This window comes from Paenibacillus pinihumi DSM 23905 = JCM 16419, from assembly GCF_000422505.1.
GTDB lineage: Bacteria > Bacillota > Bacilli > Paenibacillales > Paenibacillaceae > Paenibacillus_D > Paenibacillus_D pinihumi.
This window is the reverse complement of the sequence record NZ_AULX01000023.1, coordinates 55,150-112,820: the sequence shown is the minus strand read 5'-3', so window position 1 is coordinate 112,820 and position 57,671 is coordinate 55,150. Positions and strand designations below refer to the sequence as shown.

The 57,671-nt window shown below is 50.2% G+C and carries 59 protein-coding genes (1 of these 59 running past the window's edge); 50 read left to right on the top strand and 9 right to left on the bottom strand.

The genetic code is table 11. The features are described from left to right. Positions 1-325 precede the first annotated feature (325 nt). From H583_RS0107345 to H583_RS0107235, 23 genes are all read left to right on the top strand, one after another. The gene (locus tag H583_RS0107345) at positions 326-1,480 is read left to right on the top strand and encodes an ROK family transcriptional regulator (RefSeq protein ID WP_028559908.1); all 1,155 of its coding nucleotides are present in this window, start codon (positions 326-328) and stop codon (positions 1,478-1,480) included. Positions 1,481-1,542: 62 nt separating this feature from the next. Further along, positions 1,543-2,547: an asparaginase gene (locus tag H583_RS0107340; protein ID WP_028559907.1), complete on the top strand. Its 1,005-nt coding sequence runs from the start codon at positions 1,543-1,545 to the stop codon at positions 2,545-2,547. A 103-nt stretch (positions 2,548-2,650) separates the two neighbouring features. After that, positions 2,651-4,264: a glutathione ABC transporter substrate-binding protein gene (locus H583_RS0107335; RefSeq protein WP_028559906.1), complete on the top strand. Its 1,614-nt coding sequence runs from the start codon at positions 2,651-2,653 to the stop codon at positions 4,262-4,264. Positions 4,265-4,367: 103 nt separating this feature from the next. Beyond that, on the top strand, positions 4,368-5,294 hold the full coding sequence (locus H583_RS0107330; RefSeq protein WP_028559905.1) for an ABC transporter permease subunit: 927 nt from the start codon (positions 4,368-4,370) through the stop codon (positions 5,292-5,294). Positions 5,295-5,311: 17 nt separating this feature from the next. Further along, entirely contained in the window at positions 5,312-6,226 is a 915-nt protein-coding gene (locus tag H583_RS0107325; protein WP_028559904.1) for an ABC transporter permease, read from the top strand. Positions 6,227-6,240: 14 nt separating this feature from the next. Then, positions 6,241-7,239, top strand: coding sequence for an ABC transporter ATP-binding protein (locus H583_RS0107320; protein WP_028559903.1), 999 nt, complete (start codon positions 6,241-6,243; stop codon positions 7,237-7,239). Next, a complete protein-coding gene (locus H583_RS0107315) occupies positions 7,236-8,228 on the top strand; it encodes an ABC transporter ATP-binding protein (protein WP_028559902.1) in 993 nt (330 codons plus the stop codon). Before H583_RS0107320 ends, H583_RS0107315 begins: the two co-directional genes overlap by 4 nt. 201 nt (positions 8,229-8,429) lie before the next feature. After that, positions 8,430-9,896 carry a M17 family peptidase N-terminal domain-containing protein gene (locus H583_RS0107310; protein ID WP_028559901.1) on the top strand — a complete coding sequence of 489 codons (1,467 nt, stop codon included), beginning with the start codon at positions 8,430-8,432 and terminating at the stop codon, positions 9,894-9,896. Continuing rightward, the gene (locus H583_RS0107305; protein WP_036708786.1) at positions 9,893-10,594 is read left to right on the top strand and encodes a copper homeostasis protein CutC; all 702 of its coding nucleotides are present in this window, start codon (positions 9,893-9,895) and stop codon (positions 10,592-10,594) included. The genes H583_RS0107310 and H583_RS0107305 overlap by 4 nt, the downstream gene beginning before the upstream one ends. A gap of 26 nt (positions 10,595-10,620) precedes the next feature. Further along, on the top strand, positions 10,621-11,565 hold the full coding sequence (locus tag H583_RS0107300; protein ID WP_028559899.1) for an ROK family protein: 945 nt from the start codon (positions 10,621-10,623) through the stop codon (positions 11,563-11,565). A gap of 822 nt (positions 11,566-12,387) precedes the next feature. Then, entirely contained in the window at positions 12,388-13,302 is a 915-nt protein-coding gene (ehuB, locus tag H583_RS0107295; protein WP_028559898.1) for an ectoine/hydroxyectoine ABC transporter substrate-binding protein EhuB, read from the top strand. A gap of 3 nt (positions 13,303-13,305) precedes the next feature. Further along, entirely contained in the window at positions 13,306-13,959 is a 654-nt protein-coding gene (gene ehuC, locus H583_RS0107290; protein WP_028559897.1) for an ectoine/hydroxyectoine ABC transporter permease subunit EhuC, read from the top strand. Positions 13,960-13,965: 6 nt separating this feature from the next. Beyond that, the gene (ehuD, locus tag H583_RS0107285) at positions 13,966-14,628 is read left to right on the top strand and encodes an ectoine/hydroxyectoine ABC transporter permease subunit EhuD (protein ID WP_028559896.1); all 663 of its coding nucleotides are present in this window, start codon (positions 13,966-13,968) and stop codon (positions 14,626-14,628) included. Positions 14,629-14,680: 52 nt separating this feature from the next. Further along, positions 14,681-15,523 (top strand): ectoine/hydroxyectoine ABC transporter ATP-binding protein EhuA, encoded by an 843-nt coding sequence (gene ehuA / locus H583_RS0107280; protein ID WP_028559895.1) that lies wholly within the window; start codon positions 14,681-14,683, stop codon positions 15,521-15,523. A 53-nt stretch (positions 15,524-15,576) separates the two neighbouring features. Beyond that, positions 15,577-16,176 carry a diaminobutyrate acetyltransferase gene (gene ectA, locus H583_RS0107275; RefSeq protein WP_245585869.1) on the top strand — a complete coding sequence of 200 codons (600 nt, stop codon included), beginning with the start codon at positions 15,577-15,579 and terminating at the stop codon, positions 16,174-16,176. A gap of 68 nt (positions 16,177-16,244) precedes the next feature. Then, positions 16,245-17,519 carry a diaminobutyrate--2-oxoglutarate transaminase gene (ectB, locus tag H583_RS0107270; RefSeq protein WP_028559893.1) on the top strand — a complete coding sequence of 425 codons (1,275 nt, stop codon included), beginning with the start codon at positions 16,245-16,247 and terminating at the stop codon, positions 17,517-17,519. Beyond that, a complete protein-coding gene (locus tag H583_RS0107265) occupies positions 17,519-17,914 on the top strand; it encodes an ectoine synthase (protein WP_028559892.1) in 396 nt (131 codons plus the stop codon). Before ectB ends, H583_RS0107265 begins: the two co-directional genes overlap by 1 nt. Positions 17,915-17,954: 40 nt before the next feature. Next, positions 17,955-18,860 (top strand): ectoine hydroxylase, encoded by a 906-nt coding sequence (gene thpD, locus H583_RS0107260; protein WP_028559891.1) that lies wholly within the window; start codon positions 17,955-17,957, stop codon positions 18,858-18,860. Beyond that, complete coding sequence (locus tag H583_RS0107255; protein ID WP_028559890.1) at positions 18,857-19,378, top strand: DUF2179 domain-containing protein; 522 nt, start codon at positions 18,857-18,859, stop codon at positions 19,376-19,378. The genes thpD and H583_RS0107255 overlap by 4 nt, the downstream gene beginning before the upstream one ends. A gap of 372 nt (positions 19,379-19,750) precedes the next feature. Then, the gene (locus H583_RS0107250; RefSeq protein WP_028559889.1) at positions 19,751-20,887 is read left to right on the top strand and encodes a DGQHR domain-containing protein; all 1,137 of its coding nucleotides are present in this window, start codon (positions 19,751-19,753) and stop codon (positions 20,885-20,887) included. Then, a complete protein-coding gene (locus H583_RS0107245) occupies positions 20,887-22,038 on the top strand; it encodes a DNA sulfur modification protein DndB (RefSeq protein WP_028559888.1) in 1,152 nt (383 codons plus the stop codon). Before H583_RS0107250 ends, H583_RS0107245 begins: the two co-directional genes overlap by 1 nt. An 81-nt stretch (positions 22,039-22,119) precedes the next feature. After that, positions 22,120-22,923 (top strand): CAP domain-containing protein, encoded by an 804-nt coding sequence (locus tag H583_RS0107240; protein WP_036708782.1) that lies wholly within the window; start codon positions 22,120-22,122, stop codon positions 22,921-22,923. A gap of 303 nt (positions 22,924-23,226) precedes the next feature. After that, positions 23,227-23,886 carry an SGNH/GDSL hydrolase family protein gene (locus tag H583_RS0107235; protein ID WP_028559886.1) on the top strand — a complete coding sequence of 220 codons (660 nt, stop codon included), beginning with the start codon at positions 23,227-23,229 and terminating at the stop codon, positions 23,884-23,886. 149 nt (positions 23,887-24,035) lie between these two features. On the opposite strand, the gene H583_RS0107230 is transcribed toward H583_RS0107235, so the two are convergent. Then, a complete protein-coding gene (locus H583_RS0107230) occupies positions 24,036-25,289 on the bottom strand; it encodes a methyl-accepting chemotaxis protein (protein ID WP_028559885.1) in 1,254 nt (417 codons plus the stop codon). Positions 25,290-25,505: 216 nt separating this feature from the next. On the opposite strand from H583_RS0107230, the gene H583_RS0107225 reads away from it, so the two are divergent. Continuing rightward, on the top strand, positions 25,506-25,916 hold the full coding sequence (locus H583_RS0107225) for an O-methyltransferase (RefSeq protein WP_081667033.1): 411 nt from the start codon (positions 25,506-25,508) through the stop codon (positions 25,914-25,916). A 110-nt stretch (positions 25,917-26,026) separates the two neighbouring features. On the opposite strand, the gene H583_RS0107220 is transcribed toward H583_RS0107225, so the two are convergent. Together H583_RS0107220 and H583_RS0107215 are read right to left on the bottom strand one after the other, a co-directional pair. Then, positions 26,027-26,956 carry a TIGR03943 family putative permease subunit gene (locus H583_RS0107220; RefSeq protein ID WP_028559883.1) on the bottom strand — a complete coding sequence of 310 codons (930 nt, stop codon included), beginning with the start codon at positions 26,954-26,956 and terminating at the stop codon, positions 26,027-26,029. Positions 26,957-26,998: 42 nt separating this feature from the next. Then, positions 26,999-28,144 carry a permease gene (locus tag H583_RS0107215; protein WP_028559882.1) on the bottom strand — a complete coding sequence of 382 codons (1,146 nt, stop codon included), beginning with the start codon at positions 28,142-28,144 and terminating at the stop codon, positions 26,999-27,001. Between the two features lie 237 nt (positions 28,145-28,381). On the opposite strand from H583_RS0107215, the gene H583_RS0107210 reads away from it, so the two are divergent. Both H583_RS0107210 and trpS read left to right on the top strand, forming a co-directional pair. Then, entirely contained in the window at positions 28,382-29,131 is a 750-nt protein-coding gene (locus H583_RS0107210) for a GntR family transcriptional regulator (RefSeq protein WP_028559881.1), read from the top strand. A gap of 289 nt (positions 29,132-29,420) precedes the next feature. Next, positions 29,421-30,410: a tryptophan--tRNA ligase gene (gene trpS, locus H583_RS0107205; RefSeq protein ID WP_028559880.1), complete on the top strand. Its 990-nt coding sequence runs from the start codon at positions 29,421-29,423 to the stop codon at positions 30,408-30,410. A 27-nt stretch (positions 30,411-30,437) separates the two neighbouring features. On the opposite strand, the gene H583_RS0107200 is transcribed toward trpS, so the two are convergent. After that, a complete protein-coding gene (locus H583_RS0107200; protein WP_028559879.1) occupies positions 30,438-30,620 on the bottom strand; it encodes a DUF5325 family protein in 183 nt (60 codons plus the stop codon). 131 nt (positions 30,621-30,751) lie between these two features. Between H583_RS0107200 and H583_RS0107195 the strand changes: the two genes are divergently transcribed. The 14 genes from H583_RS0107195 to H583_RS0107135 all read left to right on the top strand — a co-directional run bounded on the left by H583_RS0107195 (position 30,752) and on the right by H583_RS0107135 (position 44,975). After that, on the top strand, positions 30,752-30,967 hold the full coding sequence (locus H583_RS0107195) for an alpha/beta-type small acid-soluble spore protein (protein WP_028559878.1): 216 nt from the start codon (positions 30,752-30,754) through the stop codon (positions 30,965-30,967). 305 nt (positions 30,968-31,272) lie between these two features. Next, positions 31,273-31,875 (top strand): DUF2087 domain-containing protein, encoded by a 603-nt coding sequence (locus tag H583_RS0107190; protein ID WP_028559877.1) that lies wholly within the window; start codon positions 31,273-31,275, stop codon positions 31,873-31,875. 104 nt (positions 31,876-31,979) lie between these two features. Further along, positions 31,980-33,695 carry a sensor histidine kinase gene (locus tag H583_RS0107185; protein WP_081667032.1) on the top strand — a complete coding sequence of 572 codons (1,716 nt, stop codon included), beginning with the start codon at positions 31,980-31,982 and terminating at the stop codon, positions 33,693-33,695. Next, entirely contained in the window at positions 33,692-34,702 is a 1,011-nt protein-coding gene (locus H583_RS0107180) for a response regulator transcription factor (RefSeq protein WP_028559875.1), read from the top strand. The genes H583_RS0107185 and H583_RS0107180 overlap by 4 nt, the downstream gene beginning before the upstream one ends. Positions 34,703-34,928: 226 nt before the next feature. Next, positions 34,929-36,572, top strand: a complete 1,644-nt coding sequence (locus H583_RS0107175; RefSeq protein ID WP_051236128.1) for an extracellular solute-binding protein — start codon at positions 34,929-34,931, stop codon at positions 36,570-36,572. A gap of 79 nt (positions 36,573-36,651) precedes the next feature. Further along, positions 36,652-37,551, top strand: coding sequence for an ABC transporter permease (locus H583_RS0107170; RefSeq protein ID WP_028559873.1), 900 nt, complete (start codon positions 36,652-36,654; stop codon positions 37,549-37,551). A gap of 122 nt (positions 37,552-37,673) precedes the next feature. Then, positions 37,674-38,564, top strand: coding sequence for a carbohydrate ABC transporter permease (locus H583_RS0107165; RefSeq protein WP_028559872.1), 891 nt, complete (start codon positions 37,674-37,676; stop codon positions 38,562-38,564). Positions 38,565-38,602: 38 nt separating this feature from the next. Beyond that, the gene (gene melA, locus H583_RS0107160) at positions 38,603-39,913 is read left to right on the top strand and encodes an alpha-glucosidase/alpha-galactosidase (protein ID WP_028559871.1); all 1,311 of its coding nucleotides are present in this window, start codon (positions 38,603-38,605) and stop codon (positions 39,911-39,913) included. 134 nt (positions 39,914-40,047) lie between these two features. Further along, on the top strand, positions 40,048-40,260 hold the full coding sequence (locus H583_RS35995) for a hypothetical protein (RefSeq protein ID WP_081667031.1): 213 nt from the start codon (positions 40,048-40,050) through the stop codon (positions 40,258-40,260). A gap of 72 nt (positions 40,261-40,332) precedes the next feature. After that, entirely contained in the window at positions 40,333-41,241 is a 909-nt protein-coding gene (locus H583_RS0107155; protein WP_028559870.1) for a helix-turn-helix transcriptional regulator, read from the top strand. 21 nt (positions 41,242-41,262) lie between these two features. Next, positions 41,263-42,267, top strand: a complete 1,005-nt coding sequence (locus tag H583_RS0107150) for a hypothetical protein (RefSeq protein WP_028559869.1) — start codon at positions 41,263-41,265, stop codon at positions 42,265-42,267. 26 nt (positions 42,268-42,293) lie between these two features. Beyond that, the gene (locus H583_RS0107145) at positions 42,294-43,274 is read left to right on the top strand and encodes a hypothetical protein (RefSeq protein ID WP_028559868.1); all 981 of its coding nucleotides are present in this window, start codon (positions 42,294-42,296) and stop codon (positions 43,272-43,274) included. Positions 43,275-43,310: 36 nt separating this feature from the next. After that, a complete protein-coding gene (locus H583_RS0107140) occupies positions 43,311-43,652 on the top strand; it encodes a serine hydrolase domain-containing protein (RefSeq protein ID WP_028559867.1) in 342 nt (113 codons plus the stop codon). A 315-nt stretch (positions 43,653-43,967) separates the two neighbouring features. Beyond that, the gene (locus H583_RS0107135; RefSeq protein ID WP_028559866.1) at positions 43,968-44,975 is read left to right on the top strand and encodes a hypothetical protein; all 1,008 of its coding nucleotides are present in this window, start codon (positions 43,968-43,970) and stop codon (positions 44,973-44,975) included. Between the two features lie 94 nt (positions 44,976-45,069). On the opposite strand, the gene H583_RS0107130 is transcribed toward H583_RS0107135, so the two are convergent. Then, entirely contained in the window at positions 45,070-46,056 is a 987-nt protein-coding gene (locus H583_RS0107130; protein ID WP_028559865.1) for a metal-dependent hydrolase, read from the bottom strand. 103 nt (positions 46,057-46,159) lie between these two features. Between H583_RS0107130 and H583_RS0107125 the strand changes: the two genes are divergently transcribed. Beyond that, complete coding sequence (locus H583_RS0107125; protein ID WP_028559864.1) at positions 46,160-46,438, top strand: hypothetical protein; 279 nt, start codon at positions 46,160-46,162, stop codon at positions 46,436-46,438. Here the strand turns inward: H583_RS0107125 and gerQ are convergent. Then, positions 46,435-46,953, bottom strand: a complete 519-nt coding sequence (gene gerQ / locus H583_RS0107120) for a spore coat protein GerQ (protein WP_028559863.1) — start codon at positions 46,951-46,953, stop codon at positions 46,435-46,437. The two genes, H583_RS0107125 and gerQ, sit on opposite strands and share 4 nt — an antisense overlap. 45 nt (positions 46,954-46,998) lie before the next feature. After that, positions 46,999-47,421, bottom strand: a complete 423-nt coding sequence (locus H583_RS0107115) for a cell wall hydrolase (protein WP_028559862.1) — start codon at positions 47,419-47,421, stop codon at positions 46,999-47,001. 285 nt (positions 47,422-47,706) lie between these two features. Here H583_RS0107115 and cyoE point away from each other — a divergent pair, with 285 nt between their 5' ends. Genes cyoE through H583_RS0107100 form a run of 3 tightly spaced genes read left to right on the top strand, consistent with a single transcriptional unit; the run spans position 47,707 to position 50,152 of the window. Further along, entirely contained in the window at positions 47,707-48,564 is an 858-nt protein-coding gene (gene cyoE / locus H583_RS0107110) for a heme o synthase (RefSeq protein ID WP_028559861.1), read from the top strand. 26 nt (positions 48,565-48,590) lie between these two features. Continuing rightward, positions 48,591-49,211: an SCO family protein gene (locus H583_RS0107105; protein ID WP_028559860.1), complete on the top strand. Its 621-nt coding sequence runs from the start codon at positions 48,591-48,593 to the stop codon at positions 49,209-49,211. Beyond that, the gene (locus tag H583_RS0107100; protein WP_028559859.1) at positions 49,211-50,152 is read left to right on the top strand and encodes an AEC family transporter; all 942 of its coding nucleotides are present in this window, start codon (positions 49,211-49,213) and stop codon (positions 50,150-50,152) included. The genes H583_RS0107105 and H583_RS0107100 overlap by 1 nt, the downstream gene beginning before the upstream one ends. On the opposite strand, the gene H583_RS0107095 is transcribed toward H583_RS0107100, so the two are convergent. Both H583_RS0107095 and H583_RS0107090 read right to left on the bottom strand, forming a co-directional pair. After that, positions 50,143-50,517 carry a toprim domain-containing protein gene (locus tag H583_RS0107095; protein WP_028559858.1) on the bottom strand — a complete coding sequence of 125 codons (375 nt, stop codon included), beginning with the start codon at positions 50,515-50,517 and terminating at the stop codon, positions 50,143-50,145. The genes H583_RS0107100 and H583_RS0107095 overlap by 10 nt on opposite strands. Positions 50,518-50,960: 443 nt before the next feature. Then, entirely contained in the window at positions 50,961-52,109 is a 1,149-nt protein-coding gene (locus H583_RS0107090) for an MFS transporter (RefSeq protein WP_028559857.1), read from the bottom strand. A gap of 196 nt (positions 52,110-52,305) precedes the next feature. Here H583_RS0107090 and H583_RS0107085 point away from each other — a divergent pair, with 196 nt between their 5' ends. The 6 genes from H583_RS0107085 to H583_RS0107060 form a co-directional block, all read left to right on the top strand. Continuing rightward, complete coding sequence (locus tag H583_RS0107085; protein WP_028559856.1) at positions 52,306-52,764, top strand: hypothetical protein; 459 nt, start codon at positions 52,306-52,308, stop codon at positions 52,762-52,764. 35 nt (positions 52,765-52,799) lie between these two features. After that, complete coding sequence (locus tag H583_RS0107080) at positions 52,800-53,951, top strand: transglutaminase domain-containing protein (protein ID WP_028559855.1); 1,152 nt, start codon at positions 52,800-52,802, stop codon at positions 53,949-53,951. Positions 53,952-54,396: 445 nt separating this feature from the next. Further along, on the top strand, positions 54,397-55,350 hold the full coding sequence (locus H583_RS0107075; RefSeq protein ID WP_028559854.1) for a metal ABC transporter solute-binding protein, Zn/Mn family: 954 nt from the start codon (positions 54,397-54,399) through the stop codon (positions 55,348-55,350). 63 nt (positions 55,351-55,413) lie between these two features. Beyond that, positions 55,414-56,160 carry a metal ABC transporter ATP-binding protein gene (locus H583_RS0107070; RefSeq protein WP_036708777.1) on the top strand — a complete coding sequence of 249 codons (747 nt, stop codon included), beginning with the start codon at positions 55,414-55,416 and terminating at the stop codon, positions 56,158-56,160. Beyond that, the gene (locus H583_RS0107065) at positions 56,160-57,098 is read left to right on the top strand and encodes a metal ABC transporter permease (RefSeq protein WP_154665831.1); all 939 of its coding nucleotides are present in this window, start codon (positions 56,160-56,162) and stop codon (positions 57,096-57,098) included. Before H583_RS0107070 ends, H583_RS0107065 begins: the two co-directional genes overlap by 1 nt. Then, positions 57,095-57,671, top strand: the 5' portion of a protein-coding gene (locus tag H583_RS0107060) for a metal ABC transporter permease (RefSeq protein WP_028559851.1). 311 nt of this gene lie beyond the right edge of the window; 577 of the gene's 888 nt are visible here — the first part of the coding sequence; the start codon lies at positions 57,095-57,097; the stop codon falls past the right edge of the window. The genes H583_RS0107065 and H583_RS0107060 overlap by 4 nt, the downstream gene beginning before the upstream one ends.

The window sequence follows — 57,671 nt, the reverse complement described above, 5'->3', positions numbered from 1 at the left end:
ATATAGTCAGGCCGAAGGCCATTCAAATGACTATATTACGTCATGTATATGTCAATGAACATGACAAATATTTTCGATATTTTATGTCAAACCTCAATAACCGATAAAAAAGCGTTTACTTTCGGTATATAAAAAATATTTGGCTGGAAAAATGTTATGTATCTTGACGTATGCAAAATGTTGTTTTATATTAATAACATCACTGGAGAAATAGGGAGTCGATTTTTGTAGAATTATAGGTTTTTAATCATAAATCTATCATTTTTAATTCTATTAATACTATACTTATTCCACGGAAGAAATTAATTAAGGGAATGAACCGTTTATGAAACATGATCAGGACTTTATCAAGCGCCAGAATCGGTTGACGGTGTTCGAAATGATTAAGACCCAGAGCCCGATCTCAAGAGCAATGATCGCCAAGAAGACGGGAATGAGTCCGACGACGGTCAGCCGGATTGTCGGGGAGCTGACAGAGCAAGGCTATGTGATTGAATCTGAGCAGGTGTCTGAAGGACTAGGCAGAAAGTCCACACTGCTCGGCCTGATGGATGCTTCGGTGAGCTCCATCGGAATCGAGCTTGATCGACATGTCCTGAATATCGGAGTTGTCGACTTGCAGGGCAATCTGGTGCACAGTGAAAGCCATGAGCGGGGAATTGAAGAGGCGCCGGAGGTTACGGTACAGCGGATTTCCGATGTACTGGAACATATGCTTGAGCGGGGAATCGCCGAAAGGAAACATATTGTAGGAATCGGAGTAGGTCTCCCTGGCATCATTGACAACGGCAGAGGAGTTGTCGTGTTCTCGGTGCAGCTCGGATGGAAGAATGTCGCATTGTCAGCGCTGCTGGAGGAGGCTACAGGCCTGAAGGTAAAGGTTGATAATGAGTTGAAGGTCAAGGCGCTCGCTGAACATTTGAAGGGCTCGGCTATCGGATCGAACCGTACCGCGCTGCTTGGCTTCGGCAATGGAGTCGGCTCGGCGCTTATCTTCGAAGGGGAAATCTATCGCGGGGAAATGAACAGCGCCGGTGAGATCGGACATACAACAGTTGACCCGAACGGTCCGCTGTGCCAATGCGGCAAGGCGGGCTGTCTGCAAACTTACATTACCATTCATTCGCTGCTGCAGGAGGCGAGCCAGATCAGGCCGATTCAGTCCGTGGAGGAGCTGTTTGCAGCCCGGGCGGCTGGCGAACGCTGGGCCATTCATCTCATTGACCGGGCGCTGACTTACATGGCAATAACGGTGAACAATGTAGTCTGCATGTACAATCCGGATACGGTCATTTTCAGCGGGGAGCTGACCGACAAGTTTCCGGAGATGTATGAGGAAGTGAAGGAACGCTGCCATTCCCGCTTCGTGTGGGAGCCGCTTCGCGACTCTTTCCGGTTCGTCACTTCACAACTGCATGAAGCGGGTGTCATGATCGGTTCGGGCCTTCAGGCCCAAGCGCAATTTTTCAAGCTTGATTAGGCCGGTCTGCGGAGCCTGGCATAGGAATTATATTTAAGGTTCATCATTAAGGGGGATACATCATGAGCAACAGCTTTATACCGCTTGTCGAGGAATACCGGGGAGGCGTTCTCGAGAATGTCCATTACGGTGCTGTCACCGTTGTTGATGAGACAGGGAAGGTCATCTATCAGGCGGGCAATCCTGACCATATGACATTTTTGCGATCGGCGGCCAAGCCCTTCCAGGCGCTGCCGGGCATGAAGAGAAAGATTGACGAAATTTATGGTCTGTCCAACCAGGAGACAGCGTTGTTCGCTGCTTCCCACAGGGGCGAGGCATTTCACATCGACGCTCTGGAATCGATGCTTCATAAGATGGAGCTGGACGAGAGCATGCTGCACTGCTGCGCTACTTATCCGCTCAATGAGGGTGCCAAGGCAGAGCGCCACCGTAACCGCGAAGAGAAGCGCCGCCTGTTCCACAACTGCTCCGGCAAGCATCTGGGCCTGATCGGCCTGAGCAAGCATATGGGGTGGGATCCGGAGTCGTATTACAAAATGGAGCACCCGGCGCAGCAGGAAATTTTGGCTTCGCTTGCCGAGATGGCAGATGTGTCTGTGTCTTCAATTCCGGTTGGAATTGATGGCTGCGGCCTTCCTGTCCACGCGCTGCCGCTTCACAAGATTGCATGGACATACTTGAAGCTGGCCTGTACCGATCTGATTGCCGATGAAGAAACCCGCGCCGCCGCAGAGCGGATGGCACAGCGGATGAATGAGTATCCGGATATGATCGCAGATACGAAGTTCGTGTGCTCGGCCTTGCTCAAGGACAGCAACCTGTCTGCCAAGGGCGGAGCCAAAGGGGTATACGGCATCGGACTGCGCAAGCAGCGGCTTGGCATTTCCCTCAAAGTATCCGACGGCTCCGAGCAGGTGTGGCCTTGCATTATCGCCAGCATCTTGGAGAAGCTCGGCTATGATGACCAGTCGACCATCGACCGCCTGTATGAGCTTGTTCCGAACATCATCTTGAACGATGGCGGCACCGTGGTAGGCGAGCGCAAGGCTGTATTTTCGCTTTAATGGAGCAGTGAGCTAAGGGAATCAGACAATTTAAGAATAGCCTTCATCCGCTATTTCGGCATGAAGAGATTCTATATACATTACTCACAAGGGGTGGAGCAGAATGAGATTCAAAGGAAAAGCATGGGGCATGCTGATGCTGCTGATGATTGTAACGGTTGTAGCGGCTGCTTGTTCTAGCAACAGCGGCAATAGTGGTTCAACAACACCAGGGAAAACAGAAAACACCGGGACAAAGGCGCCTGCCGGTTCCAAGAATGGCAATAATGCGATTATCGCTGTAAATGCCAACTTCATTACATTGGACCCGCACAATGCAGGGGATACCAACTCGATTTCCGCTGTAAGATCCATGTACGAAGGTTTGATGGGCTTTGATGAAAATATGAATCTGAAGCCTGTACTCGCTGACAGCTATACAATTAGCGATGACGGTCTGGTTTATACATTGAAACTGAAAGAAGGCGTCAAGTTCCATGACGGAACGGACTTCAATGCCGAAGCGGTTAAAGTCAACATCGAACGTATCATTGACGAAAAGAACAACCTGAGAATGCGCAGAAGCTTCTCCCGTGTGACCAAAGTGGAAACACCGGATGCAAACACAGTTGTCATTACGCTGAGCGAGCCGTACAACGCATTCCTGAACAAGCTGGCTATGGGTCTGATGATCAGCCCGGCTGCACTTGAGAAGTATGGCGACAAAATCGGCCAAAATCCGGTAGGTACAGGTCCGTTCAAGTACAAAGAGTGGATTGAAGGCGACCGTCTGGTTGTGGAGAAAAATGCGGATTACTGGCAGCAAGGCCTGCCTAAAGTAGACAGCCTGACATTCAAGCCGGTACCGGAGAATGGTTCCCGTATTGCGATGCTGAAAACAGGCGAGGCGGATTTCATCTACCCGATGCCTACGGAGCAAGTGAACGAGGTTCAAAATGACAGCAATATCGTTATCGACAAAACAGACTCTACTATTGTACGTTACGTTACACTGAACACGATGAAGAAGCCTTTCGACGATCTGAAAGTCCGTCAAGCGATCAACTATGCGATTAATAAAGATGCGTTCATAAAAGTTGTAAAATCCGGACTTGGAACGGCGCTTGATTCCACAATGTCGTCCAAAACGCAGTTCTACTCCAAGCAGGAAGGCTACGGCTATGACCTGGAGAAAGCAAAACAATTGCTGGCTGAAGCTGGATACCCGGACGGCTTTGAAGCTGAAATCTGGGGCGAGAACGACTCCGAGACGATGAAAGGCATGCAGTTTATTGCCCAGCAACTGTCTCTGGCAGGCATCAAGCTGGAGGTGAAGGCAATGGAAGGCGCAACACTGTCTGACCAAATCAACTCACCTAAATCACCTGAAGAAGCTAAAATTCAAATGTGGTTTGTAAGCTGGTCCCCATCCTCCGGTGATGCTGACGGTGCTACAAGAGGTTTGTTCAGCAGCGAAATGTTCCCACCGGCAGGTTCGAATACGGCCTATTACAAAAACGAGAATGTGGACAAATGGATTGCGGAAGCAAACCGTTCCACAGATGCAGAAAAAGCCAAAGCGATCTACAGCGACATCCAAAAACAAATCTGGGGCGATGCTCCATGGGCGTTCCTCGCTGTTGATCAGGCTATCTCCGGTAAGCGTGCGTACCTTGATGGCGTAAAAGTTTATCCGGACGGCTCCATCAATGTTCTGAATGCTGAAGTAAAGCAATAACAGAACAAGTTCATTCAAGGAAGCAATAATTAAGAAGGGGAGACTGCTTCAGTGTTGGAATCATTGGAGCAGCCTCTCTCTTTGTCTAGAGGAGGTATCCGGCTTGGGTAGATATGCTCTGCAACGGCTGCTGGGGGTTATCCCGCTGCTCTTTGTCGTATCGGTGGTTGTATTTATGTTTATTCACCTTATTCCGGGTGACCCTGCCCGGCTTATCGCCGGAAAGGAAGCAACACTGGAAGAAATTAATGGAATCCGGGAGCAGCTTGGCTTGAACAACCCGCTGTGGCAGCAATACATTGATTATATGGGCCGGCTGTTCCACGGCGATCTGGGCAATTCCATCCGCTCCGGACTGCCGGTGAGCGATATGCTGGCCACCCGTGTAATGCCGACAATCTGGCTGACTCTCTTCAGTATGGGATGGGCGGTCATTATGGGAGTATTCATCGGAATCATCTCGGCGATCAACCGTAACAAATGGCCGGATCATGTCGGCATGATTACAGCCATCTCAGGAATCTCGATTCCGGGTTTTTGGCTTGGACTTGTATTGATTCAAATTTTCTCTGTAGAGCTTGGCTGGTTCCCGACAGGGGGCGTAGATTCCTGGTCCAGTTATGTACTGCCGTCTTTGACGCTCGGTGCCGGAATTATGTCCATGCTTGCCCGTTTCTCCCGGACATCGATGCTTGAATCGATGCGTGAGGATTACATCCGCACAGGACGGGCGAAGGGATTGCATGAATTTATCGTCGTTGGCCGCCATGCGCTGCGCAACTCGCTGATTCAAGTCGTTACCGTAGCGGGCTTGCAATTTGGATTTTTGCTGGGTGGATCGGTTATGGTCGAGACCGTCTTCAGTATTCCGGGAATGGGCCGGATGCTCGTCGACTCGATTGCTTTCCGGGACTATACGGTTATTCAGGCGCTGCTGCTGCTTTTTGCCACTGAATTTATCCTGATTAATCTGCTCGTCGATTTACTGTACGGCGTACTGAATCCGAAGATCAGATTCGATTCGAAATAGAGGAAGGAGAGTTACCAATGAGTCAACAATCGACAGCTGCGGCCAACTCCTCCCAAGGGTCTGGACAACAGCCCGCCGCACCAGCGAAACGAAAAAGCGCAACTGCTGAATTTCTCCGCAAATTCAGCAAGCAAAAGGTTTCCCTCGTTGCCGGCATCTTTATTATTTTGCTTGTACTGGTTGCCATTTTTGGACCCTATATTACGCCTTACGATCCGAGCGCACCGGATTATGATGCGCTTCTCGCCGGACCTTCGGCCAAGCACTGGGCCGGTACGGATGAATACGGGCGCGACATTCTCAGCCGTCTGATCGAAGGCACACGCCTGTCGCTGGCGGTAAGCTTGAGCGCTGTATTGATTGCCGCGTTTTTTGGCACCATTCTCGGTCTGCTCTCCGGTTACTACGGCAAGTGGCTGGACCGGCTGATCATGCGGGGAAGCGACGTTATGTTTTCCTTTCCTGATATTTTGCTCGCAATCGGTATCGTCGCCATTCTCGGTCCGGGTCTGACGAACGTTGTTATTGCCGTCGCTGTATTCGGTATTCCTTCGTTTGCCCGGATGATCCGGAGTGTGACGCTGTCCGCGAAGGAGACATTGTTTGTTGAAGCTGCACGTTCTATGGGAGCCAAGGACAGACGGATTATTTGGCGTCATATTTTTCCGGAGACGCTGCCTAGCGTCATTGTTAACGTTACGATGAAAATTGGGGGCGCCATTCTGGCCGCTTCATCATTGAGCTTTCTCGGCATGGGCGCGAAGCCCACGGAGCCGGATTGGGGCGCGATGCTCAGCATGGGCCGCGACTATTTAAGTATTGCACCGCATGTTGTATATTTCCCAGGTTTAATTATTTTTCTTACGGTACTTGCGTTTAATCTGGTCGGAGACGGACTGCAGGACGCTCTTGATCCCAAAATGAAAAACTAAAGGGGCAGGCCGCGATGAATAAATTGCTCGAAGTTGAAGGGTTGAAAACGGAGTTCAAACGGGCAGGCGGCAATGTAATGGCCGTCGCCGGCTTGGATTTTCATATAAACAGCGGGGAAGTGCTCGGTCTGGTCGGCGAATCCGGTTGCGGTAAAAGTGTAACCTCCCTGTCGATCATGAGGCTGCTCAAGGGTACCCCCGGCCAAAATGCTGGCGGCCACGTCAAATTTGAAGGCAAGGATTTGCTGCGTCTCTCTGAAAATGAGATGCGCAAGGTCCGGGGCAAGGAACTGGCGATGATCTTTCAGGAACCGATGACCTCGCTAAATCCGGTATTGCGCATCGGCAAGCAGATCGAAGAGCCGATCCGGCTTCATCTTGGCTTCAATAAAGCCAAAGCGCGTGAGCATGCCGTTCATATGCTGCAATTGGTGGGCATTCCCCGGGCAAGTGAAGTCATGAACGATTATCCGCACCAGCTCTCGGGCGGGATGCGGCAGCGGGTTATGATTGCGATGGCGATGTCCTGCCATCCGAAGCTGCTTATTGCCGATGAGCCGACAACTGCACTCGATGTTACGATTCAGGCGCAAATTCTCGATCTGATGAAGCGGCTTAAGGAAGAGCGGAGCATGGGCATGCTGCTCATTACGCATGATCTTGGTGTCGTAGCCGAAATGTGTGACCGCGTCGTCGTCATGTACGCGGGCCGTGTTGTCGAGGAAGCTCCTGTCAAGGAACTGTTCGCCAATCCGCAGCATCCGTATACGCAAGGGCTTATCCGCTCTGTGCCGAAACTGCGCCAGAAGGTGAAACGTCTGGAGTCGATTCCCGGCAATGTACCGGATTTGTCGCATATGCCCCAGGGCTGCAAATTCGCCCCGCGTTGCGCACATGTAATGCCGGAATGTATGACGACGGAGCCGGAGCTGCTCGCTGTAGGCGGCGAAGGTCGCAAGAGCCGCTGCTGGCTGACTCAGCAATCGGAACAGAAAGGAGGAAGCGCTGTATGAGCACGCCGTTAATTGAAGTCAAAGGGCTGCAGAAATCATTTCTTGTAAACAAGGGATGGTTCGGCAAGCATAAATATTTGCGCGCGGTGGACGGCATTTCCTTCTCGATCGGCAAAGGCGAAACCTTCAGTCTTGTAGGAGAGAGCGGCTGCGGCAAATCCACGACCGGGCGTCTCGTTACCAGACTGCTGACGCCTAATGAAGGCGAGGTGTGGTTCAACGGGCAGAACATTACGCAGCTGTCCGACAACCAGATGCGCCCGATCCGCAAGGAAATGCAGATGGTGTTCCAGGACCCGTACGCTTCGCTCAATCCGAGAATGAAGGTCAAGGATCTGGTTGCCGAGCCGTTGCTTATCCATACAAAGCTTAGCCAAGGCGAACGGGACAAGCTGGCTTCGGAGCTGCTTGAGGTCGTTGGTCTGAACAGCTTCCATGCCGAGCGCTATGCGCATGAATTCAGTGGAGGCCAGCGCCAGCGGATCGGCATCGCCCGGGCGTTGTCCGTTCGTCCGAGCCTGATCGTTGCCGATGAGCCGGTATCGGCGTTGGACGTATCGATTCAATCCCAGGTGCTCAATTTGCTGCAGGATTTGCAGGAGGAATACGGGCTTACCTATCTTTTCATCTCGCATGATCTCAGTGTTGTCGAGCATATTAGCGACCGGATCGGCGTCATGTACCTGGGTGCGCTGGTAGAGACGGCTTCCAAGGAAGAGCTCTACGAGCGTCCGCTTCATCCGTATACGCAGGCATTGCTGTCATCGGTTCCTGTAGCGGACCCTAGCCTGACGAGGGAGCGCATCATTTTGAAGGGCGATCTGCCAAGTCCGGTCGATCCGCCTACAGGGTGTCGATTCCATACGCGCTGTCCTTCCTGTATGGAAGTATGCAAGACGAAGGCGCCGAAGTTCCTGGAAGTGGAACCTGACCGTCATGTGGCTTGCCATTTGTACGATGAGGAGATTATGTCCGGCAGGCAGGCATAGGTCAAGCATATGCAGTAAGAAAAAAGTATAAGCGCCTGGACGGGAATGAACGATGGCAGTCTGTTCCCCGCTGCGCCAATACCCGCTTGGCAAGTGAAAGCACCCGGGATCTGCGGATCGACGGTATGCCGCACGGCCGGGCGGGTTGAAGCTGCTGAAAGGGCAGAAGTGTGCTGAACTTCATGTAAGGAAGGGATCGTTATGAAAATAAACTTTGAACGGGCAGAAGGAACGAAGGTCCGGCTGCTGCCGGTACTCTCCGGACAGCCTTGTGAGTATATGCTGCCTGCCGGCAAGCAGGCGGAAGGTGCTGTTACGTGGTATTACCGCCGTAAGGCTGATGAGCAGGATGCGCTTGTGATCGGAATGGGTGAGTTTGCTGCCTTGAAGCTGGAGTCGGTACGCCGTGCAGGCGGAAGGGCGGCCAGGGCGCTGCTGGCCGAAGCCCAGCCGCTGGGCGAGCTGTCAGCTGAAGCGGCGCTTGCTGCAACCGGCGGCAAGCCGGAGGAAGCGCAAGGCTGGGTACAGGCTTGGATTGAAGGCTGGCTGCTCGGGCTTTATCAATACGACAAATACAGAGGAAAGAGCCGTTCAGGCCGGACGGTGGCGCTGAGCATCCTGCCGGATAAAGGTGGCGTACTGGGGCTGGTTCAGCTTGAAGCAGCGGAAGCGGAAGCGCGTCTTCGCGCGGAAGCGGCGATGCTGACGCGCGATCTGGTTAACGATACGCCGGATGGCTTGCATCCGGCTTCGTTCGTAATCGGGGTGGAGCGGCATTTCGCCGGATTGCCGGTCAAGCTGCGTGTGTTCCAGGGAGAGGAATTGGTCAAGCGCCAGATGAATGGGCTGCTCGCGGTAGGAGCGGGCAGCAGCCATTCGCCTGCGCTGATTGAAATTGCCTATGAAGGTGCTCCTGGCGAGCCGCTGCTGGCGCTTGTCGGCAAAGGCGTCACCTTCGATATGGGCGGCATGAACGTCAAGACGGGCCGCGATATCAGCGATGCCCGCATGGATATGGGAGGCGCTGCTGCAGTTGCCGGCGCAATGGATATTCTTGCGCGCACGCAAGCGAAGGTCAATGTGACCGCGCTGCTGGCTGTCGTCGACAACTTGCCGGGTCCGGGAGCGATGCTGCCATCCTCGGTTGTGCAGTATCCGAACGGCCTGACCGTGCAAGTTGCCAATACGGACGGCGAAGGGCGTCTCATTATTGCCGATGCGCTGCTGCATGCGGCAGCGCTCGGCGCGTCCAAGGTTATCGATATTGCCACGCTGACAGGCAATGTCGGAGCGGCGCTTGGCCTTGGCATTGCCGGTATTTGGGGCGATGAGGCGATGACGCGGGAGCTTGTGGCGATTGGAGAACGGAACGGGGAGCGGCTGTGGCCGATGCCTCTGATGGACGAATATGAGGCTGAGCTGCGGAGCAACTACGCCGATTTGCGCAATATCGGGACCGGCGATCTGGCCGGGGCGATTACGGCCGCACTGTTCATCCGGCGATTCGTGGACCCGTCAATGGATTGGGTTCACATTGATATGGCAGGGACAGTGCAGTATAAATCCGACGCAGGCTACTCGGAAGCGGGAGCGACCGGTTATGGTGCGCGGCTGCTGGCTGACTATGCAGTGAGCTGCTTTGTCTCGAAATCGGAGGAGAAGTCATGAATACAGTATTGGAAGTCATTGCGACCTGTGTACAGGATGCGATTGAAGCGGAGAAGAATGGCGCAGACCGCATCGAGCTGATTACCGCCTTTACAGAAGGCGGACTGACGCCGGGCATCGGAATGGTGCAATGCGTGGCAGAGGCGGTCAGCATTCCGGTTCATGTCATGGTCCGGCCGCACAGCCGTTCCTTTGTATATGACCGGCTGGACAAGGAAACGATGGCTCAGGAGATCCGGGCAATCTCCAAAACGGGCGCAGCCGGTATTGTGATCGGGCTGCTGACGGAAGAGGGACAGATTGACACGGAAGGGCTGGAAGAGCTGCTGCCGCTGGCGGAGGAGATGAATGTAACCTTCCATCGCGCTTTTGACGAGCTGGACGACCAGTTGTCCGGCATTCAGACGCTTCTGCGCTATCCGGAGATCAACCGCGTGCTGACTTCCGGCGGCCTGAAGCCTGCACCGCAAGCGGTTGATCAGATTAAGGCGCTGGTAGCGGCAGCCGGAGGCAGCGGGCTGCGCATTCTTGCTGGCAGCGGGCTGACTGTCGAAGGCATCGCCGATTTTGTGGCGGCAACCGGGGTTCAGGAAGTTCATTTCGGAACCGCAGTACGCAGCGGGTCATCCGCCCTTGCCGGCATTGATCCGGTGCGGCTGCGCAATCTATCAGACATTTTACATCATGACGGTGCATAAATAGAGTATAAAAAAGGTGAGCTGCAGTGAGCAATGAAAACTATGTAGTAGGGGTAGACCTGGGAGGAACGAAAATTGCGGCTGCATTATTCGACGCCTCCGGCAATGTCGTGCACCGCGAACAGATGGATACGGCAGACGCTGTAACCGCGCGCGAGGTAGTACAAAGCATGGTAAAGATGATTAATAGTGTTTCCAATGGCAAAGCGCTGCAGGGGGTTGGTCTGGCTTCCCCCGGCGCTGTAGACAGCCGTCAGGGGATTGCCTTGAATGGCACGAATCTGCCGGAGTGGAACAACGTGCCGCTCAAGCAGTGGATGGAAGCGGATCTGGGCGTGCCTGTACAGGTTGTAAATGATGCCAATGCGGCGGCCTGGGGCGAATATGTCCGGGGTGCGGGCGTCGGCTCGGACAACATGGTATATGTGACGCTCAGTACGGGCATTGGCGCAGGAGTCGTCATGGACGGCAAGCTGCTGCTTGGAAGCAGCTCCTTCGCCGGGGAACTCGGCCATACGATCATTCATCCCGATGGTGTGCTGTGCAATTGCGGCAACTACGGCTGCTGGGAGACCTTCTCTTCAGGCACGGCCATCCGTAACGAGGCGCTGCGGCGTCTCGAATCCGGGCGTTCTGTTATGACTGAGCTTGCCGCTGCCGCAGGGGAGGAGATTTCCTCCCGTCACGTTTTTGCAGCGGAGGCTCAGGGGGATGTGGTCGCTGCTGAAGTGATCACGCGGATGATCCGCTACACGGCTATTGGACTGGCCAATATTGTCCACACGTTCAATCCCGACAAGATCGTCATCGGCGGCGGTGTGAGCAAGGCGGGCGATATGCTGTTCCCCCGGCTTAGGGAAGAGACGGACCGCTTCGTTATGGTCCCGTACCGCGGTACCTTCGAGATCGTGCCTGCCAAGTTGAATGATGATGTCGGCCTGATCGGGGCGGCGTCATTATTTAATCAATAGTCTTCTTTCCGCTTTCAAATCGGGGATTGGACGGAATGGTTGCAAACGGTACAATTATTTTTAGCAGAGAAAAAAAGCAACGGAGCATCCGTAAGGATCGCTTCCGTTGCTTTTTTGCGTCCTGCGGGCAGCAAACACAAATATGGCTTCAAAGCGGCAGGCAAGCCACTAATAAAGGAGCATTATGAAGCGGATTTTGAGAGGCCGCCAGTCCGATCGTCTTGTAAGAATGACGTGGGCAGTTGCCATGCATGTGATACATTTAACTTCAGAAATTTCAATCTGTAGTGTGCGTCGGAGTAAAGGGAGGTTGGCTGTAATACCGGACTTCTTATGGAGAGAATTGTCGATTGTGCCGAAAATTGAGGGAATTCAACGTTTTATACGTAAATTTGAAATATTGGACCGGATTATCTCGTTTTATATCCGTTTATCTCTTTGTATCGTGGAAAATCAGTAAAAAACTTTATTCGGCTAAAAAAATTTAAATCCTCTGTTTCACAAAAATTGCCGCTGTTTATAACACAGATTGCCAACAGATGAAAATAACGTATACATCCACATGCGGGAAGATACGGGAGGAATAAAGAGTCTAAGGCAGTTAATCTGGCCTCTTCCCAAATGAGCCTGAATATTCCTAGATTATGGAAGGTTACTGGAAATGACCCCGTCGGCTATTCATGTTAGCATATTCAGTATCCCAAGAGGGCGCCATGCTGATGACAGAGAGTTAGAGCATGAGGCATAGGCTCCAAAAGTCGAAAGGCCAAAGCCGCAGCATGAACGTTCAGGGAAAAACAAAGAAAGGTTGTGGGAATCATAATGAGGAAGGGTTGGCTCCTGCTGCTGGTAGCCGGCATGATGCTGGTATCCGCATGCGGAGCTGGAAACACAAACGGGAGCCCAGGCGCATCTGGGGGCGGAAATGCTTCGCCAGGAGGCAACAATAAGGCCGGAGCCGGGACGCTGGAGAAGGCGCGCAGCCAGGGCTACATAACGGTCGGCTTTGCGAACGAGAATCCGTACGCCTACAAGGAAGCGGATGGAACATTGACTGGAGAAGCGGTGGAAATCGCGCGTGTCATATTGGAACGTCTCGGTATTTCAGAGATGCGGGGTGAACTGACGGAGTTTGGCGGTCTGATTGGCGGCTTGCAGGCGGGCCGGTTCGACATGATTACGGCCGGGATGTTCATCAATGAAAACCGCTGCAAACAGGTGGCATTTGCCAATCCGGAGTATAGCATTGGAGAAGCGATTGCTGTAAAGCAGGGTAACCCGCTGAATTTAAAGAGCTACGAAGATATTGCCAGCAGCGGGGCCAAAGTAGCTGTCATGACCGGTGCTGTCGAAATTGAATATCTTGAACAATCAGGCGTCAAAGACAGCCAGATGGTCATTACACCCGATCAGGATGCCGCAGTCAGCGCATTGCAGTCCGGCAGAGCGGATGCCATGACGATGACAGACCCGGCATTGCGGTCGCGCCTGGCATCTGCCCAAGATGACAAGCTGGAGCGCGTGGAGGATTTCGAGCAGCCTGTTATCGATGGAACAAGTGTAAGAGGCTACGGCGCATCGGCATTCCGTCCGGCAGATACGGAATTTGTGGAGGCCTTTAATGCAGAGCTGGAGAAGCTCAAGGAGTCCGGCGAGCTGCTCACAATTCTCGAGAAGTTCGGCTTCTCTGATGCGGAACTGCCTGGCGGTATGACAGCAGCGGAGCTGTGCGGATAGCCTATGGTATCCAAATGGCTGGAATGGCTGCCGCTCATGTGGGAAGGGCTGCTGATTACGTTGCAGGTAACCTTTTTGTCCGCCATTGTAGCCTTGATTATTGCAGGCGCAGCCGGATTATGCCGGATATCCCGGCTGAAGTGGCTGAGAGGCTTGTCCTATACGTATATGCTGCTATTCCGGGGCATATCCTTGCTGGTGCTGTTGTTTTGGGTATATTTTGTCCTTCCTTTTCTCGGTATCGAGCTGTCTAAGATGGCGGCTGCGGTGCTGGCCATTGGCCTCAATTACGGGGCATTCGGGGCGGAAATTGTAAGGAGCTCGATTCTTGCTGTACCGAAGGGACAATGGGAGGCGGCACAAGCGCTGAATTTCACATCCGCCCAGCGGATGATTAGAGTAGTTTTTCCCCAGGCTCTAATACGAATGCTCCCGCCCATGAATAATCTGATGATTGAGCTTTTGAAAGCGACCTCTCTCATTTACTTTATTACACTTACAGATTTAACGTATCAGGCAATGATTTTGAGAAGCCTGTACCTTCCGCAAACCGCACAAATTTTTGGTCTGTTGCTCATCCTGTACTTTATTATCGCATCTGTCATTTCGCTGCTCGCCCGCTTGCTTGAGCGGAAGCTGACGGCAGGAAGGATGTGATGAGAGATGTGGGACTGGAGCTATGCCGCTTCTATTTTGCCCAGATTGCTTTCAGCGCTGCAAGCGACCTTTATCGCTACCGCATGGGGCTTCGCGCTGGCCTGTACGCTCGGCCTTGTCCTGGCCGTACTGTCACGATCACGGTTTGTGCTGGTCCGGTTAACCGTTGACGGAATATCGGAATTTATCCGCAGAACTCCGCTGCTTGTCCAAATTTTCTTCCTGTTTTACAGCATTCCGCTGCTGACAGGGATCTCGGTTCCGGCATTGACGACAGGGATTATCGGTCTGGGGCTTCACTACAGCACGTACATGTCCCAAGTATACCGATCCGGTATTGAGGGAATCGACAATGGGCAGTGGGAGGCAGCCAAAGCCCTTAATTTTACGCCGGTCCGTACATGGAGCGCAATCATATTGCCGCAGGCTATACCGCCGATTTTACCCATTATGGGCAATTATCTGATTGTCATGTTCAAGGAAACACCGCTGCTCGCAGCGATTACAGTCGTGGAGCTGTTGACGACAGCCAAGAACATCAATGCCAGAGACTGGCGTCCGTTCGAGCCTTACACGATTGTAGGCGTACTGTTTCTGGTCATTAGTCTGATTGTCGCCTTCCTTGTAGGGTGGCTTGAGAACCGGATGAAACAGCGTTATACACGTTAAACGGTCAGGTTAACGTATTGATCCATGTGCTTGACCGCAAAAGGAGGATGGGATGGACACAGCGACGAAGGAAGAGCCCGCCTTTACAGGGAGTGTAAGCAAACCCCATCAGGGGAAGCCGGCAGCATCTGCCGTTCCGGTCGTCTCTTACCGGGATGTAAAAAAATCATATGGTGATCTGGAGGTGCTGCATGGCATTGATCTGGACATTGCAGCAGGAGAGAAGGTTGCGTTAATCGGCCCAAGCGGCTCAGGCAAGACAACGCTCGGACGAATGCTGATGACACTGGAGGAACCAACCTCCGGCGTCATTGAAGTAGAGGGCGAGCCGCTATGGCAAATGGAGCGTAATGGCAAGCTGGTTCGTGCAAATGAACATCATCTACACCGGATGCGCAGCAAAATCGGAATGGTCTTTCAGCATTTCAATCTGTTTCCGCATATGAAGGTTTTGCGCAATGTCACCGAAGCGCCACGCAAGGTGCTGGGGCTTGACAAAGAGGAAGCGCATGACCGCGCTGTGGAAATGCTGCGCAAGGTTGGTCTTGAGGATAAGCTGGATGTCTATCCATCCAAGCTGTCCGGCGGACAAAAACAGCGGGTAGCCATTGCCCGGGCGCTCGTCATGCGTCCTAAAATTATGGTGTTTGACGAGGTGACCTCAGCGCTCGATCCCGAGCTTGTCGGGGAAGTGCTGGCGGTAATCAAGGAAATTGCCGAGGAAGGCGAGATGGCGATGATGCTCATTACGCATGAAATGGATTTTGCACGGGATGTTGCGGATCGGGTCATATTTGGAGCAGATGGACGGATTGTAGAGTCAGGGCCGCCGCAGGAGCTGTTCGGGCAGCCGAAGAGCGACCGTCTCAAATCATTCCTGAGCAGGTTCGTATAGTTGGGTTTTATTTAGTGACGATGCGTATGGACGTCAACAGCAGGGAAAACAGAATGACGGCAAGGACGGGAAACCGCAGAGCTGGCCAGTACTCACCAGAACTGAATAGAACGGACGTCCTTGCCGCAAGAAGGAGCGATACGATGCCTGAAACAGCATTAAAGCATCAATTGCGCAAGCCGAACAAACAGGACGGAGCTGCGGTATGGGAGCTGATTAAGAAGGCGGGAACGCTCGATTTGAACTCGGCGTACTGCTACATCCTGTTATGCGATATGTACGGAGATACTTGTCTGGTAGCCGAGCATGAGGGAAGGGTCGTTGGTTTCGTCTCAGCGCTCAGGCCGCCTGATACCGAAGACCGGCTGTTCATCTGGCAGATTGCGGTGGATCCTGCTGAGCGCGGGAAGGGCCTTGGCCGGACGATGCTGGAGAAGCTGCTGGTTGATGCAAGGGAGGAAGGGCCAGTCCGCTCTATCGAGGCGACGATCAGCCCGTCCAATACTGCGTCGCTTCGCCTGTTTAAGGCGCTGGCCCGCAGTCTGGGATGCACGGTCGGAATGAGCGAGCAGCAGGGCTACCCTGCCGGATTGTTTCCGAAGGGGCAGCAGCATGAGAGCGAGCCGCTTGTAGTTATTGGCCCCCTGTATTAAGGGAAGCGCAAGATTGCAGACAACAAAGAAAGCCACGATTAACCAAAAATTATTCCGGGAGGGATTAGATGAATCAGCTTATGCAAAAGAGTCCGTCAATGAAGGTGTTCAACCAGTTGGAATCCGAGGTGCGCAGCTATTGCCGCAGCTTTACAACTGTCTTTCAAAAAGCGCAAAATGCCAGGCTGTGGGACACCGCCGGCAAAGAGTATATTGATTTCTTTGCCGGTGCAGGGGCCGTCAACTATGGACATAACAATCCGATGCTCAAGCAAAGATTGATTGATTATTTGCATGAGGATGGCATCACCCACAGCCTGGATATGGCGACCAGCGCCAAGGAAACCTTTCTTACCCGCTTCAAGAAACTGATTTTGGAGCCAAGAAAGCTTGATTACAAAGTGATGTTCCCGGGACCGACCGGCACCAATTCCGTCGAGAGCGCGATGAAGCTGGCACGCAAGGTTACCGGAAGAACACAAATTATATGCTTTACGAATGCTTTTCATGGAATGTCGCTTGGCTCTCTGGCCGCGACCGGCAACCAGTTCAAGCGGAGCGGAGCCGGAGTTCCGCTCACGTACACGACATTTATGCCTTACGATGGCTACTTTGGTGACGAGGTCGATACAGCTGCTTATCTGGAAAAGCTGCTGGATGATCCGGGGAGCGGTGTGGAGCTGCCGGCAGCGGTGCTCCTGGAGACGCTTCAGGGCGAGGGCGGATTGAATGCTGCCAGCGATGAGTGGCTTAAGAAAATTGCACGCATATGCCGTGACCGTCAGATTCTGCTTATCGTCGATGATGTGCAGATGGGATGTGGCCGCACCGGTACGTTCTTCAGTTTCGAATCGGCGGGAATTGTGCCGGATATGGTGTGCCTGTCCAAATCGATAGGCGGCTTCGGACTGCCGATGGCGCTGACGCTGATCAAGCCGGAGCATGACATCTGGAGCCCGGGCGAGCATAACGGGACGTTCCGGGGCAACAATTTGGGCTTCGTGGCGGCTTCGGCTGCACTCGATTATTGGGTAGAGGCGGACTTCGAGCCGGAGCTGGCTGCCAAAGCTGCACGGATACGCTCCACACTGGAGAAGATCCGTGCAGCTTACCCGGAGCATCACATTGAAATTCGCGGGAAGGGGCTCATTCAGGGACTCGTTTTCCGGGATTCAGAGCAAGCATCACTGCTGTGCGCTGCTGCTTTCAACAGGGGACTGATTATGGAAACCTCCGGGCCGCATGATGAAGTTGCAAAGTTGATGCCCCCGCTGACGATTGAGCCGGAGCTGCTGGACCAGGGGCTGGAACATTTAGAAGAAGCGATGAAGGAGCTGAGCTAATGATCATTAAACATCTGGATCAAGTAGTAAATACGAAGGACGATATTGATACGCCAACCTGGAATTCCCGCAGATTGCTGCTGGCGAAGGACGGCATGGGCTTTTCCATGCATGACACGCTGATCAAGGCTGGGACCGAAACATGGATCTGGTATAAACACCATGTCGAGGCGGTCTATTGTGTGGAAGGCGAGGGCGAGATTGAGGTTGACGGAGGAGAGGTGTACCCGATCCGTCCGGGTACGCTCTATGCGCTGGATGGCCATGAAAAGCACTGGCTGCGCGCAACCAAGACGATGCGGATGATCTGCGTATTCAACCCGCCGTTGACAGGGCAAGAGGTGCATGACGAGGAAGGTGTCTATCCGCTGCTTGCGGAAGAGGCGAAGGTATAATTTGACCCATTAAAATGAATTCAGAGGAGGACGATATACTATGCAAACTTCTGCACAAGCAAAACTGGATCAAGTTAAGGATAAATATCCGTCAAGACTGGCGGATAAGCCGCATCGTATTAAGCGCCAGGACCCTGTTGTCTACTCGGAGTGGAGCAGCAGCGCTCCGCTCACCCGTGAACAGTCGGAATTCTACGGGCAGAACGGCTATCTGTTTGTAGAAGGCTTCTTTTCAGCAAAGGAGATTGAAGAATGGCGCAAGGAGCTCAAGCGGCTGCAGCAGCATTATTTGACCGTCTCCTCTGATGAAGTGATCCGTGAGCCGGGTGGAGACGAGGTGCGTTCTATCTTTGCTGTTCATCGCGATAATGAAGTTTTCCACAGCACATCTTCCCATCCGAAGCTGAAACAGGTTGTGGACTATTTGCTCGGCAGCCAGACCTATGTCCATCAGTCGCGGATTAATTACAAGCCGGGTTTTACCGGAAAGGAATTCTATTGGCATTCGGATTTTGAAACCTGGCATGTGGAGGATGGGATGCCGTCTATGCGGGCGCTTAGCTGCTCTATTGCGCTGGAGGATAATTTTGTTTATAATGGCTCGCTTATGGTTATTCCCGGTTCGCATAAAGAGTTCATAGCCTGTGTGGGGCAGACACCTGAGAATCATTACAAGGACTCGCTGCGCCGCCAGGAGTACGGGGTTCCTGACCAGCAGAGCCTGACGGAGCTGGCACAACAAAGCTCCATCGAGATGCCGGTGGGCAGGGCAGGCTCGATTCTGTTGTTTGACTGCAATTTGATGCATGGATCGGCCAGCAATATTTCCCCTTATCCGCGCAGCAATGTGTTTATTGTTTATAACAGTGTGGACAACAGGCTTCAGGCTCCTTACTCGGGCCAGACGCCAAGACCTGAATTTATTGCTGCACGGGAACAGGCATGATTTCCTGGTCGCTTGCCGGTACCATTATTGCCATCAACATTGTTTATGTGGCCAGCTTTACGCTCCGGCTCATCCTTGTCGTGAAGGGACGGACGTTAGCCGCCTCGATGCTTGCGATGGTAGAGGTGTTCATCTATCTGATCGGGCTCAACCTGGTGCTCAGTAACCTGGACAGCCCGGTCAATATGGCCGCTTACTGTATCGGCTTCGGCATAGGGGTCTACGTGGGCAGCAAAATTGAAGAATATCTTGCCCTTGGCTACCTGGTCGTACAGGTCATCGTGGATTCGATTTCCATTGACCTGCCGAACCGTCTGCGCGATTTGGGTTATGGCGTGACGACATGGCAGGCAGATGGCAGAGACGGCAAGCGTCTGGTCATGCAGGTGCTCGTAAAGCGCAGCAATGAGAAGAGGCTGATGAATACACTCGACAAACTTTCTCCCAAGGCATTCGTCATCTCCCATGAACCGAAACAGTTCAAGGGCGGTTTCTGGACGAAGCTGACGAACCGTTAATGATTGTAAAGAATCTCCTCACATCTGTGGGGGGATTCGTTTTGTTATGCCCGCAGGAGGGTAAGAATGAAGCAAACAATGAAGCATACAATGTAACATGACATGGAAGAATTTGTTGGTAAATGCCGGGGGCAATGAACATTTTATATGCCTGTACAGGAGTAAGAAAAAGCGTGTTCGGTTCTAAAAACGGGACTATTATACAAATTTGGACATTATCTTTTAAAAAACGTCATAAAAAGGTTTAAATTTCCATAAGATCGGCTATGATCCAACAAAATTGCTCATGTAAATCTTGCACCGTATTTGATATACTTATAAATTAGGACTAACCGTGAAGTAGCGATGATATGACAAAGGAGTGACAGACAAGTGGACACGATTGAATCCTTATCTGATTTGATTTCCCAGCATAAAAGCCCTTCCTATATTGAAATTCCGGGGAAGCTGGCACGCACGTTCGGACAGACGACTTTATCGACAACATTGCCGATGAGCAAGCTTTTTTCAATTTATGAGATTGACCTTGAAGTGCAGCGCCAGCTGATCCCGCAAAACTTATCCAAACTGATGGACTATGTTCTGCTCTATCTCGATCATGGGCAGACCGTATACTTTCCCGGCATTATCCTGTCAGCAAGAGGTGCAGGACAGTACGACGAATCCAGTCAGACCCTGAATCTCCAGGCGATGGAAAAATGCTATGTTGTTGACGGCCAGCACAGGCTTGCGGCGTTCCGTCGTCTCATGGAAACGCTTCAAAGCAACATGGCGCGTGCCAAAGACCGCCGTGAATATGAGCGGATGGAAGAGATTACGAAGAAGCTCAGCAGATTATATGATTTCCCGATTTCCGTTATGATCTATCTGGATATCAATGCGAAGCAGGAGCGCCAATTATTCTCCGATATTAATAAGCTCCCCCGCAAAATCGGAGGCAACCTGGCTGTTTTGCGCGACCAGCGCAGATTTTACCACGTCATGGCCAGCAGGCTGGTTCAGGAACACCCGGTTATGGAGAACATTCGAGTCGATATGTATTCGGAACGTGGCAAGGCGCCGGAATATTTATGGAGCTACCACCTGCTGATCGAGCTGATGGTCGGCCTGTTCGAAGGCAGGCTGAAATCGGCGGCAAGACATAATGGCTATCATTATACCGAGACCGATTTGATACGAGGTATGGAACAGGCGTCGGAATATTTTGAGCTGATGCTGAAATATCTGCCGCAGCCAAGCAAATCGGAAATCTGCTGGACAGAGAACGTCCAGATTGCACTGTCGCTGTTCTTCCACGAGGAAGCTTTCAAAACACAGCAGTTCAACGTCTATAACCTCAAGCATGCGATGCAAATTTTGCCTCATGTGAAATGGCATGAAATTTACAAGGATGACGAGAAGGATCGTCTGCCACGCCGCAGCCGGATTATGAAGGCTTATAACTTTATTCGTGATTTCTATAATGAGCACCAATTATTGTTGATTTCTGATAAGGAGGCAGCGGAATAATGGACGGTTTACGTTTGCAAATGACCATTCATCCTTACTGTGAGAGCTTCGGGGTAGCGACCGTCTCGCTTCGTGTTCAGGATTTGCTGAACTATACCGCTATCGATCCAATGGTGCAGCGGAAGCTAAGTCCGATGCAGCGCCGCAAAATTGCCAATTACCTGCAGGAGCGTGAGCTGGAGCATGTTTTCTTTGGTCCGGTCACCCTGTCCCTGCGTCAGGTGAATCAGCTTGCCAGAGAAGGGGGAAACCTCATTCTACGCCACGGCTCCAAGCTGAGCATTCTAGACGGCCAGCACCGGATTCAGGCGCTTGGCTATGTCAATGAGCAACTGCTCAAGGAAGTCCGCAAAGTTGAGAGAAAGGCTTCACAGCTCAAAGTGAAATGCAGAAGAGCGCCTGAGGACGAGTCACTCGTTGAGGAGTTGGAGCAGACGGAGGGTCTGTTGGCTGAAATTGAAGCACGCCGCCTGGACCTGATGGAGAGCGAGCTGTCCGTACAGCTGTATATCGGGTTGGACGAAGAGGAAGAGAAGCAGTTATTTGGCGACATCAACTCCAAGGTGCAGTTGGTGAGCAAGGAGTTGGGTCATTCCTTTGACTCCACCGATCCGCTGAACCTTGTTATGCAGCAGGTAGCCGACTACAACGAGCTGCTGAAATCGGCGGGTATTGAGCGCCGCAACAACCTGACCTCGTTTAACAAGAATTTCACCTGCTTCAGCTGGCTTTATTCTACAGCTACGTTGTTATTCACTGGGAAAATGCAGCCTTCCTACGAGATGGCACGGAAGATCCGCAAGGATATTCCTGCTCATATCGAAATCTTGCACCAATATTTGAATGGCATTCTGCCGCATCTTCCGGAGCAGCCGGGCTTATCCCAATACGTATCTTCTACACGTGTAGCGCAGGAAGCCATCGCATTATATGCGCACGGATTCCTGTACAAGGATGGCGTCTATAATTCGGAGTGGACATCATGTCTGGCAGCTCTGGATGGCGTCGACTGGTCGCATGAAAATGAGGAGCTGGCAGAGAGATTCGGCAGACTCGATAATGGGAAAATCAACCTTGTTCATGAAAAATCGATGCGCAAGCATACCAAAATGTCAGAATTCCTGCATGAGAAATATTTAATCTCCCAATAATTATGGCATGAAATCATGTTTTGTTCGTGTTACCATGGGACACGTCACCAAAGGCACCCAAAACACGAGGAGGATGATTTCATGAGTAAGCGTTTGTTTCACCGTACGATTGCCGGGACACTAGCAGCAGGATTGATCGCAGCAGGAGGAATAAGTGCAGGTGCAGGTACAGCATCGGCTGCGCCAAGCGTGAACACAATCCCTGTGCATGTTCAGGTAGACAGCAAGGTCATCACGAATTTATCGAACCAGGGCTCTTCCCTGGAGGATCTGTTGAAGTCGAATCCGCAGCTCTCGCAGCTGTTCAATAATGGTTCTTTGCCAGGCTTCAGCTTTAATCTGCAAGACATTTTTAAGAATTTCCCGTCTGCAGGTTCCCCAGGCGAAGTGACTGCGCCTCCGGCTGGTTCGGGTTCCAATAACGGCAGTACGCCGACAGCACCGTCCAAACCGGGAACAACTACCCCTGACAAGCCGGACAGCTCAAACGGCTCTAACGGCGGTACAGCAACGGAGCAAAGCAAGTTTGAGGCTGAGGTCGTGAGACTTGTAAATGTAGAGCGCGGGAAAGCCGGCCTGAAGCCGCTTGCCTCTGATTCCGCATTAGCGAGAGTTGCGCTGGATAAGGCGAAGGATATGTACAATAACCATTACTTCAGCCATACGTCGCCAACTTACGGCTCACCGTTTGATATGATGACCCAGTACGGAATCAAGTATTCCTATGCCGGCGAGAATATTGCCAGCGGTCAGCAGTCTCCTGCCCAGGTTATGAACGACTGGATGAACAGCCAGGGTCACCGTGAGAATATCCTGAACGCTAATTTCAACAAAATTGGTGTCGGTTATTACAACGGACAATGGGTTCAGGAATTCACGAACTAATCATTACAGGATCGAGATTCAATAGAATGAAAAATTTCTAATCCGGCATTATTAAAGATATCTCATTAATATTCATGAAAGATGGAGCAGGGTGCAACAGCCTGCTCCATCTTTTTTTTGGAAGAGCGGCTTTACAATATAAGGGCTTGGTATTAACATTATAGCTGTGTTCAAGGAAATGGAACTGAATACATAAATACGAAAGTAAAGCTCAAGGGCTGAAAAGATTGAAATCGGTTACATGAATCCGTTTCTGATGATGAAGCCCATAAATTCGACTATGACAAAGGCAGGGATACGAGAATGAAATTTGCAAGCGGAGACAAGATTGTTCTTATTGGAGATTCCATAACGGATTGCGGACGGTCGCACCCTTACGGGGACGGAGGATTTCATGCTTTTGGGAATGGTTATGTAAGTGTTGTTGCTGCATTGCTGCAATCTACCTATCCTGAGCTTAACCTCCGGATTGTAAATATGGGCAGCAGCGGTCACAATGTGCGTGATCTCAAAGCGCGCTGGGAACGGGATGTGTTGGACCTGAATCCGGACTGGCTGTCGATCATGATCGGCATTAACGATGTTTGGCGTCAATTCGACCAGCCATCCATGACAGAAACCCATGTGCTGATTGAAGAGTATGAAGCAGAGCTGGAACAGCTGATTGCCCGTACCAAGCCAACAGTAAAGGGACTTATTCTAATGACGCCGTTCTACATCGAGCCGAATGCCAATGATGCCATGCGCAACACAATGGATGCATATGGCGCAGTGGTCAAGAAGCTGGCTGAGAAATACGATGCCTTGTTTGTTGATGTTCAAGAGGCATTCAATAAAGTGCTGGAACATGTATATCCGGCGTCACTCGGCTGGGACCGGGTTCATCCGGGCCTGCACGGGCATGCTGTAATAGCGCGTGCCTTTCTCAAGGCAGTCGATTATGATTTCAATAAAGGCCTGTAACCATTTAATTATTTTATGCACCAGACTTTCTTGCAAAGTGAAAAAGGTGGCTTCCGCCAGAGAAGCCACCTTTTTTGTTGGTATGTAAATGTTCAAAAGCATATAAGCTTCCATAACGTTGCCAGAGCGGTGCGATGAATAGAATAAGATTAGAACTTGAAGACCTGGATCGTTTTTTGCAGCTTGGTCACCATCTGCTGCATCGTTTCTGTCTCCTCAACAACTTCCTGGACGGAAGTAATTTGCTCATTCATGGATGCGGACACTTCCTGCGTCCCGGCAGCCGACTCTTCGGTAATCGCCGAAATGTTCTGAATCGAGCTGGAAATTTTGCGGGCACTGTCGAGCATGAGCTCTATTTCTTTGGAAAAGGAAGAGATTTGCCCCGTAATGAACTGTACACTGCCGACAATTTCATGGAAGACCTGCTCGGATTCCTTTAGACGTTCGCTTTGTTCATTTACAATCTGTTCATTGGCTTGAATTTTCTCGATCGCATTTTTTACGCTTTGCTCAATGCCACGCACCAGGCCGAACACTTCTTTCGTTGATGCAGAGGATTCCTCTGCCAGGTTGCGAACCTCCTGGGCAACAACTGCGAAGCCCCGGCCATGCTCTCCTGCACGCGCCGCTTCAATCGAAGCATTGAGTGACAGCAGGTTGGTCTGTTCAGCGATTTCCGAGATTGTCCTGGTGATTTTCGTAATGCCTTCTGCCTTGCGGGACAGTTCACCGATTGTCTCCGATACGACCGCTGTTGCTTCGACATTCAGGCGCATGCTCTCACTCTGGGTCTCTACGGACTGGCGTCCTTTTTCAACAAGGGACAGCGTCAGTTCGGACTGATGGTTAATCTGTCTCGTCGTATCGGCGTAGGCTGAAATCTTCTCTTCAATTTCTTGAATGGAGTCGCTCATGCCGGCTACATCCTCGGAGATTTCATTGGCTCCTACAGCAAGCTCGCTGCAGGAATGCGTTACTTGCTCCATAATGGTTTTCAGATCTTTGTTTTTATCTAGTATGTTGCCGCTTGAATCGGATACCGTACGGGAAATCTTCATGGATTCATTCAAAATATCTTTTAGCTTGTCAATCATGCTGTTGAAAGAATGGCCGAGCTGTCCGACAGTGCTGTTCACATCCACACGCTGTGAAAAATCTCCTTTGGAAATCCGGAATGCAACATCTGTCAATTCGCCTATGGATCTGGTAATGGTTTTTTCAATCATGCTGGAAATAGGGTACGTAACGGCTGCCAGGGCAATAATAATGAAAAGGCTTACATATAACGAAGCGCCCGCAATCATCGTAACAGCTAATGTGGCAATTGAAAATAAAATAACAATTGAATAGCTTCCTACTAAAATTTTATTGCGGATGGACAACGAGTTTAGCCATTGCATAGGCTGCATCCCCCTTGATTAGATTAACCATATTATAGCATCGTCCTATGTAATAGGTCTATATTTCTATATTAAACCAAATAAACAAAGGCATAAAGAACTATTTTTTTACCAACAATATGTCTAAAATAGTTGAAATTTCAGATAATTGATTTTATAATGAGTCTTGTTACCTATTTGGAAACAATGAGAAATAAAGGATTGCGAGGTGTATTCATGATGGGGTTGGAGGAAATGCCATTAGCCCGGCAGGTTGATTTTGTATTTCGAGAACTGGAGGAAGAACTGACGCATGCGATGTCAGGAACGGTCACCATTCAAATTCGCAATAATACCATAGGGAAGTTTGGAATCAGACATCACCCGATCGAATGTCGCAACGGAGAGCTGAAGTCGGAGCAGAATCCGGGATTGACTACTCCCCAGGTAAGGGCTTTCCGCCAAATGGCTGTTGATGCCCTAAGGATGAAGCGGAATTGGACTCATGGAGAGATTATGTACGACTTTGCCGTACGTCCTAATGCCGGAACCTGGTCAGCGAGCATACAGTACGAGTCGAATTATAATACGGCTAACTGGCTGTTCCGCTACCAGCCGAAGAACAGAGGGCTGCGCGATACGAATTAGGCTGTGAGCATGCATATTGAACGGAAAACCGCTGTAAATAAGGAGCCAGTCCTTGTTCACAGCGGTTTTTTAATGAATCTTTACTATCATGCAAATGTTAGTTGGCGTTATCAGGAATCAAAGCCAAAGTCGTAGTCAGGATAGACGTAAGGGGAGTCAGGGGCTGGTATATTTTCCAGTCCGGAAGCCTTGATCTGAAGGACAGGGTTGCCGTTGTACTGCGTCAACTCCAGAGTTCCGGTAATTTTCAGCCATGCATCGTCCTTGTACTTCTCTGCCTGCATATAGCTGACCATCAGTCCATAAGGAAGCGCATCGGCCGAGCAGCAGTTCATTGCAAAACGGCTGAGCGCAAATTGGGAAGAAGACATTTCAGGCTCGCGGTATACGAATCCGCTAAGTACTACCTGCTTGCCCAGGAACGGCTGCCGATACAGGTCGAGCGTCGTCAGCGTCTCGATAAACTGCTTCTCTGTTACTTCGATACTGTCTTGCGCATACAGCTTTTTGGCATAGGCGGCATAGCTTTCCGTATACACATCAGACGGGAACATTTCATCAGCGGACTGAGGGGTGGAGCCCCCGTTATAGATACCGGCTCCGGCCGGAGTTTCCGATATTTGCGCAGCTTGATCCGCACCGGATGTGTTTCCGGCAGCCGGGCGGGTGATGTTGACAGACCCGTTTAAACTCATCCCCTTTTTAGCAGCCAATGTGCTGCCCATAACCGTGTTAGGCAGCAGGAAGCCCAGACAGAGCGGAAGCAGAAACAGGCCATATATCATCGTATTTTTCATTATGGAAGGCGATGGGGTATGGTCGCAATCACAATCCGGCTCAACATGGCTGCCGGACCACGTTCTAAATACAAGATAAAATTGATACACAGCAGCAGCATATAGCCCGACTGCCGACAGCTTGACATACGTCTCCATCCGGGGAGCGATGTATAGCCCAAGCTGGTCGCTTTTGGTCAAGTATACAATCAGGAAGGCAAAGCCGGACAAAATAATCCCCCGAATCAGATAGTGGAAAATCATGAATAAGCTCCTTTCTGCATTTTTATAGGTTCGGAACAAGCACTAGAAGAAGAAATATTGAAACAGATAAGACCCCGCAAGCACCAGCACAAAGGTCAGTACGATAATCCAGAGTACAATTCTGGCCCGGAATACAGAAAACAGCATTAAGGTGTTCTTCAGGTCAATCATCGCTCCGAATACGAGGAAAGCCAACAGCGAGCCTGCATTAAAGGTCCCGCTAAATGATGAGGCCACGAAGGCGTCAGAGGTTGAACAGATCGATAAAATAAAGGCAAACCCCATCATGAACAGATTCGATAATACCGGATGGTCGCCGATACCGATCAATGTTTCCCGGCTAAGGCTCACTTGAATGAATGCCGTAAGAAGAGCGCCGAACAACAAATATTTTCCCATCTCAAAAAATTCATCCGACGCGTGAGCCAGTATCGATGCAAACCGGCTGCGTCGGGTTGAGCCGTTACGATGGTGCTCATCATGTGAATGTTGGCCTGTACCATGATGATGATGATCTGAATGCGCAGGGTGATGATGTGAAGATATGTATGCATGTTCATGTTGAGAGCGGGTACCATGTGAATGTCCAGGATGATGTCCGTGATGGTCATGATCATGGTTATGGTATTCATGATGCACATGTGCATCTTTTAGCGGACTTCTGCGCATAAACCTGTAAAGCAGCAGTCCGATGATTACCGTTACTGCAAAGGCCAGTCCCATCCGGGAATAGGCGATCTGGGGCTGAGACCGGAAGGCGGTATAAGTGGATGTATACACGATTGGGTTGAGGATAGGGCCAGCCAAAATAAATACGATACCAATATAGGCAGGCATTCCTTTGCGGATCAGTCTGCGTACGACAGGAATCATCCCGCACTCGCACAGCGGAAATAAAATGCCCAGCAAGCTGCCGAACAAGATGCCGCCGATCGGGTTTTTCGGCGTAAGCCGCTGAATCATTTTGTCAGATACAAATACCTGGAGCAGTGAGGATGCAAGTACGCCAAGCAGAATAAACGGGAAGGCTTCAAGAATAAGGCTGATAAACATGATCTTGAAGGACTGCAGCGAGGACACGTCCAATCCGAGGAGGCTGATATCCCGGTTCATAATAATAAGCAGCATCAAACCCATGCAGACGAGCGTAACCAGAGGCGTTGCCCAGCGAAGCGCGACGGTTGACAAGCGAACCCCTTCTTTCTTGTAATAATTACTGTAAAGATTACGATTATTATAGCTTATGCTTGTTCAACTGCATATAGGACTGGTTTTTAACAAAGTCACCGGGCAAAATAAACTTATCAAGACGTCTTGACATGTTCAGAGAAGCGATGCTTAAATAAGCCTGGGCATTCAGAACAGGCAAAATACAGAGAGAAGAGTGCAATTGCCGTTCAATATGGATCAAGGTAAGGTGAAATCATGCTGGATTATATTAGATTGGACAAGGATAGCCCGATTCCGTTGTATTATCAGTTGAAGGAAATGATCAAGGCTGAAATCAGCAGCGGCCGACTCTCGCCTGGCGATCTTATTCCGTCAGAGAGGGAACTGGTGGAGCTAAGCCAGATCAGCCGTCCGACGGTTAGACAAGCTATTAGCGAGCTTGTAAGTGAAGGGCTGCTGATCAAGGAGAAGGGAAAAGGCACATTCGTCGCCAAGCCCAAAATTGATCAGTGGTTTTTGCAGCATTTATTCAGCTTCTCCAAAGAGATGGAATTGAAAGGTTTGAAGCCTTCCACAAACGTTATCAGACTTGAGATCGTAAAAACACAAGGTGAGCTTGCGGAGATTTTTGAAGACCCGCAGACTGAACTATTCCGCCTCGAGCGTGTACGTTACGCGGACGGGCAGCCTGTCGTTGTCGTAACGAGCTACATCCCCTGCAGTCTTGCACCTGGTCTTATGTCAGATGATCTGGAACATACCTCTTTATATGAACTGCTGGAAACGAAATACGGACTTGAGATCAGCCATGCGAGCCGGGTTCTTGAAGCTGTGAATGTGTCGGCGGAAGATATTAAGCTGCTGGGGACAGAACCGAAAGCTGCCGTCCATCTGATCAGGACAACTGCATATTTGGACAATAATGAACCTTTCGAATATTCGATTGCGCGCTATCGCGGCGACAACAACAGCTTCACCGTCAACTTGAAATACCGCAGAGCTTGACAATTTGGCCGGAGCAGTTATAATGTTGGACAACGGCAATGACAGGAATAAGTAGGCATAGTATTTCCAATGCATGCAGAGAGCCGGCGGATGCTGCGAGCCGGTGCAGAGGACTATTGCTGAATGGGGCCTTGAGCTGAGATGATATTCTCCGGGCGCTTCACGTTATGAAGCATAAAGGCTTGCTTGGGGTTTGTCCAAATGCAGGCGAATAAGGGTGGCACCACGGTCTCTCGTCCCTTGCGAGAGGCCTTTTTTGTGTTTAAAAAATTGGAGGGGTTGATAGCGAATGAAACGGGTATTATCGGGTATTCAACCGAGCGGGCAGCTGACGCTGGGCAATTACATCGGAGCGATGCAAAATTTTGTGAAGCTGCAAAAGGATCATGAGTGCTTCTTTATGATCGTCGATATGCATGCGATTACGGTCCCGCAGGAGCCGCAGGCGCTGCGCGAGCAGTCGGAAGCGGTAGCAGCGCTCTTTATTGCAGCAGGTATTGATCCTGCCAAGGCGAGCGTATTTATGCAGTCCCATGTCCGGGCGCATGCGGAGCTTGGCTGGTTGTTTACCACGCTGTCCTACATGGGCGAGCTGGAGAGAATGACACAATTCAAAGATAAATCAGCAGGCAAAGAATCTGTCGGTACAGGTTTGTTCGTGTACCCGACGCTTATGGCTGCCGACATTTTGATTTATAATGCGGATCTTGTGCCTGTAGGCGACGACCAGCGGCAGCATTTGGAGCTGACAAGAGATTTGGCGCAGCGCTTTAACAGCCGTTACGGCGATTACTTCACCATGCCGGAGACGTATACACCGAAGATAGGGGCCCGGATTATGTCTTTGGATGATGCCAGCAAAAAAATGAGCAAAAGCAATCCGAATCCGGCCAGCTATATTGCACTGCTCGATTCTCCTGATGTTATTCGCAAGAAGATTAGCCGCGCGACGACAGACTCCGGCCGCGAGGTCAAGTTTGATCCGGCGGAGAAGCCGGAAGTCAGCAATTTGATGAGCATCTATTCTCATTGCTCCGGATTGTCAATTGAAGAGATTGAGGCCCGCTATGAGGGACAGGGCTATGGAGCATTCAAGAAGGAACTGGCCGAGCATGTCGTCTCTGTCATTGAACCTTTGCAGGCCCGTTACCAGGAGATCAGAAGCTCCGGTGAACTGCACGACATTTTGCGCAGCGGTGCAGAAAAAGCAGCGGCAGTTGCAGACCAGACTGTACTTGATGTGAAGGAACGGATGGGTTTTGTATTGCCGAAACAATAGCCAAGGAAGCTTGCAAGAGCCACAGCATTAGTGCTGCGGCTCTTGTTTGCGTCTAGAGCGGGCTTTTACAACGAATCCTGCTCCAATACTTGAAATGGTCAGGAAGAAGAATAACAGGGCAAGCCAACTGTTGATGCTTAGGGAAACAGCCGTTGCACCCATCAAAATTACCGATCCGATGGCAAAAAGAAGCGAGAGGGGTTTGGACATTAAAATCTCTCCTCAAAAAAAATTTCAAAGTTTTTGTTTTTAGCAAGCATATTCTTTCTTCGTCCGAACCATAATAAGTTTGCAAGCTTGCATCACAATATTTTGTAGAGGACGAAGGGAGAAATTCAACCATGTCAAACCGCAGCAGCAACACCTTGGTAGTACCTCAAGCAACTCAAGCTCTGAACCAACTGAAATACGAGGCAGCTCAAGAACTGGGTATCCAAATTCCAGCAGACGGTTATTATGGTAATGTTGCTACTCGTGATGCAGGTTCTCTTGGTGGTTACATCACAAGAAAGCTTGTACAAATCGCTGAACAGCAACTGGCGGGCCAATCCCGTTAAGTAAAAGCCATATAATCAGAGCTCTTGGCAATGACGGTTCCTTTTCCGAATGAGGAGGGACCGATTATTGCATAACAAGCTTTGATCTTGTTAAAAGCGTACCACTGCGCCTTTCTTTCCGTCAAGGAAGAAGCGGGCGACAGTACAGAAAACTCCGTTCCTTAACCGGGACGGAGTTTTTTTTGTTTTCTAAATTTATGAGGAAGGCGGATAACACTTGACTTTGAAGATTGATTTCTATATTATGTAATTTAAATTACATCTAATTAGATGAATGCTAAATCAAATGAAAGAAGGTGTTTCTTATGCAATTGGATAAGGTGGTCAATTACCACAAAGCGTTGGCAGACGCTACCCGGATTCGAATATTAATTTTGCTGGCGGACGGCGAGTTGAATGGACAGGTTCTTGCTGAGAAGCTTGGCGTAACCCCTGCCACAATTACGCACCATGCGTCGAAGCTCCGGGAAGCGAGCCTGATTAATGAGCGCCGGGTAAAAAATACGATTTATTTTTCCCTGAATCATTACTTCCTGTCCAGCAGTGCCACGGCTGCCAGTGAACTGATTTACAGGCAACATAAAGGAGGAGGAGCAGATATAATGCAGGAAGAGCATCTGCGGATTCAGCAATCGGTCATTAAAAATTTTTATACGGCGGAAGGCAGGCTGAAAAGCATTCCATCCCAGCTTAAGAAGAAGCTTATCGTGCTGTCGCACATGGCATCCAGGCTGGAGAAGGGACGCAAGTACAGCGAGAAGGATATCAATACGTTTATCAAGCAGTTCCATGAAGACTTCGCCACGATCAGACGGGAATTCATTATGCATCAGTTCATGTTCAGAGAACAGGAGATCTACGAGCTTAACCCGGTTGAAATGTGGGCCAAATGGGAGACGCTTGGATGAGGCTGGCCTGGGCTGTTCACCTGTACATGGAATCTTATTCCTCTGCACCTCTTGTTGTACAAATGTGATATGATACGATTAAAACGCAACCATCAGGTGAATTTATGGCAAACTGGCGAAAGAAGAGGCCTTGGATAGAGCTTCGGCCCGCAACCTTGAAGGTCAGGCTGGCCCTGACATTAATTATAGCTTCTGCCGTGCCGATTGTACTGGTCGGCTACGTTTCCTACTACTGGATGTATATGGTGCAGATTGACCGGAATAGTGAAGATATCCTTAATCAAGTTCACAATGTCGCACAGGATTTGGAGAATCGGATTGATGAGCTGGGACGTTCCTCCCAATTGCTTGTCGTGGAGGGTGGGATCGGCAGAGAGCTGATTCACTATTTGGAGAGCGGGAGCAGCCTTGATCGCACCTTCATGTATCAGGATTTGATGCAATCGACTGCGAATATCGGATTTGCAAATCCGGGGATCAATGTATTTTTCTACTATGCGCCTGAGTACAAGGAGCCGGTGCTGTTTCCCAATGTTCCGCTTGCTGAAAATCCGTCCGTTATCGGGAGGCAGCCAGAATTATTTGTCAAAAAGCTGCTCTCTTATCACGGCCCGCATCCTTCATTGAACGGACAGCCGCATTCATTGGTCGTATCCCTGCTTCGACAGATGGAGTATAGCGGGGAGATGCCGATTTATATTTATATTGAACGCGATGTCTCGGATATTTTGCAATCATCTCCCCATCAATGGGTGATTCATAATGACAAAGACGAGATTGTCTATAGTGATTTGGAAGCCTTTCCAATCGGGCAGAAGTTTGAAGCGGAAACACAGGGTTACCAGATTTTTAATACGGAAGGCAGCAATCCGTGGGGTCTGCACCGGGTAATCCCGGATCAGCAATATTTCCATGTCATCAACAAGTGGAAATGGCAGTTCCTTATTATTGCTTTTGTATCTCTGCTGGTAGGGGCGCTGCTTGCGTGGGTTATATGGAAAATGATCTATAGTCCGATCCGGCTTATTAACCGTGAAATCCGCAAATACAGCTACGGCGAACTAAATACGCCGCCTCCTGCTCCGACAGGATTGCAGGAGTTCGACCATGTACTGGGCAGCTTCCAGCATATGAAAGAACGTATTGCGATGCTGATTACGGATGTGGAGGAGAAGGAGAAGCGCAGGGGACAGCTTGAAGTGGAGAAGCTGCTGGTACAAATTAATCCGCATTTTATCCATAACACACTCAATACCATTCAATGGATTGCCCGCATGAACGGGCAGCAGGATATTGCGCGTCTGGTCTCTATTTTCACCCGGATTCTGCATTATAATTTGGGCAAGAAAAGCATTATCGTCACCGTGCGCGAGGAAGCTGCGGCGATCCGGGATTACATCGAGCTGCAAAGCATTCGCTATGATCATCCGTTCAAGGTCGATGTGGAAGTGGACCCGTCCACAATGGATATCCAGATTCCGCGCTTCATCCTGCAGCCGCTGGTGGAAAATGCGATGTACCACGGCGGTCAGGATGATGATATGCAAATTAGCGTCCGCATTGACAAGCTCGATAATGGGGTATCGCTTCGCGTCCAGGATAACGGAGACGGTATGGGTGAAGAGCGGCTGAATGAGCTGTTCCGGCAGGAGGATATCCGCAAAAGCGGGCTGGGCATCGGGCTAAGCTACGTGAAGAAAATGCTGGACACCTATTATGACGAAACAGCGGCACTGCATATTAACAGCTCGTCAGGCCAGGGGACTGAGATTTTCATCCGGCTCCCGGAGCAGCTTAAGGAGGGGAGGGAGGAAGCATGATTGATGCACTTATTGTCGATGATGAAAGCCTGGCCCGCAAAGGTATGCGTACCTTATTCCCTTGGGATCAGCACGGATTTCGGATTGTCGGCGAAGCCTCCAGTGGCGACAAGGCCTTGGCCCATATCAAGGAGAATCCGGTACATTTGGTCATTACCGACATTACAATGCCCAGAATGTCGGGTCTTGAACTGATGAAGGAGCTTCAAATAGTTGCCCCTGCGATTAAAGTTGTCGTTGTTACCTGCCATCAGGATTTTGACTACATCCAGGACGCTTTGAGACTTGGAGCCATTGATTATATTGTGAAAACACAACTGGAGGATCAAAATCTGGATGAAGTCTTGGCCCGCATTGCGAAGCGGGTACGCTCCTCTTCAGGAGAAGCCGCATTAATAACGCAGGATCAGCCGCATGAAAGCGATGATCTCTGCAAGCTTGGGCCCGGACTGCTTTGGGTCGTGGATGACCAGCTTTATCGCAGATTGGCGGACTCTCTTGCAGGCGGGCAGTTGCAACTTCGCTCCAAGCTTGCTGAATATCTGGCAGGCTGGGAGAAGTATGTCGGTGAATTTCCGCTTTGGGCGGAGCAAAGCCACAAGCTGGAGCATGCATCTCCAGTTGATTGGCTCGAAGATACACGCAAGGAGCTGCAAAAATGGCTGCGGAAATCGGCCTATTCCGAAGAAATGATCTACGGCATTGTCCGCTCTTTGGAGCTCATTCACAAATCACGTGAAGAAGACCTGTCTCAAGCTGTTATTTGCCGGCAGGTAAATATTAGCAAGAGCTATTTCAGCAAAGCTTTCAAGGATATCGTTGGTGTCTCCTTCATTCATTATATTCAGCAGGTTTATATGGAGCTGGCGAAGGAGTGGCTGATTGAAACCAATCATCCGGTCTATTGGATTGCCGAGCGCTGCGGATTTTCCGATACCCGTTATTTCAGCAAAGTGTTCCGTGAGCATACGGGCATGCTGCCAAGCGAATACCGGAGCCGTTCCTGATGCGGGGCGGCTTTTTTGAGTGGAAAGAGCACGGAATGTAATGATGAACGACATACAACAACCAGTATGATTTTTTTCCGCAAGAAGTGTAATTTTAATCGTCCCCCAGGCTTCAGCAGAAAAAATTCCTACCATTCGAGCGTTTTTCTCACTCTCGGCCTGTTCAGAACCATTGATATAATGAGCCTGTAAGCTAGATAACATGATCCATGAGGGGGAACATGCAATGAAGAAGCTGGCTATGGTATGTGCAGTCAGTCTGCTTGCCTTATCACTAGGCGCTTGCAGCAAAGGAGAGAATCAGGCGCCCCAAGACGGGACGAAGCCGCCGGAGAGCGTCGTAACCTCCGGACCGCTGGATAAATACGACCCGCCGATTGAAGTAACAGCTGTCCGTCCTATTAATGAAGGAACGACCTTCAAGGAAGGCGAGAGCATCGAGAGCAACAATTGGTCCAAAGCCTATGAAGACATGCTGGGGATAAAAATTAAATACAACTGGACAATCGCCCAGTCCCAGTACGGACAGAAGCTGAATATCTCGATTGCCTCCGATGATCTCCCGGATATATTTCAAGTGACGCCTGCCCAGCTCAAGAAGCTGGTGGAGGATGACCAACTGGAGGATTTGACAGCGCTTTACGAGAGCTATGCGTCTCCGTTTACGAAAAAGCTTCTGTCTCAGGATGGCGGCAATGCACTGCAATCGACCCGGTTTGACGGAAAGATGATGGCTTTGCCAAAGATGGGATCGGGAATCGGCCAGTCCCATGTGCTGTGGGTCCGTACAGATTGGCTGCAAAAGCTGAATTTGCCGGAACCGAAGACAATGGAGGATTTTCTGAAAATTGCCGAAGCATTCACCACTCAGGACCCGGACGGGAACAAGGTGAATGATACCGTTGGCCTTGGCGTCAACCGTGATTTATGGGGATTTTTTGCGGCATTGGAGGGTTACTTTAACGGGTTCCATGCTTACCCGAATACATGGGTGAAGAATGATGCAGGGGAGCTGGTCTACGGCAGCATCCAGCCTCGGATGAAGCAGGCGCTCCAAACATTGCAGGAGATGTTCAAGTCCGGCCAGATTAGCAAGGAGTACGGCACACGGGATGCGACCAAGGTCAAAGAGGATGCGAATGCAGGCAAGGTCGGCATGCTGTACGGCTATTTCTGGAACGGCGGCTGGCTGCAGGATGGCAAGCTGCATAACCCGGACGCGGAGTGGACACCGTATGCGCTGCCGTCTGTTGATCAGGAGGCTGCCAAAGCGCAGGTTCCGTTTGCCATTAATACCTACTATGTCGTGAAGAAGGGTGCGAAGCAACCGGAAGCGGCGATCAAAATGCTGAATCTTGTGCTGGAAAAAAGCTATGGTGAGACCGCAGAGCCAGGTAAATACAACGTAGATCCCGACGGACATTCGATTTTTGAGTATGCGCTGCTGTATGGCGAGGCTCCGCTCAAAAATCTCGATGCCCACCAGCATGTAATCGAAGCTTTGAAAAACAACGATACGTCCGCTCTAAATGAGGAAGAGAAGGGGTATTATGAGGGTGTATCCGCTGCCCAAAAAGGAGACAACAGCTTCTGGGGCATCAGCAAAATGTATGGTCCAGGCGGTTCGCTCGGCGTATTAAGCGATTATGTCGCCAATCAGAAGGTAATGGATAACCAGTTTTACGGTGCTCCAACGCAAGCTATGGTCGATAAAGACGGGACCTTGCAAAAAATGCAGCTGGAGACGTTCACCAGCATTATTATGGGCGAGTCAATCGACAAGTTCGATCAATTCGTTGATAGCTGGAAGAAGCTCGGGGGCGATCAGATGACCAAGGAAGTCAATGCGTGGTATCAGTCGCAACAGTAACAAAGGGTTGATCAGCGGCCGGGGCGGGCCAGAGAATTGTCAGCTTAGGTCCCCGGCCTCGTAATGATGGAGGTTCCACATGATAAAGCTCAAGTTCAGAAATGAACATATCTTTCACCTGCTGCTGCTGCCCGGCGTTATTTTAGTCCTGATCTACAACTATATACCGATGGCGGGCATTGTAATGGCCTTCAAGCGGTTTTCACCCTCCAAGGGAATGTTCGGATCGCCATGGGCAGGCTGGGATCATTTCGTCTATATGCTCAGTATGCCTAATATTTATCAGGTGCTGTGGAATACGATTTTTATTTCCGCAATGAAAATTATAGCGCTGGCGGTCGTTCCGGTCGTATTTGCCCTCTTGCTGAATGAAGTGAAGAACCGGCTCATCAAGCGCTCTGTGCAGACGATCGTCTATTTTCCCCATTTTCTTTCATGGATTATTCTGGGCGGTATTTTTATCGATATTTTATCACCGTCCGAGGGCATTGTGAATCGGCTGCTTCAATCAATCGGCATTGAACCCGTCTACTTCCTGGGGGACAAAAGCTGGTTTCCCTTCACGCTGGTCGGGACGGAAATATGGAAGGAATTTGGCTACGGAATGATTGTCTATCTTGCGGCGCTGGCGGGTGTTGATCCTTCTTTGTACGAATCGGCAGTTATGGATGGGGCCGGACGCTGGAAGCAGACACTTCATATTACATTGCCTAACCTGGTCCCGATGATGGTTTTGATGACGATATTAAGCCTTGGCAATGTGTTGAATGCAGGGTTCGACCAGGTGTTCAATCTGTACAGCCCGCAGGTATACGTGTCAGGCGATATTATTGATACGCTGGTGTACCGGATCGGCGTTCAGGATGCTCAGTACGAGGTTGCTACAGCCGTTGGCTTATTCAAATCTGTAGTATCGCTGCTTCTTCTGAGCGGGTCGTATGCGCTCGCTTACCGGTATACCGATTACCGTATTTTTTAGAAAAGTTCCGGTACGATGTAATAGTTCAAATTGCTCCGATGAATCTTTTTATTTTTGCGTGAACGAAGCTGCGACTGCGTGAAATGCGGTCTCAGCCGTTACACTTGAAGGATTGTGATCAGATGACCGCATTTCGTAAATCTTCTTCCGGCAGAAAAGCTTTTGTCATTTTCAATTACATGGTGCTGATTGGAGCAGCGCTTGCCTGTCTGCTCCCAATCGTGAACATTCTGGCGATATCCTTCAGCTCCAGCTCTGCCGTGGGTTCGGGAGCGGTAAGGCTGTGGCCTGTCGGTTTTAATGTCGATTCGTACAAATATGTACTCGGCAAGCCGGAGTTTATAACCTCCTTCCTGATCTCGGTCAAGCGGGTGCTGGTCGGTGTTCCGCTCAATATGCTGCTTACCATATGTATTGCATACCCGTTATCCAAGGATAAGGCGCAGTTCAAGTGGCGGAGCTTGTATGTGTGGTTCTTCATCATGACGATGCTGTTCAGCGGCGGACTGATTCCATGGTATATGACAATCAAGGCGACGGGGCTTATCGACAGCTTTTGGGCGCTCATCTTACCAGGGGCTGTGCCCATCTTCAATGTGATTCTGCTGCTTAATTTTTTTCGCTCACTGCCAAAGGAGATTGAAGAGGCGGCGGTGATAGATGGCGCGAATGTTTGGACAGCCTTATGGAAGATTGCGGTCCCGCTATCAGCTCCGGCGATTGCGACCTTGGTGCTGTTTTGTATCGTGACCCATTGGAATTCATGGTTTGAAGGGCTCATGCTTATGAATAATCCTGATAACTACCCGCTGCAAAGCTACTTGCAGACCGTCATTGTCAACCGGGACATGACGCTGGCAACCTCGGCGGATTGGCGTTCGATGATGAATATTTCCGACCGGACGACAAAGGCGGCCCAGGTGTTTGTCGCAACTGTGCCCGTGCTGCTTGTCTACCCGTTCTTGCAGAAATATTTTGCGGAAGGCATCGTCCTTGGCAGCGTCAAGGGATAATCAAACAAACCAACAACTAGTAGAAAGCGGTGGAATAGATGTCCGTTAAAATCGTATTTATTGGGGCAGGCAGTATTATTTTCGTGAAAAATTTGATTGGGGATTGTCTGCTGACACCCGGCTTGCATGACGCGCATATTGCACTGCTGGATATCGATAAGGAAAAGCTCAGGCTGTCCGAGATGATGCTGAACCAGTTAAATAACAATATTAATGAAGGAAGAGCAACAATCAAGGCTTATGACAACCAGCGTGAAGCGCTTCAGGATGCGGATTTTGTTATCAATGCGATTATGGTTGGGAAGTATGATCCGCAGGTGATTCAGGACTTTGAAATTCCGTTGAAATACGGACTGAAACAGACCTATGCGGATACGTTGGGCATGGGCGGGATTATGCGGGGACTTCGGACGATTCCGGTCATGATGGATATTGCCAGAGAGATGGAGGAGGTATGCCCGGACGCATGGCTGCTGAACTATACGAATCCAATGGCAATCGTCACCGGTGCCATCCAGCGGGAGACATCGATCAAGACCGTAGGATTATGCCACAGTGTGCAAATTTGTGTACCTGATTTGCTGCAGGGGCTGGGAATGGATTCAAGTGGCGTCAAGTCCAAAATTGCCGGCATTAATCACCAGGCTTGGCTGCTGGAGGTGCATCGTGACGGTGTGAACCTGTATCCGGAAATTAAACGCCGGGCACTTGAGCGCACAGAGCCGCATGATGACCGGGTGCGCTATGAGATGATGAAGCAATTTGGCTATTATGTCACGGAGTCGACACAGCATACGGCGGAATATGTGCCTTATTTTATTAAGAATGCCTATCCGGAACTGTTGGACCGGTTCGGTATTCAGACTCTGATGTACCGTGACTGGGGAAAATCCCAGCAGGACTATTGGAATCAGGCGAAGGAGGAGCTGATCCACAACACAGGCTTGACCCATCAACGGACGCATGAATATGCTTCCTATATTATAGAAGCGATGGTGTGGGACAAAGTATACAAGATTGGCGCCAATGTCCTGAACCGCAATTATATTACCAACCTTCCCAATGACGTCTGTGTAGAGGTACCTTGTCTGGTGGACGGCAGCGGCATTACGCCTTGTCATGTCGGCGAGCTTCCTCAGCAGCTTGCGGCCCTCAACCGGACGAACATTAATCCGCAAATTCTGACCATTGAAGCTGCTCTCAAGGGAGACAGGGAAGGGGTCTGCCATGCAGCGATGCTTGATCCGCACACTTCTGCCGAGTTGTCCCTGGACGATATTCGTTCCATGTGCAATGAGCTGCTGGATGCCAACAAGGCTTACTTGCCTCAGTTTCAATTTCATGGCTGAGCCGTATTTTGAATGGGAAATGGCAGCTGCGAAAGAAAAATTATAAACTGAATTTTACATGTGGTAGGACATTATATGTCCTACCATTTGTTTTATAATGAGGGCGACTATACAGAAATGAGGGGTTAACCAATATGGCAAAAACAAAAAGAGGCCGCGCCCTGTGGACACTTCCGTCACGTGGAAGAGGCACATGTCCGATTTGCTCAAGTACTAGAATCAAGCTTCTATACAGCAGAATGAATGCAGACGGCCAGACGATCAAGGTATGCAAAAAATGCAGTAAAGTAACCCAGGAGAAAATTGACGGGATTGTTGTGCATTCCACATCTGGACAATCGCAATAAAACGGTTGCGTCACCTGCGGCTTCAATGTTGTAATGGAAAGAAACGGATTTAATTGAAGGGAGAAGCGGGCGATGAGCAACATGCATCGTATCGGGTGGTTCGATCAGCAGATACGGGCGGCCAAATACCCGAATGCCGGGCATTTGGCCCGGGAATTCGAGATATCGAGGCGGCAGGCAGCCCGGGATATTGAATATATGGAGATGTCGCTGCGCGCTCCCTTAAACTATGTGGCGAAAAACAGAGGCTACTGCTATCTGGATGAAACCTTTATATTGCCTTACATCTACATGACAGACGAAGAGAAAAAGGTGCTCAAATATCTCGCGCACCGGTACCGCCAATACAGCTACGACAATGCGGAGCCTGTCAGACGTATTGCCCGGCTGCTCGACCGGTTTGCGGAAGGGGATGGCGGCGATAACCGGGAGCTTGCCCGTTTGCCAATGTTTGATGCGGACCCGAGAATTGTTCAAACTATGCAACTGCTCTCTCATGCCATTTCAGACGGATTAACCGTTCATCTAAGATATAAAGATCCTGAAGGAGAGCGTCAGTTTCATGTGGCACCCTTCCGTTTCGTTTCGCGTTATCATGCAGATTATGTCCTGGTATATGAGGCTGGCTATGATCGCCCGTTCAGTCTGAGACTCGACGGAATTGACCAGTTATCCATTGGTGAGGCTGCTGGCACGGTTGGTGAATTTAAACCGGATGCTGAGGACCATCTTCCATTAAGGCAGCCTTTTGTCGCCAAGGTGAAGCTGCTGGATAGACTGGAGGGAACAAGCTGGAGAGGCTATCCGGCACGTAGCGTCGGGAGGATGGTTTATGAGGTCGACTTCCATGACACAGATAGCTTTTTGCAGCATCTTCTGGTTGCAGGCTGGGAGGAGCTGCTTGCCCCGAGATGGCTGCGTGAGAAGCTGCGAAGCAAATGTACAGAAATACTGGATCGTACAAAAGAATCAACATCATGATCAGGAATAGGAGGGACAGCGATGCCACCTTCCGGTTACAAGCTGCTTGATCTGACAATGAAGCGGCAATCCAAGTCGTTCACTGACAGTCTGTATGCTATATTGACGGCGGCCGGTTTGTATGATGGACCGTTGTACAGACTATCCGGACTTACCGGCATGGCCTTCAAATTTACCGTCCATGAACGGCTCTTGCCGATGTCAGTCTCCGCCTATGGGCAATGGGTTGCCGAGCACAAGCCGGTTGCCGATAACCTGGGACTGCTTACTGTTATTGACGGGACGAGGACAAGATTGCCCACCTTCCGCTATTATCAGCAGGATGCAATAGGCTGGATCAAGGACAGTCTGGATAGGGGCCAGGGTGTCATTTACTGGATACCCGAATTTGGTGTTATCCATGGCTATGATGATGAGGATCGGGTGTTTTACTACAAAGACGGCTGGTCGGATGAAAACGGGATTGTGTTGTATGATAATTTGGGTCTTAATTTTACAGGCTTTTTTTACGCCCAGTCTTTCGGAAGCAAGGTGGATATCCCTTATGAATCGATGCTGCTTGAATCGTTTCGTCTTGCCATCCATGACTGGGACACCCCTCATAAAACACTGCCCAATACAGACGTTGCATCGGGCAAGCTGGCCTATACATTTTTCATTCGCGGGCTCGACAGCGGGGATTATGATGAAGGCGGAGCCGCTTACATACTGGAATCCTATCTGGAGTCCAGAAAGGAAATCCGCCTTTATTTGCGTGAAGCAAAAGGGATATGGCCGGAATCAGGTGAAGCATTCGAGCTGTATGACCAGTTGGCTGCCCTTATCCCGGATATGGAATCCTGTATGACCAAGATAAATGGAGAGAGACAGATCGACAAGCAGAAAATTGCCGGATTAACCGGCCGTCTTCATAAGATGCAAGCGATTGAGGATCAGGCAATGGGGGTGCTGCGCGGCTTGTCTGCCCGGTATCCTGATCCGAAGCGGACCACATTGCCCAGATGGGGCATACATACCCCGAAATAAACACGAAGGCTGCAGGGAGGGGTTGCATGAGGGTTATTCTTGAAGGCCTGTCCATGGCAATCGAAACAGAATCTTACATCGATGCCATGCATGCTGTATTGACTCATAGCGGGTGGATTTCCTGCTCGAAGCCGATGCTCGCATGCATGACCGCATCGGCTTTTCGTTTTGTTATTCACCGCCGCTTGCCAGAGGAATCACATACGGCTTATAACTGGATGGCGGAGCATTTTTTGGCTGCGGATTTTATTGGGATAATGACCTCTCAGGGCGCTGGCTTTAGTTTCGACGCCACCTTCCCTCTATATCAAAAAGAAGCGATTAACCAGATTAAACACTTTATCAACACAGGTACCGGAGCAGTTATCTGGCATGATCGGTTTGTTGTGGCGGCAGGCTATGATGATGAACTGGAGGCGTTGCTTATTTCAGACGGCACGGGGGCAGAGCTGAAGCTGCTGAGCTATACATCCTTCGGCTGCAATTCAACGCCTTACTGGTTTTATCAAATCTTTGAGCATCGGATCACCCTGGACCCGGTGGAAATTTACAAAGAGTCGCTTGTCCAGTGTGTCCACCGTTGGGAGTCCCATGACCCGATGCTGCCGGAGGCAGACTACGGCTGCGGGAGCGCAGGGTATGAAGCATTGTCGGAAGCGCTTGAGCACATCGGTCACAGTTCTGCCGCTCTTCGTGAAACGCTTCGCTGCTACACTGCGGCCAAGCGGAATATCCGGGATTACATGAAGGGACTTGTCGAATACTGGCCGGCGTTGTGCGAGGTGGCTGATTATTATCTTGCTGTCACAGCGGGCTTTGACGAGGCGCTGCAGAAGCTGGACGCTGCAGCTGCAGATCAGAACATGAGTCTGGATCAGAGAACAAAAGAAGAGCTGCAAGCGCTATTTGCTGCTGCAAAAGCATCCGAGGAGCAGGCAGTAGAGGTTCTGCGCCTTGTCATACGCGAAACGCTGTCGATTCGTGCCCATGATATTGCATTAAGGTAAACTTAAAGGCATAATGGCCTTTGGGGGTGGAAATATATGGAGTGGAATCAAAATGAAGTAAATGAGTTAACCCGTTATACACAGCAGATTCAGGAGCAGATCAAGGCTTCCGCAGCAGCTTTATGCATTATGAAGGATAATCGGATTGTGCATGAATGGTACAACGGCTATCATCATTTTCACAAGGGAGCGCGAACCGTCGATAACAGTCCCCAGTTTAATGTATACTCCACGAGATCCACTTATATTGGAATGGCGGTCGCATTTGCAATCTATGACGGATATATTTCCAGTCTGGATACACAGCTTCACCGCTATTTGCCGGATGCGGACCCGGATAAACGGCTTTTTGCATTGAAATTGTCTGATTTAATTTGAAATAATTTGAGAAGACAAGGGATGGTCATAAACTCGGCAAAATTCTACAATTGCTTGCAAAATTTAAAACAATTATATAAATACACAAGGAGAATTAGGAGTATTTATTCATTTCAAAAAAAAGGATTTTTACATATAATTTACAATATAAGTATATATGTGTGTGCTGGCTATGCACCGGAATATTCAGACAGATTCATCCGGTTTATGGCTTCAACATAGTATTGGCTTCTTGGGATTAGGCACGAATACGATTGAGAGGGGAGGGCAGAGAAGACAGAAATAAAAAAAAATTATGCCAGGAGGTAATATATAGTGAGAAAGCTTGCTTCAATTGCAATTGTTATGATCTTGGTCTTTTCTACTTCTGTATTTGCCGAGGAAAATAAAAACGATAATTTCTTCATTTCCCCGGAGCTTGGGGCTGCAGAACGGGAAATTATCGGGGACATTATGCAAACCTTGCCGGAATCGGACAGAGAGAATGTCATTTATTTTGCTCCGGACGGTGAAGTTTATGCCAACAAGCCGGAATTGAAGGAGAATGTAGAAAAAGCAGAATATGTGGGCGATGGCGTATACGCCTGGGAAAATGGCGAGACTTTTGTATTGCCTGAAGCACAAGCGGAAGATCAATCTCAAGCATTCGTATCTGACATTTCCATATTGAATTACTCTTGCTCCGGCAACACGGGGCCTTACCGCAGAGTATTCTCGAATCCAGGATATTCTTATTACGAAGGCAGAGTATATTTGCCGGCTGCTGCAGAAGTTAACGACCAAAGTCAGCCGGGAGGCAATTCTACATCCTATATTTATACCGGGGGAAGAAATGGTACTGAGGTTGACGCTGGCTTCCAGTATGGAAAAACGAATCAGGATTGGGCATTTTTCAATAGTCCTGCAGGACAGGGACGCACGTCTGGTTCCCGTTACAAGTCCGGTCAAACGGTTACACTGAAATTTTATGTAACCCAGGACAATCAGGTTGCCGTATCGACTACCGGAATCAAAATGAACAGCACGACAGTTACTACGGAGACACTTGTGGCAAATGCACCGGGGTGGAAGCTAAACGGGACGGGCAACATTCTTAAACGGATTACGTCTATCGGTCAAATTGGGGGCAACAACTTTAATTCAGGAGCGTATTTGAGGAATGTTCAGTGGAGCAGCTCCAAGATTGGAACAACAGCTGCCAATGCACAGCAGTGGCTTGCAAGCCAAACAGGCGGTTACTGCTCCTTTCCGAATAGCTCAATAGTCAGTTCGGACTATGTCAATGCAGGACAAGAGAAGGTATCCATTAATATCCCTAACTAAAGTTCATTTATGATAAACAAGGCAAGCATGCGGCGCTATAACAGCCCGCTATGCTTGCCTGTTTCTGTGTCAGACTGAATCAGGTCAGCCTGATTTAATACGTATTCATCCGCAATCTCTTCTCCAGCCGTTCATCACTCAGCCAGCCTACATAAGAGGCAAGGGTTTTGTAATCCTTGTCCATCAGCAGGGTAGCCATGAATGGATACTGCTGGCGGTGGCGGTAGCGGACATCGGCCCATCGCACCTCGAAGCCCCAGGGATGTTCTTTGACCTCCGCGCAGGCAAAGGCCGTCAAGTATAAAAATGCCTGTACGGAAGGATCGCTTTTCGACTGATGAACGGCAGGGTGTGCAGAGCATCTGGCATGGTCAACCCATTTTAGGATGCCCTTGTTGACATTGCCGATCGCAAAGCTGTTATCCTGAAGCACCTTGATCAAATTCCAACGCTGCAGCGAAATAGTGGGGATCAGAATATAGGATTCACCGCGCTGGTGCTCGGGATCAAGCTTGGGCAGCTCATCCATAAGCCTGCGCTGTGCCGAAGTCCGCCAGATAAAATAAACAACAAGGCCCGCATATAGCAAAGGGAATATAATCTGGGGTGCGGCGCCAAAAATAGCCCATAGCAGCAATGCGATAATATGTGAAGCAAAAATAACCGGATCAAAGATGTGAATAATATTCCACGAAATCCATTTGTCTGAGAAAGGGCGCATAGCCTGCGTGCCATAGGCATTGAACAGATCAGTCACCACATGCAGGACAACTGCAAGCAGTACCCAGCCAAGCACATGAAGCCATGGCAGAGTGCCCTTATAGAGCAATTGCAGAATGACAGTAATGAGTACGGTCCAGATTGCAATCGCCGGAATGGAATGCGTGACTCCGCGGTGATTTTTAATATAAGCGGCATTGCTCTTAATTCGGAGCAGCCCGTCCAGATCCGGGGCCTGGGAGCCGATAATTGTGCCAGCCATAACGGCAGTAAATACGGCGGGACTTGAAGATACAGCCGGATCGATCATCGCCAGACCGCCCAGTCCAAGACCCATGACAAGATGTGTACCTGAATCCATGTAGCTGCAGCCTCCTTCTTGTCCATAATCATGGTACAATGAACAGCGTATCTTCAGTATTTTCAATTCGGGCAAGGATTATGAGAAGGGAAGGGAGAGGCTGATGTATATTTGTTTCGTGGAGTATAAGATTGATGAAGAATATATGGAGACGTACAGGGCTTTTATGAAGGAGAAACAGGAAGCCCACAGCAACATGCATATATATGAAGGAACAGATCAGCCGGGGCTGTTTGTGGAACTTTGGCAGGCGGCATCGGAAGCGGAAGCGCAACGCATAAAGGAAGAACGCTGCAACGAACGTTCTTCCTTCATGGCTGCCCGGGATTGGATATCAGGTGGCTCCTCCAGACTGCATGCCTGGGTGTTCAAGCCTTTTTAATTTTGAGGAGCAGCAGCCGTTGTGGAGATCGGGGTTTGGTTGGTCACGACGCCGCCCTGGAACGGATATTGATAATTAATGGGCTCATCAAATGTAATGTAGTTCAAGTTGATAGTCAGCAGCAAATACCGCATGCCCGTTGTCGGATCGGCCAAAATGATGTGATCGCGTCCGGCTGCCAAAATGACACCTTTGAAAATTTTGGCATTCCATTCGCGGTTGTTTTCATACGTCATATAGACAGTCGCAACTTTGCCGCGGTTCAAGCGCAAAATATTCTCAACATAAGACTCCTCAACAGCAGGCAGGGTTACGACAGTTCCGCCGGAAGGCGTGACCATTGCTCCGCTCGGGACGAGTGGAGGAGCGGAGGCTTGAACCGGGGCCGCGCCCATTTGCGGGGATACTGCAGTGTTCGACGGAAAAGGCATCGCCATCGGATAATAACCTCCCGGATAGGATTGCTGCTGCGGCCAGCCCCCTTGTACATTGCGGAACGGATATGCATTAGTCATTTTTCTTTTCCTCACTTTCTAATCTGTAAGTATAGGTTGGAAAACTTAATATACGTTTGGACAATCGTCACCGCTTGGCGCAAAAAAGCAGTGTGCTTTATAGCGGCCTGTATTGCTCTGGTCATACCACGTGTCCGGGCAATCCCCTGCCGGTCTGAAAAACCAGAGCGCATTCGACGCCGGATACTGCCGTTCGCCATTAATGACACGCCGGGCAAGCTGGACATCCCTGTCACGGGCCGGCTGGTAGAAGTATCCTTTCTGTGTCGCCTCAAAGCCTCCGGGATTTTGGTATACCATATTCTCGAGATTGCGAATATTCCGAAAGTCCAGACAATTGCCTAATACCCGGTTCACACCGACATTGCCGACCATCAGCATCCCTAATTCCCCTTCGCCTTCAGCCTCTGCACGCATCAGCCGGGCGAGCAATTTGACCTGCTCTGAATTGGTCTGAATAACCGCCATAGCTTTCCTCCTTACCTTCATTCATGATGTGCTTCCCTTTTCGGTTAGGCGAATGACTACAGTGCTATTGTATGAACTGTTTTCCAAATGGTTCCATTGCAGAGAAAGTTCTTGCAACATTCGTCAAGCTGTAACAAGGAGTAAGGCAAAATGATGAACAAGAAGGACGAACATTGTCAAAGACTTGTTTTTTCGGTATGATTAAGTACGTTCAAAGACGTGCGGCTTAGTAATGGGGGGGCCGTTTATGTTAATAAATGCATATTTACTAGGAGGCTCGTCGCTGTGCTGAAGGATTTTATAGCGTTGACGAAGCCGCGAATCATTCGGTTGAATTTGATTGCGGGCTTCGGCGGCTTTTGGGTGGCATCCAAATGGGATATCGACTGGCTGCTGCTTCTTTACATGCTAATCGGGTCCGGTCTTACGATGGCATCCTCTTGTGTCATCAACAACTATTGGGACCGGGAAATGGATCAAAAGATGGAACGTACCCGCGACCGTGCCACTGCGGCAGGCCGTATTAGCCCGAATGTTGTGCTCTGGTACGGCATTATCCTAGGTATTGCAGGAGTCATTATTTTGTTCACGCTCGTCAATCCGTTAACAGGATGGCTCGGGCTGACCGGCATGTTTGTTTATATTGTTATTTATACGATGTGGCTGAAGCGCACTTCTACCTGGAGCACATCCATCGGTGGTGTATCCGGTGCCATGCCGCCTGTAATCGGCTATTGTGCGGTAACGAATACGGTTGATGCCGGGGCATTCATTTTGTTTGCACTGCTTTTCTTGTGGCAGCCGCCGCATTTCTGGTCGCTTTCTATCCGCCGTGTAGAGGAATACCGTGCCGCAGGCTTCCCACTGCTGCCTGTCGTCAAAGGCATTGGCCGGACCAAGCTTCAGATGATTCCTTATGTACTGCTGCTGATTCCGTCAGGGCTTGCGTTGTTTTATTTTGGACATGTCGGGATGGTCTATCTGATCATTACGCTGCTGTTAGGCGCGGTCTGGTTTATTCATACGCTCCTCGGCATGAATGCACCAGATACAGAAAAATGGGCCAAGACTAATTTCATCATCTCCATTAATTACCTGATGGTTACTTTTTTGGTCATGGTATTAAATACCTCTTGGACATAAGTTAAGTGAAGGGGGCTTGTAACAGAATGGCTTTTGTAAAAAAGCATGCATTCAAAATCGCAGTTCTTGCCTTATGTGCTCTTATGGGAATCTATTTGCTGAGCACGATGAAGACAGGGGGAGAGCCGCTCAGAAAACTGGGGCCGGCGCCTGCCTATGAGCTTGCAGATGTGGACGGCAATAAGGTATCGATTGAGAATACACAAGGGAAAGTAAGGCTTCATTATTTTTACTTCTCCTATTGTCCTGACGTGTGTCCGCCAACCACTGCCCAACTGGGGCAGATCCAGGATGCTATGGTGAAGGAAGGCGCTTTCGGCAAGGATTTTCAGATCCATCAGATCACGGTAGATCCCAATCGCGATACGCCGGAGCGAATCAAGGAGTATGCAAGCAAGTTTGATGCAGATCTGACAGGATGGAAGTTTCTGCGTGGTGATGAAGCTGCTACCCATGCGCTGGCAAAACAGTATGGAGTAACGGTAATCAAGACGAGTGAGCAAGAATTTTCCCATACGAACTATTTCATTCTGGTGGATAAACAGGGGGAAGTGCGCAAGTATATCCGGGCAGATGTTGACGAGCTTCAGGTTGATGATGTCATCAAGGATATCAAGAAGCTGTTAAACGAACAGGATGCGAAGTAATGGAAATTTTTTTACATATACTAGTGAATAATTTGCTGCCGCTGTCAGTTATGATTGCTATTGGGATCGTTCTGCAGCGGTCTTTTTCTTTAGATATTAAAACGCTGTCAAAATTGAACTTTTATCTTTTTTCCCCGGCAATTATCTTTAATTTGCTGTACAAGACTGATGTGTCCTGGGCTGTAATCGGATTTGTGCTGCTGTTCTTCTTTGTATTTATGCTGCTTCAATATGGCGTTACAGAAATTGTAATCCGGCTGCGCGGCTTTCAGGGCGGGAAGCGTGCAGCGATGCGCAATAGCGTCTTATTCTATAATAGCGCCAATTACGGGATTCCGCTGAATCAGCTTGCTTTTGCGGGCAACCCGCAAACCTTGGCAATTCAGGTGCTGATTATGATGATGCAATCGCTCATTCCCAATACATACGGCATTTACAGTGTGAATTCACACCGCAAAAATATCAGCTTTATTTGGAAAACAATTGCTTCCATGCCCGTTATCTATGTCATTCCGGTTGCTTTTGCCATGCGCGGCCTGAATGTGGAGCTGCCGGCTTTCTTGCAGACACCGGTCGATTATTTGGCGAATGCCTTTCTGGGAACCGCAATTATTACGCTTGGCGTACAGCTTGGCAGCATGAAGTGGCAGCTCAGCAGACCGCTGCTCGTTGACATCGGTTTGTCCTGTCTGCTGCGGCTGGGTGCCGGTCCTGCACTCGCGGCATTGGTCGTATGGGGCATGAATGGGCTTGGCATGCATATCTCGCCGTTAATGGCCTCGGCGCTTATCGTATCCTCTGCTGTTCCGACCTCGCTTAGCAGCGTACTGCTGGCAGTCGAATTTGACAATGAGCCTGAATTTTCATCCCAGGTTGTATTTGCTTCGACACTGCTCAGTATTTTCTCAGTTACCCTTGTCATTTCTCTGCTTCATATTTGATCTTCTTTGGTCCAAATCTGGTTTGTGTCTGAAGGCGGGTAATGGATGTATTCCTCCAGCCCCGCCTTTTCAAGCTGCTCGATCAAATAGGATTCCGGTGTGGATTCCACGCCAGGGTAGCCACGTCGGGTGTAAATATGTATGGCATCAGGGAACGTATCCCGAAGCATCCCCCGAATCCGTTTACCTGAGGCATCATTATCCATGAACAAATATACCTCTTTATCTCCCGCTTGTTTCTGAAGGGCTGCAATCTGCTTGGTGCCTGGCGTCCCGTAGGTGCAATAGACCGGAACATCCTGCTGCAGAACTCTCCTAATGCGGCTGCGGTCATTTTTTCCTTCGACGATAATGGCAATATCCATAAGCTAATCCCTCCTTTATTTTTATTTTACCCTAAAAGCACAACGCTAGTGTACTCTGCAGGGCAAAGTGTATCATCCTCCGGGGTATCGCAATCTGCGGCATCGTTCCCGCAAATGATTCTTTTGAATTTTCTCATTAAAAAAAGGTCCGCCGAAGCAGACCCTAGAGGGGGTTGGAACATCTTAGTTCAGATGTGAAGGAGATTTGGAACCTTACACGAAGAAAGTACGCGAGATAATGACCAGCAGGATAAACAATACAAGGATTGTACCTGTGGATGTCCAAGCTCCGCCAACACCAGGACCACAAGAACCACAATTGTCAACGTAAGACATTTAAGTCACCCTCTCAATATAGATGTCGTCGCTGGCGCTTCGCCCTGGGCTTTGCGTCCATCGAACATACGATATGTTATGAGCAACAGGCGAAACGGTGTGGGGAATTAGGTAAAATGGGTACGTGCGGAGGCCGCCTGATTCCGGTGAAAGGGAAGTATCATAATGGCGGCCATCAGCACAAGGAATGCGATAAAGTAGGGTGATACCAGTTCCCTTAATTGTCCGGCGAGCAGCGGTCCGGCAAAGGCTCCGATAGAGAAGGCAATGGACAAAATGGAGAACGTCCGACCATAACGCTTGCCCCCGCTAAGCTCAATAAGCAATGAGGAAAGCGCCGGAAAAATGATGCCTTTTGCCATGCCAAGCATCAGGAGCATCACGGACAAGGGGAGCTCGTCGTGAGCGGCCATGAAAAAATAAGTCAGAGCCAGCACAATCGCTCCTCCGATAGAACGGTAGTAAGGCGAATAGCGGTTAAGAAAAAACATGCTGAGCGTAATCAGGGAGCCCAGGCTGACTAGAGAGAACAGCAGCCCGGTTGTCATCAGGGCATCTGATTTGAAGGCCATCAGCGGAAGCTCGAACGACAAAATTCCTTGGGCACAGGCCATGGCAACAGGCAGTGTATAGATCAGCCAGGGGACGCTTGACTGGTGTTCCGGTTCTCCTGTGTTATCTGTATCAGCTGCTGATCCGGCTGCAGCATCTGCGTCATTGCGCAGAAACAGCAGGGCACACAGGGAGACGACGATCAGTATCCAGCCAAGCAGATAGAAGGCTTGGGTGAATCCGATTTGGGCGACAAGGAAGGCTCCTGCTGCCGGGGAGACGACAGAAGCGAGATTGTGGACGACTCCGTTGCCGGCCATCAGCTTGCCTTGCTCAAGCTGGTTTTTGGCCATCTTGGCAAGCATGGCCATGCAGGCAGGAGACAGGAAAGCCAGCACAAAGCCGCTGACCGAACGCAGTACAAGCAGCTGCCAGGGATTGGTCACTTGAGATTGCAGCAGCAAAATGACTCCGGCCAGCAGCAGGCTGAACACGATAAACAAACGGCTGCCGAAGCAGTCGACACTGTAGCCGGCAATCAGATTGCCGGGCAGATGCGTAATTGAATACAATCCCATCATCAGTCCGATAAAGGATGGGGCTGCACCGAGCGACAAGGCGAACGGCGTCAGAATCGGGTATTGGGCATGGAGATCAAAAAAAGCGACGAACAAAAACAAATATAGCCAGATGGCGGTTTTCAAGTCGGTTCCCTCCTATGTTTCCCCTCAGATATTAACTTGTACGTTGCAAAGGGACGGGTTATGCCAATTGTCTGCCGGCTATTGGTTTTCAATAAAAAGTTGCTTTCCCGTCCCCGTCCCGGGTCCGTTTACGGGTAGCAGTGGGTGGGTTATAATGTTTACTAGGCAACTTTAGGGAAATAGGGGGAAAATAAACTTGGATTACAATTGGGATACATGGTCTTTGTTTCTAAAAGAGAATTGGATTATGCTGCTGGTAGCACTTGTCATTCTTTTTATCGTCGTCCGAATTGTAAAGACGGTTGTCAAATGGGCAATTGTTGCTGTTATCGTGCTGGTCATCATCGTGTACAGCGGCTATAATCTTCAAGACCTGAAGGCTGGCATGGAAGGGTTGAAGGAAGTGGGCAGCCAGTTTTCAGACAGTCTGACAGATAGTGTGAAGCAGGAAGCCTTGAATCTGATGAAAAAGGAAGCCGATGAAGCGGTCTATACGTCCAACCCGGATGGCAGCTACTCAGTCAAGACCAAAAATATCGAACTGAGCGGCAAGCCGGGAGAGAATGAGGTAGCTGTAAGCCTCCGCGGCATTCCGATTGGCAAGTGGAAAATTGACGATACAATTAAAGAGCTGATTGCAAGCTCAAAACAGTAAAAAAAGGATAGCGGATTGCTTGGAGGGGATACATCATGAACGACTGGATTCAGACATTTGCAACATTGGAGCCGGTATCGGTGCTTGTCCTCCTAATTCTGGCGGTTTCTCTTGTGCAGGGGCTGCGGCGCGGAGCGGCAGGCTCAGCCAGGCACCTGGTCTATTTTATAATGGATGTCGTATGGATGGTGGCAGCCTTGCTCCTGGCGGGCAGAGCTGCCGCCTTCCTGTCTCATCCTGTGCACAACTGGCTGGTTCAGCGGAATATTGAACTGCCGCAAGGAGAGATCGGAGGGCTGACCCAGCTATGGTATACACTGATTACCGGCGTGCGGGATTTCTCAATGCTGCGTTTTGGCATCCTGTTTATCTTGAGCTATCTGGTAATCCGACTAATATTGAACCCTCTGATACCGTGGCTTATGTCCCTGATTTTCAGTTCAGGTGGGGAGCGGGCACGGTATGCGGAAGCGAGAAGCGGCTTTCTCAGCCGGATTGCCGGAGCGCTGCTGGGCGGGCTGCATGGCCTCGGCAGAGGATTGATGCTGATGGCAGTGCTGTTTATTTACGTCTCGCTGCTGCCGGCAGGTCCACTGGCAGCAGATATAAGCAGCTCGCCGCTTTATAAGAAGGCATCATCCGAGGTGCTGGAGCGGGTAGCCGGGCAGGTGCTGGCTGAGCAGGGACCGGTGTTCACACAGGCGGTCGAAGCGGAGTTCAAGCGTATTTTGCAGCGGAAATACGAGATTATTGATTATGATGTGCCTGATCAGATTCAAGAGGCAGCTGTTCATGTTACCAGAGGGCTGAACACGGAAGAGGAAAAGGCACGAGCGCTGTATGAGTGGATCGGATCGAGAATCGCCTACGACTGGGATAAAGCCAACAACTATGAGCAGCGGGGGATCTGGAAGGAGCAGACGCCGGAGGAGACATTTGCATCGCGCAAAGGTGTATGTATCGATGTATCGCGTCTCTACTCGATGATGGCCCGCAGTGCAGGGCTTGAGGTACGCGTCGTCACCGGACTTGGCGCCAATGGACGGGGCGGCTGGGGTCCGCATGCGTGGAATGAGGTACTGCTGGCAGACCAGAACAAGTGGATTCCGCTTGATGCGACGTGGCAGAGTTCAGGAGACTGGTTTAATACGCCGGATTTCGACAAGACACATATTGCCGATACCTAGAACGGCTGCGTGATCTGTACAAATGTGAAAAAGGCCTGGAGTACAGACAGAGAATTTCATTCGCAAGCCAAACCATATAATCAACACAGCTGACAATAAGGCGTCCCTGAGCATTTTTCGGGGGCGTCTTTTATTTGCAGCACTGTTATCTATACGGCCAGGTGTTCAACAAACAACAACTCTTCCACAGAATTGGCGGTCGTCACCAGATGAGCCAGCTGGGCATATACTACAAACGCCAAAATTATACCAAGTAATCAGTTGTTATACACATGTACATAGACATTAAAACAAGGAATTATCTCATGAAAGCATGAATATCAATGATAAATGTTGCTTTATGGAAACTTTTTTGTTGGAAATTAAAAAAAAAGGCTGAAACCAATACTTGTTCGCAAGCGCCAATTAATGCTGACGGCAGATCGTACGGAGAGGAGCGACATATATGAATATTTTGAAGTTTGCATCCGTTCAGAGGGCCTTGCTCACTGTGTTCTATCTGGCGGCAGCAGCTATTATCATTTCAGCTTGCGGCACAAGCGGCAATTCGGAGGATGACGGCCGGCTGAAGGTGACATCGACTATCGGCATGATTCATGACTTGGTAAAAAATATCGGCGGGGACCGGGTTGCATCAACAGGATTAATGGGGCCGGGTACCGATCCGCATCTGTACAAGGCATCCCATGGAGATATCCGCAAGCTGGATGAGGCCGATATTATTTTTTACAACGGTCTGCATCTGGAAGGCAAGATGGGCGAGGTGCTGGTGAAGCTGGAAAAGAGAAAGGCAGTTGTTCCGGTTACGAAGAACATTCCCCGAAGCAGCCTCATGCTTGTTGATGACAGCGGGCAGGGGACATATGACCCGCATGTATGGTTTGATGTCAGCCGCTGGATTTCTGCGGCAGAGGTTATTGAAGAGACGCTGGCCGGGCTGGATCAGGATAATGCGGATTATTACAAGGAGCGGGCAGCTGAATATATCGGCCGTCTCAAGCAACTGGATCAATATGCCAGAGAGCAATTGGCTTCTATTCCGGAAGAACGGCGTATTCTGGTCACGGCGCATGATGCATTCGGTTACTTTGGCAAGGCGTATGGCATTCGGGTCTTGGGGCTGCAAGGAATCAGTACGGCCTCTGAATATGGTTCCAAGGATGTCAGCGACCTGAGAAATTTCCTCGTCGACAACAAGATCAGGGCGGTATTTATTGAGTCCAGCGTGCCGAAGCGTTCAATTGAGGCCGTGCTTGAAGGCTCGAAGAAGCGTGGCCACACTGTGGAAATTGGCGGTGAGCTGTTCTCCGATGCCATGGGTCAGGAAGGTACAGTTGAAGGGACCTATATCGGAATGGTTACCCATAATATCAATATCATCGTTCGGGCATTGAAATAAGCGGCCGGAAGATGATGACGGTATTCAACGGGATGTACAGCATTTTTGAAGGAGGCAGGTCGCATGACGAAGAATGCGCTTCATATAGAAGGGCTTAGCGTGGCATATCAAAAAAAGCCCGTGCTCTGTAACGTCTCATTTGAAGTGAAGGAGGGTCAGCTGGTCGGAGTGGTCGGACCGAATGGCGCGGGAAAATCGACGCTGATAAAGGCCGCACTCGGGCTCATTCCGAGCTTGACGGGGCAGGTGCAAGTATACGGCAGGCCTTACAAGCAGCAACGGCGGCTGGTCGGCTACGTGCCGCAGCGGGAGTCGGTAGACTGGGATTTCCCGACCAATGCGCTCGATGTCGTCGTAATGGGGCGTTACGGGCATCTGGGATGGTTCCGCAGACCAGGCGCCAAGGAGAAGCGTATCGCTATGGAATGCCTGGCGAAGGTCGGGATGACGGATTATGCGGACCGGCAGATTAGCCAGCTTTCAGGCGGACAGCAGCAGCGGGTATTCCTGGCCCGTGCGCTGGCCCAGGATGCGCAGCTCTATTTCATGGATGAGCCGTTTGTCGGTGTTGATGCGGCTACAGAGAAGGCAATCATCCAACTGTTGCAGGAGCTGAAGCGTCAGGGGAAGACGGTTATTGTTGTTCATCATGACCTTGCGACCGTGGAGGAATATTTTGATTCTGTGCTGCTGCTTAATGTGGAACTTCGGGCTTACGGGCTGACCAGGGACGTGTTTACAAGGACGAACCTTCACCAGACCTACGGCGGCAAGCTTGCTTTTCTGGACCGGGAGAAGGTGAGCCTGTGATCGAACGGCTTGCTTCTCTGTTTACCGATCCGAACACCCAATGGATTTTGTTTGGCTGTATGCTGCTGGGTTTGTGCAGCGGTGTCGTCGGCTGCTTCTCCTATTTACGCAAGCAAAGCCTGATGGGGGATACGCTTGCCCATGCGGCCTTGCCGGGGATTTGTATCGCCTTTATGCTTACCGGCACGAAGTCGATGCTGCTGTTCCTGATCGGCGCAGGCATCTCAGGCGTTATCGCGACCTTCGGTATCGGCTGGATTACCCGATATTCAAGAATCAAGTCTGACGCGGCAATGGGTATTATACTTTCCTCATTCTTTGGCATCGGAATTGTGCTTCTCACGCAAATCCAGCACAGTAATTACGGCAATCAGAGCGGCCTGGATAAATTTCTGTTTGGCCAGGCGGCCTCCATGATCGGGTCGGATGTATGGACAATGATGATCGTTTGTGGGATTTTGCTCTTCGTATGCGCATTGCTGTTCAAGGAGCTCAAGCTGTTCTCATTTGATCCCGGCTTTGCCCGCGGGCTGGGCTATCCGACAGCCGTTCTTGACCAATTGCTCATGTTCTTTATCGTCATTGCTGTCGTGGTCGGCATTCAGGCTGTCGGTGTCGTCCTTGTAGCTGCTCTGCTTATAACCCCCGCTGTCTCCGCCCGTTACTGGACGGACCGGCTCGGCGTCATGGTTGTGCTGGCAGGTATATTCGGGGCCGTCAGCGGCGCACTCGGAACATTATTGAGCTCTATGGTGCAGAATCTGCCAACCGGTCCGCTCAGCGTATTGTCCGCGACAGCGGTATTCTGCTTATCGGTATTGTGTGGGCCGCGCAGAGGGGTTCTGTCGAAATACTATCAGACCGCCCGGATGAAGCGCCGTATACAGACCGATAACTCCGGTCAAAGCCAGAGCATCAAGGAGGGAGCCGCATCATGATCGATTTCTGGATTCTGCTTACCGGAGCCCTCGTCGCTTCCTGCTGCGGGATTTTAGGAGCCTTCCTCGTCCTTCGCAAGATGGCGATGATCGGGGATGCGATCAGCCACTCCGTACTGCCCGGCATTGTCATCGCCTTTATGATCAGCGGTTCACGCGATTCATTCGCCATGCTGCTGGGAGCTTCGCTGCTGGGACTGGTAACGGTGTTTCTAATTCAAATGTTCAAGCAGAGTGGTGTGCAGGCCGATGCATCTATTGGCGTTGTATTTACCGCACTGTTCGCCGTTGGAGTCGTGCTCGTCAGCCTGAATGCCCGCCAGGTCGATCTGGATCTGGATTGCGTGCTATACGGAGAGATTGCCTATGTGCACTGGAATACCTGGTCGATGTCGGGTGTTGATTTGGGGCCAAAGGCGGTCTGGCTGCTCGGCTTCACACTGCTGGTCATTCTTGCGGTACTTGGACTGTTCTACAAGCAGTTCAAGCTGTGTGCTTTTGACCCCGCACTTGCAGCCGCACTTGGTATTCCGGTAGCCCTGTTCCATTACTTGCTTATGGGGCTGGTCTCCA

Coding starts and splice junctions, on each gene's coding strand:
- H583_RS0107345 (WP_028559908.1), top strand. CDS start 326: ATGAAACATGATCAGGACTTTATCAAGCGCCAGAATCGGTTGACGGTG.
- H583_RS0107340 (WP_028559907.1), top strand. CDS start 1,543: ATGAGCAACAGCTTTATACCGCTTGTCGAGGAATACCGGGGAGGCGTT.
- H583_RS0107335 (WP_028559906.1), top strand. CDS start 2,651: ATGAGATTCAAAGGAAAAGCATGGGGCATGCTGATGCTGCTGATGATT.
- H583_RS0107325 (WP_028559904.1), top strand. CDS start 5,312: ATGAGTCAACAATCGACAGCTGCGGCCAACTCCTCCCAAGGGTCTGGA.
- H583_RS0107320 (WP_028559903.1), top strand. CDS start 6,241: ATGAATAAATTGCTCGAAGTTGAAGGGTTGAAAACGGAGTTCAAACGG.
- H583_RS0107315 (WP_028559902.1), top strand. CDS start 7,236: ATGAGCACGCCGTTAATTGAAGTCAAAGGGCTGCAGAAATCATTTCTT.
- H583_RS0107310 (WP_028559901.1), top strand. CDS start 8,430: ATGAAAATAAACTTTGAACGGGCAGAAGGAACGAAGGTCCGGCTGCTG.
- H583_RS0107305 (WP_036708786.1), top strand. CDS start 9,893: ATGAATACAGTATTGGAAGTCATTGCGACCTGTGTACAGGATGCGATT.
- ehuB (WP_028559898.1), top strand. CDS start 12,388: ATGAGGAAGGGTTGGCTCCTGCTGCTGGTAGCCGGCATGATGCTGGTA.
- ehuC (WP_028559897.1), top strand. CDS start 13,306: ATGGTATCCAAATGGCTGGAATGGCTGCCGCTCATGTGGGAAGGGCTG.
- ehuD (WP_028559896.1), top strand. CDS start 13,966: ATGTGGGACTGGAGCTATGCCGCTTCTATTTTGCCCAGATTGCTTTCA.
- ehuA (WP_028559895.1), top strand. CDS start 14,681: ATGGACACAGCGACGAAGGAAGAGCCCGCCTTTACAGGGAGTGTAAGC.
- ectA (WP_245585869.1), top strand. CDS start 15,577: ATGACGGCAAGGACGGGAAACCGCAGAGCTGGCCAGTACTCACCAGAA.
- ectB (WP_028559893.1), top strand. CDS start 16,245: ATGAATCAGCTTATGCAAAAGAGTCCGTCAATGAAGGTGTTCAACCAG.
- H583_RS0107265 (WP_028559892.1), top strand. CDS start 17,519: ATGATCATTAAACATCTGGATCAAGTAGTAAATACGAAGGACGATATT.
- thpD (WP_028559891.1), top strand. CDS start 17,955: ATGCAAACTTCTGCACAAGCAAAACTGGATCAAGTTAAGGATAAATAT.
- H583_RS0107255 (WP_028559890.1), top strand. CDS start 18,857: ATGATTTCCTGGTCGCTTGCCGGTACCATTATTGCCATCAACATTGTT.
- H583_RS0107245 (WP_028559888.1), top strand. CDS start 20,887: ATGGACGGTTTACGTTTGCAAATGACCATTCATCCTTACTGTGAGAGC.
- H583_RS0107240 (WP_036708782.1), top strand. CDS start 22,120: ATGAGTAAGCGTTTGTTTCACCGTACGATTGCCGGGACACTAGCAGCA.
- H583_RS0107235 (WP_028559886.1), top strand. CDS start 23,227: ATGAAATTTGCAAGCGGAGACAAGATTGTTCTTATTGGAGATTCCATA.
- H583_RS0107230 (WP_028559885.1), bottom strand. CDS start 25,289: ATGCAATGGCTAAACTCGTTGTCCATCCGCAATAAAATTTTAGTAGGA.
- H583_RS0107225 (WP_081667033.1), top strand. CDS start 25,506: ATGATGGGGTTGGAGGAAATGCCATTAGCCCGGCAGGTTGATTTTGTA.
- H583_RS0107220 (WP_028559883.1), bottom strand. CDS start 26,956: ATGATTTTCCACTATCTGATTCGGGGGATTATTTTGTCCGGCTTTGCC.
- H583_RS0107210 (WP_028559881.1), top strand. CDS start 28,382: ATGCTGGATTATATTAGATTGGACAAGGATAGCCCGATTCCGTTGTAT.
- trpS (WP_028559880.1), top strand. CDS start 29,421: ATGAAACGGGTATTATCGGGTATTCAACCGAGCGGGCAGCTGACGCTG.
- H583_RS0107200 (WP_028559879.1), bottom strand. CDS start 30,620: ATGTCCAAACCCCTCTCGCTTCTTTTTGCCATCGGATCGGTAATTTTG.
- H583_RS0107195 (WP_028559878.1), top strand. CDS start 30,752: ATGTCAAACCGCAGCAGCAACACCTTGGTAGTACCTCAAGCAACTCAA.
- H583_RS0107190 (WP_028559877.1), top strand. CDS start 31,273: ATGCAATTGGATAAGGTGGTCAATTACCACAAAGCGTTGGCAGACGCT.
- H583_RS0107185 (WP_081667032.1), top strand. CDS start 31,980: ATGGCAAACTGGCGAAAGAAGAGGCCTTGGATAGAGCTTCGGCCCGCA.
- H583_RS0107180 (WP_028559875.1), top strand. CDS start 33,692: ATGATTGATGCACTTATTGTCGATGATGAAAGCCTGGCCCGCAAAGGT.
- H583_RS0107175 (WP_051236128.1), top strand. CDS start 34,929: ATGAAGAAGCTGGCTATGGTATGTGCAGTCAGTCTGCTTGCCTTATCA.
- H583_RS0107170 (WP_028559873.1), top strand. CDS start 36,652: ATGATAAAGCTCAAGTTCAGAAATGAACATATCTTTCACCTGCTGCTG.
- H583_RS0107165 (WP_028559872.1), top strand. CDS start 37,674: ATGACCGCATTTCGTAAATCTTCTTCCGGCAGAAAAGCTTTTGTCATT.
- melA (WP_028559871.1), top strand. CDS start 38,603: ATGTCCGTTAAAATCGTATTTATTGGGGCAGGCAGTATTATTTTCGTG.
- H583_RS35995 (WP_081667031.1), top strand. CDS start 40,048: ATGGCAAAAACAAAAAGAGGCCGCGCCCTGTGGACACTTCCGTCACGT.
- H583_RS0107155 (WP_028559870.1), top strand. CDS start 40,333: ATGAGCAACATGCATCGTATCGGGTGGTTCGATCAGCAGATACGGGCG.
- H583_RS0107150 (WP_028559869.1), top strand. CDS start 41,263: ATGCCACCTTCCGGTTACAAGCTGCTTGATCTGACAATGAAGCGGCAA.
- H583_RS0107145 (WP_028559868.1), top strand. CDS start 42,294: ATGAGGGTTATTCTTGAAGGCCTGTCCATGGCAATCGAAACAGAATCT.
- H583_RS0107140 (WP_028559867.1), top strand. CDS start 43,311: ATGGAGTGGAATCAAAATGAAGTAAATGAGTTAACCCGTTATACACAG.
- H583_RS0107130 (WP_028559865.1), bottom strand. CDS start 46,056: ATGGATTCAGGTACACATCTTGTCATGGGTCTTGGACTGGGCGGTCTG.
- H583_RS0107125 (WP_028559864.1), top strand. CDS start 46,160: ATGTATATTTGTTTCGTGGAGTATAAGATTGATGAAGAATATATGGAG.
- gerQ (WP_028559863.1), bottom strand. CDS start 46,953: ATGACTAATGCATATCCGTTCCGCAATGTACAAGGGGGCTGGCCGCAG.
- H583_RS0107115 (WP_028559862.1), bottom strand. CDS start 47,421: ATGGCGGTTATTCAGACCAATTCAGAGCAGGTCAAATTGCTCGCCCGG.
- H583_RS0107105 (WP_028559860.1), top strand. CDS start 48,591: ATGGCTTTTGTAAAAAAGCATGCATTCAAAATCGCAGTTCTTGCCTTA.
- H583_RS0107100 (WP_028559859.1), top strand. CDS start 49,211: ATGGAAATTTTTTTACATATACTAGTGAATAATTTGCTGCCGCTGTCA.
- H583_RS0107095 (WP_028559858.1), bottom strand. CDS start 50,517: ATGGATATTGCCATTATCGTCGAAGGAAAAAATGACCGCAGCCGCATT.
- H583_RS0107080 (WP_028559855.1), top strand. CDS start 52,800: ATGAACGACTGGATTCAGACATTTGCAACATTGGAGCCGGTATCGGTG.
- H583_RS0107075 (WP_028559854.1), top strand. CDS start 54,397: ATGAATATTTTGAAGTTTGCATCCGTTCAGAGGGCCTTGCTCACTGTG.
- H583_RS0107070 (WP_036708777.1), top strand. CDS start 55,414: ATGACGAAGAATGCGCTTCATATAGAAGGGCTTAGCGTGGCATATCAA.